Origin of the sequence: Streptacidiphilus pinicola (assembly GCF_003258295.1) — a bacterium.
In the GTDB taxonomy this organism is placed as follows: domain Bacteria; phylum Actinomycetota; class Actinomycetes; order Streptomycetales; family Streptomycetaceae; genus Streptacidiphilus; species Streptacidiphilus pinicola.
On sequence record NZ_QKYN01000007.1, the window covers coordinates 55,700 to 111,460 of the forward strand.

Genomic DNA, 55,761 nt, shown 5'->3' on the forward strand with positions numbered 1-55,761 from the left:
GCTGATCGACGCCGGGGCGACCGTCGCGCTGTCGACGGACTGCAACCCCGGGTCGAGCTTCACCAGCTCCATGCCGTTCTGCATCGCCGTCGCGGTGCGCGACATGGGGATGACGCCGGACGAGGCCGTGGTCGCGGCCACCCTCGGCGGCGCCCGAGCCCTGCGGCGCACCGACGTCGGGCATCTCGCGGTCGGCGCGCGCGCGGACCTCGTGCTGCTGGACGCGCCCTCGCACGTGCACCTGGCCTACCGGCCGGGTGTTCCGCTGGTCAGCGCCGTCTGGCAGGGGGGCGCGCGGGTCTGCTGACGCGCCGGGCCTGTCGCCTGCGCACCACGACGCTCCCACTGCTCACTGAGAAGGTCGCTGCACGAGGGTTCCCCCTGCCGTGTCCCTGTCGTACCGTCAGCGACTATCTGACGACTCGTCAGTAAGGTGCGGCCGGAGGAGGGCGCAGTGGGCAGCAGGGTCACAACAAGGGCCGCCGTGGGGCTCGTCGTCGCGGGGATGGCGACGGCGGCGGCCGTCGTACCGGCACAGGCGACGACGGTGCCGGTCAACTACAACTGTCAGACACCGATCGGCGCGAAGAGCGCGGTCTCGCAAGTGGAGATCACCGCCTCGCCGAGCGGCTCGCACTACGCGGTGACCGTCACCTTCACCAACGGCGTCTCGTCCAGCCCCGTCGCGTTGGGGGCGGGCTCGATGGTGCCGAGCGTGGTGGTGGCGGTGGGCGGCGCCGACAGCGGCAGCTTCACGGCCACCGGACCCGCCAACGCGCAGACGATCCCGGCGAACACGCCGATCCGGATCGGCAGCATGACCGGGACCTACGACCCGCACCACAACGGCTCGGTGACGCTGACGCCGTCCACGCTGACCATCAAGGCGCTGGGCACCACGACCACCTGCACGCCCAGCGGCTCGGTCTCGCCGGCTTTGACGCTGACCGTCAGCAACGCCTCCGGCTCGGGCGGCGGCTCCGGCTCCGGAGGTTCGAGCTCAGGCGGTTCCAGTTCCGGCGGCTCCGGCTCCGGCGGGTCGAGCACCGGCGGCTCCAGCTCGGGCGGGTCGAGCACGGGAGGGTCCAGCACCGGCGGGTCGAGCACCGGTGGCGGCACGCTACCGCAGACCGGGCCGGCCGACGACGCCGCCGCGTTCGGGCTGTTCGGCGGGACCGTGCTGCTCGCGGGCGTGGCCGGCGCGTTCTGGCTCACCCGGCGCAGCCGCAACGGGCGCGTCAATGCACGCATGTGAACGTGCGGAGCGCGACAGGGCCGGGTGGTGGCCGGCCCGCCTGTTCGCGTTCCTGGTGACGGCGGCGGCGCTGCTCGCGGTCACCGCCCCCGCGCATGCCGTCGGCGGCGGGGGTTGGGCCGTGTTCCCGACCCCGCCCGCCGGCACGCAGACGCCCGGCCCGGCCGACCGGCAGTACTTCTACCTCGAATCCGCCCCCGGCCGGACCCTCACTGACCACGTCTCCGTCGTCAACCTCGGTGCTCGGCCGGAGACCTTCCGCCTGCACGCCACCGACCCCTGGGTGAAGCTGAGCAGCACCGGCCTGACCGTGCCGCCGCACACCCGCGCGGACGTCCCGTTCTCCCTGGCCATCCCCACGACCGCCGAGCCCGGCGACCACCAGGGCTCGATCGTGGCCGAGGACGCCGGCTCGCGACCGGTCGGCGTCCGCATCTACCTGCACGTCACCGGGCAGCCGGTGCCCGCGTTCAGCGTGGACGACGTCTCCGTCCGCCGCAGCGTCCCGGCCGTGCCGGGGCTGGGCACGAACCGCGCCACGCTGCAGTACACCCTGACGAACCACGGCAACGTGACCCTGCACCCGAGCGTGGAGGTCACCGAGACCGGCTGGTTCGGTTCTGTCTATCACCGGCCGCTGTCAAGCGCCGGGATCGAGCTGCCGCCGGGCCGCTCGGTGCGGCTGAACCTGGCGCTGCCCGGGCCGCCGCTCCTCGACGACGTCGCCGTCACCGTGAAGGCGTCCGACGGGGCGACCGGGGCGCAGGGGCAGACCGGCTACCTGGCGATCCCGTGGCTGGTGCTCGTGTTCGTGGTGCTGTTGCTCGCCGTCCTCGGGGTGTGGCTGTGGCTGCGGTCCAAGCGCAGCCATGTCCACCGGGCGGGATGGTGGCGCAGCCGGGAAAGTGTGGGAGTCGCGGCGTGAGGTGCTGTACGAGGCTGCTGGATCTTCGTCCGCTGCGCGTCCTGGTGGCCGCGCTGCTGCTCGCGCTGGCGCTGCCGGCGGCGCTGCCCGCCGCGTCCGCGCACGCGGCGAGCGGGCCCGTCGTCGTGCCGCTGCCCGCGTCGGCCAAACCGGGTGACACGACCGCCGTGAGCGGCTCCGGCTGGCCCGCCTCGGCGCTGCTGACGGTGCTGCTCTGCGGGCAGAACGCCGTCGCCGGGACCGACGACTGCGTCAACGACGCCGGACGGGCCGTCACCACCGATGCGAGCGGCCGGTTCACGCAGGCCCTGAACGTCGAGACGCCACCGCAGCCGTGCCCGTGCGTCATCCATGTCAGCACCGTGCTGGGCGCCCCCGAGAGCGCGGACGCGCCGTTCGAGGTGGTCGGCGCGCCGGTGAAGCCGATCCCGCCGAACGCCGCGGGCAACGGGCAGTTGCACGCGCTCAGCGCCAGCCTGACCGGGGACAGCGGGCTGCTGAACTGGTTCGGCTCGCCCCCCTCCCGGACACTGCGGGTGATCGTCACCGACCTCGGCGCCACCCCGGTCGCCAACCCCGAGTTCCAGATGGGCACCTGGCACTCGGTGCTGGCGCCCGAGTGGAGCGCCGCGCCGTGGCAGGGCGTGATCCAACCGGGGCAGAAGGTGGAGATCGACCTGCCGGTCCAGTTCGGCTCCGGCGCCAGCGGGCGCTGGTCGGTCGCGCTGCGCTACCAGGGGCAGGACTTCGCGAGCGCCTACGAGGACCTGCCGGTGGCCGGGGGCGTCTACGTCTTCTGGACCCTGCTCGGCCTCGTGGTCGCCGTCGGCCTCTACCGGATCGGCATGGCGGTGCTCGACAAGGTCCGCCCGGACGTCGTCGAGCGCCACCGGGAGCGGCGCCGTTCGCGGGTCGGCCGCCACCGCTTCAACCTCGCGCGCACCGGGGAGGAAGCCGCGGCGGCGGACGGAGTGCCACCGGCGTGGTCGGAGGTCGTGTCACCCGACGCGCCGACGCAGGCGTTCCCCCTCGTCCCCGCGCCACCCGCGTACGCACCGACCGTGCGCCCCACCGCGCCGCCCCCCGGGTCGGCGGACACGCTGCCGTGGTTCGCGCCCGGCACGGTCACCGTGACCGCACCATCCCAGGCCGCACCCCTGGTCCGACCACCCCAAGAGGAAAGGCCTACTGACACGTGAACAGCTTTCGGCCGGCCGGGGTCGTGCTGACGGCCCTGCTCGCCGGCTCACTCCTCGCGGTCGCCGCGCCCAGCGCGTCGGCCGCCCAGTCCAGTTTCGCGACCACCTGCAACTCGCCCGTCGGCGCGGTGAAAGGCACCACGGTGGTCGACGTCTCGAGCAACGACGCCAGCCCGAAGGTGGGTGACACGGTCACGCTCACCTGGAAGTTCGTCCAGGCGGCCTCGCAGAACCCGAACATCGTCGACCTGCAGGCGAACACGGTGCAGCCGACCGGCCACGTCTCGCTGGGCGGCGCGCAGACGGGCACCGTGGCGCTCACCGGCCCGCGCCAGAACCCGCCGATCCCGAAGAACTCGCCGATGGTGCTGTCGAACATGACCGGCACCGTGAAGCTCACCGCCGCCGGGGACGTGACGATCACTCCGGCCGACTACAACATCAACGTCAGCACGTTCAACGCGAACACCCCCTGCAAGCCCGACGCGACCGCGCCGGTCGCCCTGACCCTCCACGTCGCGGGCAGCGGCGGCGGCACGACGGGTGGCGGGACCTCCGGCGGGACCGCCTCGGGTGGAACGACCTCCGGCGGGACGACCGGCGGGTCGGGCGGGGGCAGCGGGAGCTTCCCGGGCACGGGGGTGCAGGTCGACTACAACTGCCAGACCCCGATCGGCGCCAAGTCCGCCAGCCCGACGATCACCATCAACGCCAAGGAGCAGAGCGGCAAGTACACCCTCACCGAGACCTTCGCCTCCGGCGTCTCCTCCTCGCCGGTCCAACTCGCCGCCGGGTCCATGGTGCCGAGCACGACGGTCAAGATGACCGGCGCGGACAGCGGGGAGCTGACCCTCACCGGCCCGGCCAACAGCGCCCCGATCCCGGCGAACACGCCCATCAAGCCCAGTGACATGAGCGGTTCCTATGTCCCGGCCCACACGGGTGAGGTGGCGTTCACTCCGGACGTCCTGACCATCAAGGCACTCGGCACGACGACGACCTGCACACCGTCCAACAAGCCGAATGCTTCGCTGAAGCTGCAGGTCACGGCCGGTGGCGGCACCGGCGGGGTCACCGGCTCCACCAGCACCGGGGGCAATACCGGTGGCGGCAGCACCACGACCGGCGGCAGCAGTTCCGGCAGCAGCTCCGGCGGGACTTCCGGCGGGCTGGCCAACACCGGTGGCAATGACGACTCGTTCCGCGCGCTCGGCCTGATCGGGGGCACCGTGCTGCTGCTCGGCGCGGCCGTCTTCGTGTTCACCCCGTGGCGTCGCCTCCGCAAGGAGCGGTAGGAAACGCACGAGGGGCGCCCCGCTCGCGCGGGACGCCCCTCTCGACGCTTCAGTGCGACGACGTCAGTGCACGTCGCCCATCAGCGCGCGGACCTTGCGGCGGTAGAGCACCATCGCCACACCGGCCAGCAGCGCGGCCGTGCCCTGGATGGCGAACGAGGTGGTGCTCAGGAACGCGTCGCCCATGACCTGCTGGAGCACGGCGGCCACGCAGTCGCCCGCGGTGACCGCGAGGAACCAGATGCCCATCATCTGGCTGGCGTACTTCTTCGGCGCCAGCTTGGTGGTGACGGACAGGCCGACGGGGGAGAGCGTCAGCTCGCCGACGGTCTGGACCAGGTAGACCAGGGCCAGCCAGAGCGGGGTGACCAGGACGCCACCGGAGGCGGCGGCCATCGCCAGCATCATCACGCCGAAGGACAGGCCGATCAGGGCCAGGCCGACGCCGAACTTCACGGCCGTGCTGGGGTTCTTGTCGCGGCGGTGCAGCGCCACCCAGAGCCAGGCCATGACCGGCGCCAGCGCCATGATGTAGAGCGGGTTCAGCGACTGGAACCAGGTGCTCGGGAAGTCGAAGCCGAACAGCTTGCTGGCCGTGTTGTTCTGCGCGAACAGGCTCAGCGTCGAACCGGACTGGTCGTAGATCATCCAGAACACGGCCGCGGCCACGAAGAACCAGATGTAGCCGGTGAGCTTGCCGCGCTCGTCCGTGCTCAGGTCCTTGTCCCGACGGATGCGGGCGAAGACCACGATCGGGATGATCAGGCCGACGACGGTCAGGGTCCAGATGACCCAGCCCATCGTGAAGTGGCCGGAGAGCGCGACGGCGCCGAAGAACACCACGGCCAGGGCCAGCCAGAACAGCGCCTTGCGGATGACCGAGACGCGCTCGGCGCGGGACAGCGGCGAGGTGACGACGCTGGACTGCGCGGAGAGGTTGCGGCCGCCGAAGATGTAGTTCGTCAGGCCCAGGGCCATGCCGACGCCGGCGAGGGCGAAGCCGATGTGCCAGTTGACGTTCTGGCCCACGGTACCGATCACCAGCGGCGCGGCGAAGGCGCCCAGGTTGATCCCCATGTAGAAGATCGTGAAGCCGCCGTCCCGGCGCGGGTCGTTCTTGTCCGGGTACAGGTGGCCGACCATCGTCGAGATGTTGGCCTTGAGCAGGCCGGACCCGACGGCGATGAAGCCGAGGCCGACGAAGAAGGAGACCGAGGCGGGAACCGCCAGCAGGAAGTGGCCGATCATGATGATCACGCCACCCACGAGCACGGTCTTGCGCGCGCCCCAGAAACGGTCGGAGATCCATCCGCCGGGCAGGGCGAGCAAGTACACCATCGCGTTGTAAACGCTGTAGATGGCGGCGCCGGTCGCGGCGCCGAGGCCCAGTCCTCCCTTGTCATGGGGGGCGACCAGGTAGAGCACCAGCAACGCTCGCATGCCGTAGAAGCTGAAGCGCTCCCACATCTCGGTCATGAAGAGCGTGGACAGACCGCGCGGGTGCCCGAAGAACGTCTTCCTGGGGGAGCCGTTGGCGGCGACGGCGGAGACCGCGTCGGCAGCGACCTCGACAGGTATCGGCGGCATGGGCAAGTTCCTTGCAGGTGTGACAGGGGTTGCCCAACTGTAGGGCAGCATTTAGCTGCTTTTGACCATGGAGGCCACCGAGTGATCTTTATGACCTGATTTGCCGCCACATAAATATGCCCCGTAGGCCGCCGATGACCTTCGAATCTTCGGGTTGAGTGGCGTGATTCATGCAGATCCTACAGTGTGGACATGTGAGCTGGTTCTCAGCGCCCCGTCAGCGCACCTCGCCGAGGTGGCTGCGGATCTTGCCGCGGTTCAGCATGATCGCCGCTGCGGCCACCAGGGCCAGTGCGACCTCCGCCGCCACGTAGCCGCGGCTGTTGAGGTCGGCGCCGGCCGTGGTGGCCAGTGAGGTGATGCAGTCGCCGGCCGTCACCGCCAGGAACCAGACGCCCATCATCTGGCTGCCGTACTTCTCCGGCGCCAGCTTGGTGGTGACCGACAGGCCCACGGGGGAGAGGCAGAGCTCGCCGACGGTCTGGATCAGGTAGATCGCGCAGAGCCACAGCGGCGTCACCTTCGCTCCGCCCGAGGCCGCCGCCAGCGCGCCCAGGAAGACCGCGAAGGAGAGGCCGACCAGCACCAGGCCGATCGAGAACTTGGTCGCGGTCTCCGGTTCGCGCTGCTTCGCCGCCAGCCACTGCCACAGCCAGGCGAAGACCGGGCCGAGCGCCATGATGTAGAGGGGGTTGAGCGACTGGAACCAGCTCGACGGGAAGTGGACCCCGGCCAGACTGCTCGCGGTGTTGTCCTGGGCGAAGATGTTGAGCGTCGAGCCGCCCTGGTCGTAGATCATCCAGAAGATCGCCGCGGCGACGAAGAACCAGATGTAGCCGGTCATCTTCTGGCTCTCCAGCGGTGACAGGTCCCGGTCGTGCTTGATCCGGTACAGCGTCCAGGCCGGGAAGACCAGCCCGATCACCGTCAGCGGGATCGTCGCCCAGTTGAGCGTGAAGTGGCCGGTGCCGGCGACGATCCCATAGAAGACGGCGGCGATCGCCAGCCAGAACAGGCCCTTGCGCAGCACGCTGCGCCGCTCCTCGGGGCTGAGCGGTGTCGCGACCACGGAGCTCTGCGGGCTCAGCGTCCGCATGCCGAAGAGGTAGATGATCAGGCCGATGCCCATGCCGATGCCGGCCAGGGCGAAGCCGAGGTGCCAGTTGACCTTCTGGCCCACCGTGCCGATCACCAGCGGCGCGAAGAAGGCGCCGACGTTGATGCCCATGTAGAAGACGGTGAAGCCGCCGTCCCGGCGCGGGTCGGTCGGCCCTTCGTAGAGCTGGCCGACCATGGTCGAGATGTTGGCCTTCAGCAGCCCGGACCCCAGCGCGATGAAGACCAGCCCGCCGAAGAACGACGCCGTCGCGGGCAGTGCCAGCAGGAAGTGCCCGATCATGATCACGCCGCCGGCCACCGCCACCGTCTTGCGCGGACCCCAGACCCGGTCCGCGACCCAGCCGCCGGGCAGCGTCAGCAGGTAGACCATCGAGACGTAGACGCTGTAGATCGCGGTCGCCGCGCTCGTCGAGAAGCCGAGCCCGCCGTTGTCGGGCGAGGCCGTCAGATACAGGACGAGCAGCGCGCGCATGCCGTAGTAGCTGAACCGCTCCCACATCTCCGTGGTGAACAGCGTCGCGAGACCCCAGGGGTGGCCGAAGAAGGTGCGGTGGTGGTGCCCCGGCCCGGTGCCCTGACCCGTCGCCACGTCCTGCGCCATCAGCTGCTCCGCCTCTCCCCGGCCGCGCTGCCGCAGCCCTGCGCTTTGTACTGCTTTCCTGCCTTTTGCCGAGATTAGGGGAGGAGATCGCGATCGGTGCTGAGGAACGCCCGGCTGTGCTCCGTTCGACGGAAGCCGGTCACCGCCCTGCGGCGCACTACGATCGACACATGACGCGTGTACTGCTGGCCGAGGACGACATCGCCATCTCCGAGCCGCTCGCCCGCGCCCTGCGCCGCGAGGGCTACGAGGTGATCGTCCGCGAGGACGGCCCCTCCGCGCTGGAGACCGCCGGCAGCGGTGGCGGCGTCGACCTGCTCGTGCTCGACCTCGGCCTGCCCGGCATGGACGGGCTGGAGGTCGCCCGCCGGCTGCGCGCCGACGGCCACGGCTTCCCGGTACTCGTGCTGACCGCCCGCGCCGACGAGGTGGACACCGTCGTCGGCCTCGACGCCGGCGCGGACGACTACGTCACCAAGCCCTTCCGGCTCGCCGAGCTGCTCGCCCGCGTCCGGGCGCTGCTGCGCCGCGGCACCGGCGACCTCACCACCGGCGCGCACGGCGTCAAGATCGACGTCGAGTCGCACCGGGCCTGGCTCGGCGACGAGGAGATGCAGCTCTCCGCCAAGGAGTTCGAGCTGCTCCGCGTCCTGGTCCGCGACGCGGGCCGGGTGGTCACCCGCGAGCAGATCATGAGAGAGGTCTGGGACACCACCTGGTGGACCTCGACCAAGACCCTGGACATGCACATCTCCTGGCTCCGCAAGAAGCTGGGCGACGACGCGGCCAGCCCCCGCTACATCACCACCGTGCGCGGCGTCGGCTTCCGCTTCGAAAAGGGCTAGGTCGGTCGTTCGTGAAGCGCAGGCTGCTCAACTCCACCCTGGCGGTGGTGCTCGTGACCGTCGCCCTGTTCAGCGTGCCGCTGGCACTGGTGGAGAAGCGCAGCATCGAGAGCGCCGCGTCGGACGCGGTGAAGACCGAGGCGCTGCACATGATCGGTGTCATCGAGAACCGCCACGCGGCGAACGAGCCGATCGACCGGGCCGCGCTCACCGGCCTCAACGACTCCGGCTCCGGCCGCTACGCCGTCGTCCACCTCCCCGGTGACGCGACGCCGATCGTCATCGGCAGCAAGCCCGCCGGCTCCGACCCGGTCACCGCGACCGAGACCGGCCCGCACGGCGAGACCGTCGTGGTCCAGGAGTCGAGCGAGCCGGTCGACAACGCGATCCTGCGGATGCTGCTGCTGCTCGTGGGTGTCGCCGCGCTGACCGTCGCCGCCGCGATGGCCCTGGCGGGGTGGCAGGCCAAGCGGATCACCCGCCCGCTGACGGAGCTCGCGGAGACCGCCGAGCGCCTCGGCTCCGGCGACCCGCGTCCGCGCCGACGCCGGTACGGCATGGCCGAGTTGGACCGGGTCGGCGAGGTGCTGGACCAGAGCGCCGACCGTATCGGCCGGATGCTCACCGCGGAGCGGCGCCTCGCCGCCGACGCATCCCACCAGTTGCGCACTCCGTTGACCGCGCTGTCGATGCGGCTGGAGGAGATCGTCGAGACCGACGACCTGGACACCGTGAAGGAGGAGGCCGCGATCGCGCTGGGCCAGGTGGAACGCCTGACCGACGTGGTGCAGCGCCTGCTCACCAACAGCCGCGAGTCCCGCAACACGGCGGCCGTCGCCTTCGACGTGGACGAGGTCATCAAGCAGCAGACGGAGGAGTGGCGCCCGGCGCTGCGCCGCTACGGCCGCAAGCTGTACATCGAGGGCCCGCCCGGGCTCTGGGCGGTGGGCACGCCGGGTGCGGTCGCGCAGGTGATCGCCGCGCTGATCGAGAACTCGCTGATGCACGGGGACGGCAGCGTCACGATCCGCACCCGGGTGCGGGACACCCGCATCGTCATCGAGATCCAGGACGAGGGCGCGGGCGTCCCGGACGAGCTCGGCGCCCGCGTCTTCGAGCGCGCGGTCAGCGGCCACAACTCCACCGGCATCGGCCTCGCGGTCGCCCGCGACCTGGCCGAGGCGGACGGCGGCCGCCTCGAACTGCTCTCCCAGCGGCCGCCGGTCTTCGCGCTCTTCCTGGGCCGCCAGGAGAGCTAGGGCCGGCCAGCGCTCCTGCGGTGTGCCGATCGGATGATTTTCGGCCCACGTGCCCGTCGTGGCGGCGCCGGATCGCGGCCGTGCGCATGTCTGGTTCGTACGATCCTGCGGCGAGGATCCGGACATTTCAGACGGGCGGTAGGTATGAGAGCGATGATCCGTCACCGGCTGCGCCCCTGGGCGGCCGCCTGCGTGACACTCGTGGCCATGGTGGGTGGGACCGCCTTCGCGCCCGCCGTGCCGCCGGGGCCCACCCCGCTGCCGCCCGCCGTCGAGGCGATCATGCACCAGGCCGGGTACGAGCACGCGCAGTGGGGCCTGCTGGAGGTCGACCCCGCGAACGGGCACGTGATCCACTCCCGGTTCGCGAACCAGTCCTTCGTCCCCGGCTCGGACACCAAGCTGGTCACCCTCTCCGCGGCCTGGCACACCCTCGGCCCCGACCACCGCTTCACCACCCCCGTCTACGCGGTCGGGAAGAAGCGCGGGACGACCCTGGACGGGAACCTGGCGCTGGTGGCGCAGGGCGACCTGACCATGGGCGGGCGGACGAAGCCGGACGGCTCGGTGGACTTCACCGACATCGACCACACCTCCGCCAACGACCTGCCCGGCGCCACGCTCACCCCCGAGAATCCGCTCGCCGGGCTGAACGCGATCGCCCGCCAGGTGCGCGCCGCCGGGCTCACGCACGTCAACGGCAACGTGATCGTCGATCCGCGGATCTTCACGCCGCCGGCGCTGGACCCGCAGCCCACCCCGCTGATCATCAACGACAACGTTATCGACCTGCTCACCACGCCCACCAAGGCCGGGCGCCCGGCCAAGCTGTTCTGGCGTCCGCAGGTCCAGCCGTACCGGGTCACCTCCACGGTGCGCACCGTCGCGGCGGGCGGGACGACCGACATCACGGTCACGGCCTCCCGGAACGGCACCAGGATCGCCCTGTCCGGGACCATCGCCGCGGGGTCGCAGCCCGTCCTGCGGATCTCCGGGGTCCGGGACCCCAACGCCTTCGGCCGCACCGCGCTGATCGAGGCGCTCGCCCGCGCCGGGGTCAGCGTCTCGGCGAGGCCGACCGGTCCGAACCCCCAGGGCGCGCTGCCCGGGTCCTACACCCACGATCCGCGGGTGGCCGCCTTCGTCTCCCCGCAGTACCACGAGTACGCGAAGCTGATCCTCAAGGTCAGCCACAACCTCGGCGCCAACCTGGCCCTGTGCAACATGGCCGTGCTGCGGGGGAGCAAGGACTGCATCGACGCCGGCTTCACGGCCGAGCACGCGTTCCTGACCAAGGTCGCCCACGTCGACCCGACCCAGTTCCAGCTCGACGACGGGCGCGGCGGCGACGCGACCGAGAAGGCCACCCCGACCGGCCTCGTGCAGCTGCTGAGCTACTGGCTGCACACCCGCGACGCGACGGCCTTCCGGCTCTCGCTGCCGATCCTCGGGGTCGACGGCTCGAACGCGACCACCTGCCGGCACTGCCCGGCCAAGGGCAAGGTCTTCGCCAAGCCCGGCACCGTCATCGGCATCGACGACCTCAACCGGCAGTTCGCCGTCGCGGACCAGAGCCAGGCCGGCTACCTGATGACCGACAAGGGGCACCTGCTGGTCTTCGTCGTCCTGGTCAACTCCGCCACCGCCCCGGACATCCAGGGAGTCCAGAAGGTCTTCGACGACTCCAACAAGATCTCCGCCCTGCTGCAGGAGGAGGCCTCGGCCCGCCACCTGTAGCGGTCCGGACCACGCAGAAGCCCCCGACCGGCGTCGCTGCCGTCGGGGGCTTCTGCGTCGTTCGTGAGAGCCGCTAGCGGGCCCGCTGGGCCCTGCTGCGCTTGACCTGCTCGGCGGCCAGGATCTGCTCCGCGGCCTCCAGGGCCTCCTCGGCCTGCGGGACGACCTGGAAGACCCAGGTGCGGTAGGCCCAGAAGCGGAAGACCGTCGCCACGCCGATGCCGATGACGCTGCAGACCAGGCTCTCCAGCTTGGTGTGGAAGTCCAGGCCGTAGGTGAGGATGTAGAGCACGCCGTTCTGGATCACCAGGCCGATCGCGCTGAAGACCAGGAAGAGCGAGATCTCGCGCGAGCGCGTCTTCTTGTCCGCGTCCCGGTACACCCAGTAGCGGTAGCCGACGTAGTTCGTCGCGATCGCGATCAGCGTTGCCACGATGTTGGCGCGGACGGTCTGCATGAAGTCCAGCAGGATGCCGAAGCTGACCAGCTGGATGACCACGCCGGATATCCCGACGATGCCGAACTTGGCCACCTCGTTCAGGATGCGACGCAGAGCACTAGGCGTACGTCCGCCAGTGAGGGGGGAAGCGGTCATGACTGCAGGATCCGTCTCTACTCGGCTACCCGGCGCGGTCATGGAGTGCCGCGCCCGACGCACAGGTGCGTGTGCCGTACACGACGATAGTCGGCTCGCCAGTGTGACAAATACTTCTCCTGTTAAATCCTCATGGAACTTTGGCGCTTGCGCACCTTCACGACCACGCCCACGACCAGGGCGGATCCGGTCATTCCGCGGCCGGATATCCTTGCGGTGTGACTTTTCCGGTAGTGGGCATGATCGGTGGCGGGCAGCTGGCCCGGATGGCGCACGACGCGGCGATCCCGCTGGGCGTGCGGTTCAGGCTGCTGGCGGACACGCCGCAGGACTCGGCGTCGCTGGTGGTGAACGACGTCGTACTCGGTGACTACCGGGACCTGGAGACGCTGCGCCGCTTCGCGGCCGGCTGCGACGTGATCACCTTCGACCACGAGCACGTGCCCACCGAGCACCTGCGCACCCTCCTCGCCGAGGGCGTCAACGTCCGGCCGGGGCCGGACGCGCTGGTGTTCGCCCAGGACAAGGGCCTGATGCGGGCCAAGCTGGACGGCATCGGCGTCCCCTGCCCGCGTCACCGCCTCGTCGCGGACCCGGCCGACGTGACCCGGTTCGCCCAGGAGGGTGAAGGTTTTCCGGTCGTCCTGAAGACCACCCGAGGGGGGTACGACGGAAAGGGCGTCTGGGTTGTCAAGGACGAGACCGAGGCCGCCGAGCCGTTCAAGGCCGGGGTGCCGGTGCTCGCCGAGGAGAAGGTCGACTTCGTCCGCGAGCTCGCCGCCGACGTCGTGCGCTCCCCGCACGGGCAGGCCGTGGCGTACCCGGTCGTCGAGTCCGTGCAGAAGGACGGCATCTGCCACGAGGTCGTCGCCCCCGCGCCGAACCTGTCGGCCGACCTCGCCGCCGAGGCGCAGGCGCTGGCGCTGCGCATCGCGGGCGAGCTGGACATCACCGGCCACCTGGCCGTCGAGCTGTTCGAGACCCGCGATGGCCGCGTGCTGGTCAACGAGCTCGCGATGCGTCCGCACAACTCCGGCCACTGGAGCATCGACGGCGCGGTCACCTCGCAGTTCGAGAACCACATCCGCGCGGTGCTGGACCTGCCGCTCGGCGACCCGCGTCCGCGGCAGCCGTGGACGGTCATGGTGAACGTGCTCGGCGGCGACTACCCGGACATGTACAGCGCGTACCTGCACTGCATGGCGCGCGATCCCGGGCTGCGCATCCACATGTACGGCAAGGACGTGAAGCCCGGCCGTAAGGTGGGCCACGTCACAGTGTTCGGCGACGACCTGGAGGACGTGCGCGAGCGCGCCCGCCACGCCGCCGCGTACCTTCGAGGGGACATCACAGAATGAGCGAGCAGCCGCTCGTCGGCATCGTCATGGGTTCGGACTCCGACTGGCCCGTGATGGAGGCCGCCGCCCAGGCGCTGGAGGAGTTCGAGATCCCCTTCGAGGTGGATGTCGTCTCCGCGCACCGGATGCCGCGCGAGATGATCTCCTACGGCGAGGCCGCGGCCGGCCGGGGCCTGAAGGCGATCATCGCGGGCGCGGGCGGTGCGGCGCACCTGCCGGGCATGCTCGCCTCGGTCACTACGCTGCCGGTCATCGGTGTGCCGGTGCCGCTGAAGTACCTCGACGGCATGGACTCGCTCATGTCCATCGTGCAGATGCCGGCCGGCGTGCCGGTCGCCACGGTCTCCATCGGCGGCGCCCGCAACGCGGGCCTGCTCGCGGTGCGGCTGCTGGCCGCGTTCGACCCGGATCTCGCCCAGCGGATGGGCGAGTTCCAGCAGGAGCTGAACGAGCAGGCCTCCGAGAAGGGCCGCAAGCTGCGGTCCAAGGTCGGCAGCGGCGCGAGCTTCGGCTTCGGGGGCTGAACCGGGCGTGGCCGATGCCGAACTCCTCGCCGAGGCGCTGGACCTGCTCGCCGAGTACCCCATCGTCGACGGTCACAACGACCTGCCCTGGGCGCTGCGCGAGCAGGTCCGCTACGACCTGAACCGGCGTGACATCGCCGAGGACCAGCGGGACCACCTGCACACCGACCTCGCCCGGCTGCGCGCCGGCGGCGTCGGCGCGCAGTTCTGGTCCGTCTACGTCCCCTCCACCGTGTCGCGTCTGGCAGGGCAGGACGCGGTCACCGCGACGCTGGAGCAGGTGGACTTCGTCCACGCCCTGGTCGCCCGCTACCCCGAGCAGCTGCGGCTGGCGCTGACGGCGGACGACATGGAGGCGGCGCGCGCGGAGGGGCGGATCGCCTCGCTGATGGGCGCCGAGGGCGGCCACTCCATCAGCAACTCACTTGCGGCGCTGCGGGCGTTGTTCACGCTGGGCGTGCGGTACATGACGCTCACCCACAACGACAACAACGACTGGGCGGACTCCGCGACCGACGAGCCGAAGGCGGGTGGCCTCACCCGCTTCGGCGAGGAGGTCGTGCGGGAGATGAACCGCCTCGGCATGCTGGTCGACCTCTCCCACGTCTCCCCGGACACGATGCGCGCGGCGCTGCGCGTCACCTCGGCGCCGGTGATCTTCTCGCACTCGTCCTCGCGCGCGGTCTGCGACCACGTGCGCAACGTCCCCGACGACGTGCTGGCGGGCTTGCCGGCCAACGGCGGTGTGGCGATGGCGACGTTCGTCCCGAAGTTCATCCTCACCGAGGCCGTCGCCTGGACCGAGCGGGCCGACGAGAACATGGTCGCCCACGGCTTCCACCCGCTCGACCTCTCGGCGGCGGGGCTCGCCGTCCAGTCGGCGTTCGAGGCCGCGAACCCGCGGCCCGTCGCCACGGAGGCGACGGTCGCCGACCACCTCGACCACATGCGCGAGGTCGCCGGCATCGACCACGTCGGCCTCGGCGGCGACTACGACGGCACCGCGTTCACCCCCCAGGGCTTGGAGGACGTGGCCGGCTACCCCAACCTCGTCGCCGAGCTGTTGCGCCGCGGCTGGTCCCGCGACGACGTCGCGAAGCTGACGTGGCGCAACGCGCTCCGCGTGTTGCGGGACGCGGAGTCGGTGGCGCGGGGGATGTCCGAGGCGCCACCGTCCATCGCGACCATCGACCAGCTGGACGGCTGATCTCTCGCGCCCCTGACGTGTGCAGCTTGCTGACACGTGATCAAGCAGGCGTCCCCGGCTCCGGGCATATGCCCTGGCAGCGGTTAGCATTCTTCTGACAACGCCGTTGACAGGGGGAATCCGCATGGCGAACGACATCGACCTACTCTTCGTGGGCGGTCCCGTCATCACGATGGACGCCGCGCGGACCCGGGCGACCGCCGTCGCCGTGAGCGGGCAGCGGGTCGTGGCCGTGGGGCACGACGACCTGCTGGAGTTGGCCGGGCCGGGGACGGAGATCGTCGACCTGCGGGGGAAGGCGCTGCTGCCCGGCTTCCAGGACGCGCACGTGCACGCGGTGTACGGCGGTGTGGAGATGGGCGAGTGCGACCTGTCGGGGGTCACCGACCTCGGTGAGTACCGCCGGCGCATCGCCGCCTACGCGGCCACGCATCCGGCGCAGCCGTGGATCACCGGTGCCGGGTGGGCCATGGAGGCCTTCGACGGCGGGCAGCCGCACCGCGCGCTGCTGGACGAGATCGTGCCGGACCGTCCGGTCTTCCTGCTGAACCGGGACCACCACGGCGCCTGGGCCAACTCCCGTGCGCTGGAGCTCGCGGGCATCACCGCGCAGACCCCTGACCCGGCGGACGGCCGGATCGAGCGGGAGCCGGACGGCACCCCGTCCGGCATGCTGCAGGAGGGTGCGACCAACCTGGTCGCCCGTCTGGTGCCGAAGGCGAGCGTCGAGGACCGGGTCAAGGGGTTGCTGCGCGCACAGGCGTACCTGCACTCACTCGGGATCACCGCCTGGCAGGACGCGATCCTCGGGGTCTTCAACGGGCAGCCGGACGTCTCCGACGCCTATCTCGCCGCCGCGTCGGACGGGCGGCTGACCGCGCGGGTGAACGGCGCGCTGTGGTGGGACCGGGAGCGCGGGGCCGAGCAGATCCCCGAACTGGTCGCGCGGCGCGACAAGCTGACGGCGGGCCGGTTCCGGGCCGGGTCGGTGAAGATCATGCAGGACGGTATCGCGGAGAACTTCACGGCGGCGATGACCGTGCCGTACAAGGACGCCTGCGGCTGTGCCACCCCCAACAGCGGTCTCAGCTTCGTGGACCCGCGCGCGCTCGCGGGGCACGTGACGGAGCTGGACGCGCTCGGTTTCCAGGTGCACTTCCACGCGCTGGGCGACCGCGCGGTGCGCGAGGCGCTGGACGCGGTGGAGGCGGCGATCGCCGCCAACGGGCGGCGCGACAACCGGCACCACCTCGCGCACCTGCAGGTGGTGCACCCGGACGACGTGCCGCGCTTCGCGCGGCTCGGCGCGGTCGCCAACCTGCAGCCGCTGTGGGCGGCGCACGAGCCGCAGCTGGACGAGCTGTGCATCCCGTTCCTGGGCGGGGAGCTGGCGTCGTGGCAGTACCCGTTCGGGGACCTGCTGCGCTCGGGCGCGACGCTCGCGGCCGGGAGCGACTGGCCGGTGTCCACGCCCGACCCGTGGCTCGGCATCCACGTGGCCGTCAACCGGGTCAACCACCGCGACGACCGCGAGGCCTTCCTGCCGGAGCAGCGGCTGGACCTCACCACGGCGCTCGCCGCCTACACGGCGGGCAGCGCGCACGTGAACCACCTCGACGACACCGGGGTGATCCGTCCGGGCGCGCTGGCCGACGTCGTCGTCCTGGACCGGGACCCCTACGCGGGCCCGCGCGAGGAGATCGGCGCGACCCGCGCCCTCCAGACCTTCGTGGGCGGCGAGCGGGTGTACGCCGGATAGGGGCTGCCACTCAGCGGCGACGGCGGGCCGAGACGTCCTCGTGGGCGAGCCGGCGCAGTGACAGCAGTACCGGCTCGTACAGGACGGTGTAGGCGACGACGGCCTCGATGGCCTCGTCGATGGCCGGGTGCTCGTCGATGACGTCGAGCTCGGCCTCGGCGATCGGGTGGAGGGCGTTCGCGTAGTCGCGCAGGGTTCCCTCGGTCGTGGCGTAGCCGAGGGAGTTCAGCGTCAGCAGGGCCTCGGTGAGCGCGTCGAGCGCGGGCGCCCCGTCGTGGATCCGCCAGCCCAGTTCGTCGCGGAGCAGCGCGAGCACCTCGGCGCGGCGCTCCTGCCAGGCGGCGGCCTCCGGCGTTCCCGCCGGGGGCGTGGTGACGCGCGGCGGCAGCAGGTACTGCGCGACGCCGAGCCGGCTGTGCCGGTCGAAGGCCGGGTCCTGCGCGGCGGCCAGCACGTCGCGCGCCTGCGCGACGGACATGCCGCCGACGGTGAGCAGCGCCCGGACCAGCCGGAGCCGGCGCAGATGGTCCTCGTCGTACTCGGACCTGCGCGCGCTGACGGCGGCCCCGGGCTGCAGCAGGCCTTCCCGCAGGTAGTACTTGACGCTGGCGACGGAGACGCCGCTGCGTTCGCTCAACTCCGAGAGCTGCACGGGGGTTGGACTCCGATCCGAATGGGCCGAGGCCTCGACAGGAGTCATGGATAGTGCGACTATCCATCCATGCCTGACTTCGGCTCTGCCAGAGGTGCACGCTCTTCCGTCCAGCCCGAATGGGCCCGCCCGGGGCTGCACACAGCCCCGGCCCCCGCCGCACAGGAGGGGATCCTACGCGGCCGGCACCTGGCCGACAGCGAAGAACCCGTCGCCGTCTTCCTGATCGGCATGCGGGTCAACCGCTGGCGCGCGGTGCGGCAGTGGCTGCCGGTCTTCCGTGCGATGCCGCGGATGCTGAAGGAGCTCGCCGCCGACCCCGAGAGCGGGCTGCTCAGCTACCGCCTGCTGCTCGGGCCCGGCCCGCGCCAGGTCGCGGCCGTCCAGTACTGGCGCCGCGCCGGCGACGTCCGCGCCTTCGCCGCGGCCAATGACCGTGAGCACCGCCCCGCCGAGGCCGCGTTCTGGCGCCGTTACAAGGCGGGCCGGGGGGCGGTGGGCATCTGGCACGAACTGCTCTCCGTCCGCGCCGGGGCCTACGAGGCCGTCTACGCCGACATGCCGCCCATCGGCCTCGGCGCGGCCGTGGGCCTCACGCCCGCCGTGCACCGCCCGAGCGGCTACGGCTACGTCGCGGCCACCGAGGCCGAGGTGGCGGCAGGCCTGCACGCCGAGGTCAGCGTCCCAGCCGAGGGATCTCGATAGCGGGGCACTTGTCCATGACCATCTCCAGCCCGGCCGTCAGCGTCCGGTCGTAGGCGGCCTCGTCGACCACGCCGAGCTGGAACCAGACCGCCTTCGCCCCGACCGCCGCGGCCTGGTCCGCGACCTCACCCGCCAGCGCGCTGTTCACGAAGACGTCCACGACGTCCACCGGGAACGGGATCTCGGCCAGGCTCCGGTAGCCCGGCTCGCCGTGCACCGTCTCCGCCTTGGGATGCACCGGCACCACCCGCTTGCCGAAGCGTTGCAGCACCTGCGCGACACCGTAGGCCGCCCGGTCCCGGTTGTTGGACAGGCCCACGACCGCCCACGTGTCCCCGCTCCCGGTGAGGATCCGTCGGACCGTCTCGCTGTCGTCGTACATGCTGGCTCCCGTCCTGTGCCGCAGGGTCGTGCAGGGTGGAACGCGGCGCGCGGCGGGCCCATTCCTCGCCGGCGCGCTACTCGCCCGGGCGGCCGAGGGCGCGGTAGGTCCAGCCGGCGGAGCGCCAGCGGTGGGGGTCGAGGGCGTTGCGGCCGTCGAGGATGCGGCGTTCGGCGACGACGGAGCCGAACTCCATCGGGTCGAGCTCGCGGAACTCCTGCCACTCCGTCAGGTGGAGCACGACGTGGGCGCCGGTCGCGGCCTCGTGCGCGCTCTGGGCGAAGGAGAGGCCGGGGAAGAGCTTGCGGGCGTTGTCGACGGCCTTGGGGTCGTAGACGGTGACCTGGCCGCCCTGGAGCTGGATCTGGGCCGCCACGTTGAGCGCGGGGGAGTCGCGGACGTCGTCGGAGTTGGGCTTGAAGGCCGCGCCGAGGACGGCGATGCGGCGGCCGAGGAAGCCGCCGCCGCACTGCTCGCGGGCCAGCTCGACCATCCGCGAGCGGCGGCGCATGTTGATCGAGTCGACCTCGCGCAGGAAGGTCAGCGCCTGGTCCGCGCCGAGCTCGCCGGCGCGCGCCATGAAGGCGCGGATGTCCTTGGGCAGGCAGCCGCCGCCGAAGCCGAGGCCGGCGCCGAGGAACTTGCCGCCGATCCGCTCGTCGTAGGCGAGGGCGGCAGAGAGCTGCACCACGTCCGCGCCGGAGGCCTCGCAGACCTCGGCCATCGCGTTGATGAAGGAGATCTTGGTGGCGAGGAAGGAGTTGGCCGCGGTCTTCACCAGCTCGGCGGTCGGGTAGTCGGTCACCAGGAACGGCACGCCCGCCGCGATCATCGGCGCGTACAGCTCGCGCAGCAAGCCCTCGGCGCGCCCTCCGCCGCGCACGCCGACGACGAGGCGGTCCGGGTGCAGGGTGTCCTGCACGGCGTAGCCCTCGCGCAGGAACTCCGGGTTCCAGGCCAGCTCGACGCTGCCCGCGATCGCCGCGGGGGTCCCGGCGGCGAGCCGCTCCGCGAGACGGGCGGCGCTGCCGACCGGGACCGTGGACTTGCCGACGACCAGCGCGTTCTCCCGCAGGTGCGGCGCGAGCAGGTCGAACGCGGACTCGACGTAGCTCATGTCGCAGGCGAACTCGCCCTTGCGCTGCGGTGTGTTGGCGCACACGAAGTGCACGTCGCCGAAGGCGCCGGCCTCGGCCCAGTCGGTGGTGAAGCGCAGCCGCCCGGAGGCGACGTGCTTCTCCAGCAACGGGTCGAGGCCCGGCTCGTACATCGGGGTCCGGCCCTGGGAGAGCGTCTCGATCTTCCCGGGGTCGATGTCCAGCCCGAGCACCTCGTACCCCAGCTCGGCCATGCAGGCCGCGTGGGTCGCACCCAGGTATCCGGTTCCGATGACGGTGATCCTCATGACGACGGAGCCTACCCGCTCCGCCTGGCCCCGCCCCGGCCGCTAGTGCGCGGCCATCTCGCGTTCGCGGGGGAGCTCCGGCGCCTCCACGTCGCCGCGGCGGCCCAGCTGGTTGAAGAACACGTTCAGGGCGACGGCCACCAGGCAGCCCGCGCTGATGCCGCTGTTCATCACCGTCTGCACCAGCGAGGGGAAGTGGGCGTAGAAGTTCGGCGCGGCGATCGGCAGGACGCCGAAGCCCAGCGCCACCGCGACGGTGAGCAGGTTGCCGCTCTCGTCGAGCCGCGCCGCGGTCAGGGTGCGGATGCCGCTGGCGGTGACCGTGCCGAACAGGGCCAGGCCCGCGCCGCCGAGGACCGGCTGCGGGACGACGCTGACGACCGCGCCCGCGACCGGGAAGAGGCCGAGCAGGATCAGCACGACGCCGCTGGTCGCGACCACGTACCGGCTGCGGACCTTGGTCAGCGCGATCAGCCCGATGTTCTGGGCGAAGGCGGTGGCGGCGAAGCCGTTGAGGCAGGCGGCGAGGACGGTGGCCGCGCCGTCGGCGCGCAGGCCGCCCTCGATGGTGCGCTCGTCGGCGGGGCGGTCCACGATCTCGCCCAGCGCCAGCAGGTCGGCGGTGCTCTCGGTCATCGAGACCAGCATCACGATCAGCATCGAGATGATCGCGCCGAGCTGGAAGGTCGGGGCGCCGAAGTGGAACGGCGAGGGCATGGAGAAGACCGGCACCTTGCCGAGCGCGCCGAAGTCGGTCTTGCCGAACGGGATCGCCACCAGGGTGCCGACCACCAGGCCCAGCAGGATGCTGATGCTGCCGAGGAAGCCGCGCAGGAAGCGGTTGAGCACCAGCACGACGGCCAGCGTCACGCCGGCCAGGGTGATGTTGGCGACGGAGCCGTAGTCCGCGGCGGCCGGGTTGCCGCCCTGGGACCAGCCGGCGGCGACGGGGAAGAGCGAGAGGCCGATCAGGGTGATGACCGTGCCGCTGACGACCGGTGGGAAGAAGCGGTTGAACCGGGAGAACCAGGGCGCCGCGAGGAAGGCCGCGGCTCCGGCGATGAGCAGGGCACCATAGATCGCGGGCAGGGCCTGCCCGGGATGGGACTGTTTGACGATGGCCAGCATCGGGGCGACGCCGGCGAAGCTGATGCCGTTGACGAACGGCAGCCGGGAGCCGATTCGCCACAGGCCGAGCGTCTGGAGCAGGGTGGCCAGACCCGAGGTGAGCAGGGCGGCGCCGATCAGCAGGGTCAGCTCGCCGCTGCTGAGACCGACCGCGGTGCCGATGATCAGCGGCGGGGCGACGACTCCGGCGTACATGGCGGCGATGTGCTGGAGGCCGTAGGCGAGCAGTTTGGGCGGGGGTAGCAGTTCGTCGACGGGGTGGGGCGCGGGAGAGGCGGGCACTCGGGACCTCCAGGGGGTGGAGCTGGGGCGAGCCGTTCTTCTCTCGAAATTCCGCGATGTGGTATCCGCATTCCGATTGAAGGAAAACGTAGGTCCACCCAAGAGCACCGTCAACAGATTGTTGAGCTATTTGGAGGAATCTCCAGTCGGCTCAGCCGAAGAGAGGGGGCGTGCGTGGTCAGGACAGCGTCAGCACGGCGTTGCCGCGGACGCGGCGTTCGCGCAGGGCGGTGAGTGCCTCGGCGGTCTCGGTCCAGTCGCGGACCAGGCCGAGCTCCGGGTGCAGTCGGTCCTGGGCGACGAGACGGACCAGGGTGGCCAGGTCGGTGCCGTAGGACGTGGCGTCCTCCGCGTAGCTGAAGTGGCGGATCGTGGCGCCGACGGGCCCGTACAGCAGGTCGAAGAAGCTGACGGTGGCCGGCTCCCGGCTGGCCTGGCCGAACCAGACCAGCTGCCCCTGCGGGGCGAGCCGGGCCAGCGCCGCGGCGAGGTTCGGGCCGCCGGTGGACTCCAGCACCACGTCGAACGGTCCGGCCGCGTCCTCGACCCGCCCGACGACGGTCGCGCCGAACTCCGCCAGCCGCGCGCCGCGTTCCGCGGAGCGGCTGACCACGGTGAGCTCCGCCCCGGCGGCGACCGCGAGCTCGGTGAAGTAGTGCCCGACCCCGCCGGACGCCCCGGTCAGCAGCACCCGCCGCCCGGCGACCGGGCCCGCCGCGCGCAGCAGCCGCAGCGCCGTCAGGCCGGCCAGCGGCAGCGCCGCCGCCTGCACCGTCGCCACCTCGTCCGGCAGCTCGGCCAGCGACGAGGTCGGCACCGCGACGTACTCGGCCCAGCCGGCCGCCGGCGGGTGGGCGACCACCCGCCGCCCGATGCCCGGCCCGCTGCCGTCCGCCGCCGGTTGGACGACCAGCCCGGCCACGTCCTTGCCCGGACGCCAGCCGGCCGGCGGGCTCTCCAGCAGGAAGGTCTCGCCGCGGTTGACCGAGTAGGCGTCGACCTTCACCAGCGCCTCGTCGGCCCGCAGCTCCGGCTGCGGCACCTCCTCGAGCTCGACCGGACGGTCCGTCCGACCCGTCGCCGTGAACGCCTTCATCGTCCTCAACTCCCTTGCTGGTGCTGACCTTCCGACGAGGAACAGCCAACCCGTCGCAGCTCGGGAGGGTCCAACAACCAAAACCGGGATGTGACAGCGGGCGGTTGTCGCCCAGGATGGCCGGGTGGATGATCTCGACCTCGCGCAGGTGCGCGCCTTCGTGGCCGTGGCCGAGCAGTTGCACTTCCGCCGGGCGGCGGAGGCGCTGTCGCTGACGCAGCAGGGGCTCTCCAAGCGCGTCGCCCGGCTGGAGGAGGGGCTTGGCGTCCGGCTCTTCGAGCGGGACCGGAGCGGCGTCGAACTGACGAACGCCGGAGCGCGGTTCCTCGACCCGGCCCGCGCCGCGCTCGCCGCGGGGGCGGCCGCGGCCGCCGCCGTGCGCGAGCAGGCCCGTCCGCTGCGGCTGGACGTCTGGGGCCACCTCTTCGAGCCGCTGCGCACCGTGCGGGAGGCCCTCGCCGCGGCGGAGGGCGCGGGCGGCGTCGAGGTCGGCCCCGGCCGGGACCTGCCGGGCGTCGCGGCGGCGCTGCTGCGGGGCGAGATCGGCGCCGGATTCGGGCGGTTCCACCCCGGGCACACCACCGACCGGCCCGACGGCGCGCCCGAACACGCCCTCGCCCACCGCCTCGTCCGGCTCGAACCCGTCGACGCCGTGCTGCGCGCCGACCACCCGCTGGCGCGTGCCGGACAGGTGCGGCCCGACCAACTGGCGTCGCTGCGTCTGGTGCTGCCCGCGGCGGCCGGACGGCTGGACTTCCTGGCCCGGTTCGCGGAGCAGTTCGGTGTCCCGCTGCTGGAGGGCGGCGCCAACCTCGGCCTCGACCACCTGTTGGACCGCGTCCGGACCACCGGGGACGGCTTCGTGCTGCTGCCCTCCGAGCTGCCGCTCGACCCGGGCCCGGAGCTGACGGTGCTGCCGGTGGTCGACCCGACGCCGCTCTACGCCTGGTCGCTGGTCTGGCACCGGGACCGGCCGGACCCTGGCGTCCCCGCGCTGCTGCGCGCCTTCGCCGAGACCGGCGGCCCGCGCCGCTGGCTCGAGTACCGTCCCGGCCGCGACTGGCTCCCGGAGGCGGACCGGGTCCAGACGGAGCGCTGAGGCGGCCGGAACGCGGACGGTTCGGAACGCCGACTCACACGCGGTGCCGGGCCGAGTGCACCACCCGCCGGTACTCCCACAGGTTCAGCGCCACCAGCAGCAGCGCCAGCACCACCAGCGCGGACAGCGCGGAGTGCGCGGCGCACAGCGGCAGCGCCGCGAGCGTGGCGGCCGCCGCGGCCAGCCGGGTCCACGCCATCTGGCGGAACATCCGCCAGCGGGTGTAGCCGAACGCGCCCAGGAACAGCGCGGAGCCCCCGAAGAGCAGCGCCAGCGAGCCCGTGGGCAGCCGGTCGGACGGGTGCGTCGCGGCGGCCGTGACCCCGGCCGCGAAGGCGATGACGCCGCTGACGAAGGCCAGATGCCCGTAGGAGAGCACCTGGCGGACGATGTCGGCCGGCAGGCGGGCGGTGGTCATCGCGTGCCGCATCGCGTCCGCGGCGTAGTTGAAGTAGACCCACCACAGCCCGCAGGCGGCGATGAAGGCGACGGCGACGGCCAGCACCTCGTCCCCGTGCAGGGTGCGCCCGGCGGCCACCGGGGCGCCGATGGAGACGATCGCCTCGCCCAGCGCGATCAGCAGGAACAGCGCGAAGCGCTCCGGCAGGTGGGTGGGGTGGAACCGGATGGAGATCAGCCGGCGCCGCGCCAGCTTCGGGGTGAGCAGGTCGAGCGCCGCCGCCAGCGCCCACAGCACCGTCCGGGCGCCCCCGTGGACGAACCCGCCGGCCAGCAGCAGCGGACCGGTGACCAGTGCACCGACCCCCATCGGTCCCATCACCACCCCGCGCCCGTACAGCACCTGACCGAGCAGCAGCCACCGCGTGGCCAGGTATGCCGCGCCGAACAGCAGCCCGCGCGAGCCGTACGCCTGCGGCAGTGCGAGCGCGAGGAAGAGCCCGCACAGGGCGATGGCGAACAGCCCGATCCGCCGCAGCGGCCGGTCGATGTCACGGGTGTTGGCCAGCACGGTGCTGCCGACCCAGCACCAGTAGACGGGGGTCAGCACGATCAGCGCCCGGCCGGCCCCCGCCCAGGTGTGGTCCGTGTGCAGCAGTCCCGAGATCTGGGTGATGCACAGCACCCAGACCAGGTCGAAGAAGGCCTCCGCGTAGCTGACCCGCTTGTCCGGGAACTCCTCGGCGGGCTCCCCGTCCCGGCCGGCCCCCTCGGCGTCCTCGACGCCCGTCGGCTCCACCCCGTCGCTCATGCGGTCAGCCTAGGATCAGGGCGCGCGTCAGTGGGTCGCGCCGCCGAGGTTGAGGGCGATCACGCCGACGATGATCAGCGCGATCCCGAGGACCTTCCACAGGTTCACGCCCTCGCCGAGGAAGGCGAACCCGATCGCCGCGACGACCGCCGTGCCGACGCCCGACCAGATCGCGTAGGCGGAGCTCACCGGGATCTGCTTCAGCGCCTGGCTCAGCAACGCGAACGAGGCCACGTAGCCCAGCACCACGATGAGGCTGGGCAGCAGCCGGGTGAAGCCGTGCGTGTACTTGAGCGAGACGGTGGCGCAGATCTCGGACGAGATCGCGAGGGCGAGGTAGAGCGCGGGCATGGCGATCACGCTACCGGGGTCAGGCCGCTTCGGAATCGAGCAGTCCCTGCAGCAGGGAGAGATCGACGTCGAGCAGGCTGCGCACCACCGCGCGCCCCGGAGCAGGCAGGATCGGCGTCAGCGACGGCACCGCGACGACGGCGACGCCCGCGGCCTCGGCGGAGGCGACGCCGGTGGGGGTGTCCTCCACCGCGACGCAGAGGTCGGGGGAGGCGCCGAGCGCGGCCACCGCCGCGAGGTACGGGTCCGGGGCGGGCTTGGTCCTCGGGGTCTCCCCGGCGGCGAAGGAGGTCACGAAGCGACGCCGGCCCAGTGCGTCCAGCACCAGGTCCACGACGTGCCGCGGCGAGGCCGAGACCAGCGCGGTGGCGACGCCCGCTGCGGCGAGCCTGTCCAGCAGCTCCAACGCCCCCGGCAGCGGCACGACCTGATGGGCCACCAGCTCGACGAACCGCGCGTCCAGCGCGGTCGCGATCGCCGCCTCGGAGCGGATGCCGTTGCAGCGCCGGTACAGGTGGCCCGCGGTGTGCTCCACGGCCTGCCCCAGCACGTCCGGCACGTCCTCGTCACCCAGCGTCAGTCCCAGTCTCGCCGCCTCCTCCTCGGCCGTCTGCCACCACAGACCTTCGGTGTCGACGAGGGTGCCGTCCATGTCAAAGAGAACGGCCTGGAGGTTGGAGCGGGTTGACACGAAGAGGACCTTTCGATGAAGAGGGACTTGCACTCCGCCAGGGGCGCGCAGTTCCCCGCGCCCCTGAGGAGGGTGCGACTTAGCGCCGGGTGTCGACGAGGACGGGGCGGTCCGGGAGGGAGAGGGTGACGGCGGTGCCCGCCGGGAGGGCGGCGGCGTCGTGGGTGGAGAGGTCCGCCTTGACCGAGGTGCCGTCGGGCAGCTGGATGGCAAGGCGGGTGCTGGAGCCGAGGAAGGTCGTGCCGGTGACGATCGCGCCCTGGCCGCCGCCCGCGGTGACGCGGACGTTCTCCGGGCGGGTGAGCACCTGCACCTCGCCGCGCAGCTCGGTCGCGCCGTCCACCGGCAGGCGCTGGCCGAGGAGTTCGACGGTCTTGCCGTCCTCCGCGAGCACGCCGTCGATCCGGTTCATGGTGCCGACGAACTCCGCGACGAACGCGGTGGTCGGACGCGCGTACAGCTCGGCGGGGGTGTCGCACTGCTCCAGGCGGCCCGCGTGCATGACCGCGACGCGGTCCGCCATGGAGAGGGCCTCCTCCTGGTCGTGCGTCACGAACAGGGTGGTGATGCCCAGGTCCTGCTGGAGGCGACGGATCTCCTCGCGCAGGTTCTCGCGGACCTTGGCGTCCAGCGCCGACAGCGGCTCGTCCAGCAGCAGCACACGCGGCCGCAGGGCGAGGGCGCGCGCCAGCGCGATGCGCTGCTGCTGGCCGCCGGAGAGCTGGTGCGGGTAGCGGTCGCCGTGGGTCGGCAGACCGACCAGCTCCAGCAGCTCGTCGGCACGACGGTGGCGCTCGGCCTTGCCCGTCTTGCGCATCTTCAGGCCGAAGGCGACGTTGTCGCGGGCGTTCAGGTGCGGGAAGAGGCTGTAGGACTGGAACACCATGCCCGCGTCACGGCGATGCGCGGGAATGCGGGTGACGTCCTCGCCGTCGACCAGGACCTGGCCGGAGTCGGGCATCTCGAAGCCGGCCAGCATCCGCAGTGCCGTGGTCTTGCCGCAGCCGGAGGGGCCGAGCAGGGCCACCAGCTCGCCGGGGTTGACGGTCAGGTCGAGGCCGTCCAGCGCGGTGGTCGCGCCGAAGGTCCGGCGCAGGCCGACGAACTGCACGGTCGCGCCCGAGGCCTTGTCAGTGACGGGTGCTGTGCTGGTCGCAGCCGCCGAGGAGTCCGTCGGCCCCGCAGGGGAGGGCACGGCGGCGACGGTCGTCGCGGGCGCGGGGTCGGTGGTCATGGACACTCCTGGGGCTCCTCGGAGGTGGTGCTTCGACAAGATTCGGTGCGCGGTCGGTGCGCGGTTCAGTGCGTGGACTGCGCGCGGTTGCGGCGCTCGCTGCCGATGGAGAGGACGAGCAGCAGCACCCAGGTCAGCAGCAGGCTGACGATGGAGACGGCGACGGTCACCGGCCCCTGGCCGGCGCTGTTGCCGTTGACGATCCAGACGGCGAAGGGCACGTAACCGAGGATCGAGGCCACCGTGAACTCGCCCAGCACCAGCGCCAGGGTGATGAACGCGGTGTTCAGCATCGCCGAGCGCAGGTTCGGCAGGATGACGCTGACGATGGCGCGGGTGCGGCCGGCGCCGTTGTTCTGCGCGGCCTCCAGCAGGGTGCGCACGTCCAGGGCGCGCATGCCGGCGTCCAGCGTGCGGTAGGCCAGCGGCAGGGCCATCACCACGTAGGCCAGCAGCAGCACGACGGGGAAGTTCGCGTTCTGCGCGTAGAGGAAGGTCGCGTAGAACGGCGTCGGTGCCAGGTTGTCGTTGCACCAGCGCAGCACGTCCGAGATGCCGGCGGTCAGCGCGATGGTGGGCACCACCAGCGGCAGGGTGCAGGTCAGCTCGACCACGGTGCGCAGCTTCTGGCTGCCCAGGCGGACCGCGACGACGGCCGGGATGAGCAGCAGGTAGACCAGCACGATGGTGCCGGCGGCCAGCAGCAGCGACAGCTGCAGCGCGGGCCACAGGCCGGGCACGGTGAAGATCTGGCGGTACGCGTCGAGGCTGAAGCCCTGGGGCGAGTTGTCGACGGTGAACCAGAGCGTCGTGGCGATCGGCACCAGGAAGTAGAGCCCGGCCACGAGCAGGACGGTGCCGCGGCCCCAGCGGATCCGGGCGAGCCCGGCCAGCACGCCGCCGGCGGGGCCCGTCGGGCGGGGACCCTTCGCGGCGCTCGGGGCGGGGCGGCCCTCGGTGGTCAGGGCGGAGGCGGTCACACCAGCCATCGGGCGCTCCGGCGTTGCAGGGGGATGTAGATGACCATCACCAGCGTGGCGATCACCACCATGTCGAGGCTCATCGCCAGGGCGACGTTGGTGGCGTCCGCGGAGACGTTGCCGCTGAGCGCCGTGGCGATCTGCAGCGTGATCAGCGGGACGGTCGCGCCGACCATGGCGGCGGCGGTCGCGTACGCGGCGAAGGCGCTGCCGAAGAGCAGCACGAAGCCGCCGAGCAGCGAGGGGGCCAGCACGGGCAGGGCCACGTGGCGCCAGTACTGCCACCCGGTCGCGCCGTTGTTCTGGGCCGCCTCGCGCCACTGGCGGCGCAGGCCGTCCAGCGAGGGGATGATGCTCAGCACCATCAGCGGGATCAGGAAGTACAGGTAGACCAGCGTCAGGCCGTTGAAGGAGTAGAGACTCCAGCCGTGCTGGTCCAGGTGCAGGCGCGAGGTCAGCATTCCGGCATTGCCGAGTGTGGCGATGAACGCGAAGGCCAACGGCACGCCACCGAAGTTGGCGAGCACGCCGGAGGCGCTCAGCACGGCCTTGCGCAGGAAGGCGAACCGGGAGGTCACCACGGCCTGCGCCAGCAGCAGCCCGGCCACCACGGCGATCAGCGCGGACAGCGCGGACAGCTTGACGCTGCCGATCAGCGCGTCGAGGTAGCCGCCCTGCAGCGAGGCGGTCAGGTTGCCCATCGTGTAGGCGCTGGGCTTGCCGGGGTTGTACGTGGTGAACGCACCGTAGGCCATGGCCAGGGCGGGAACCCCGAAGGCCACGGCGACGAAGAGCAGCAGCGGGACGACGGCGAGCCGGCCCGCCGCCGCCCCCTTGGGGCGGCGGCGAGCAGGCGTCGCGCTCAGCGGAGCGGTACTCACCCGGCGATGGCCTTCGACCAGCCGGCGGCGACGGCGGCCTTGGCCTTGGTGATCTGGTCCTGGCTCGGGACCGGGGCGGAGCCGGTGACCGCGGCCAGCTTGGAGGCCAGCGAGGTGTCCAGGGTGCCGGCCGACTTCATCGAGTCCATCAGGATCGGGCGGGCGTAGCCGGCGAGGAAGCCGTTCTGGCCGTCGGCGGAGTAGAGGAACTCCTCCCACAGGCGGGCGGCGGCCGGGTGCGGCGCCCACTTGTTGATGGCCTGGTTGTAGTAGCCGGCGTACTGGCCGTCCGTCGGGACGTTGACCTGCCAGTTGATGCCCTTGGACTTGAACTCGTCGGCGTACTGCGAGTTCAGGTAGTCCCAGTCGATCGTGATCGGGGTCTCGCCCGACTCGACGGTGGACTGCTTGGCCTGGACCGGGTTGAAGTTGCCGGCCTTCTTCAGCTTGCCGAAGAAGTCGATGCCCGGCTGGACGTTGTCCAGCGAGCCTCCGTTGGCCAGCGCGGCCGCGTAGACGCCGGAGAAGGCGGCGTTGGCCTGCGTCGGGTCGCCGTTGAGGGCGACCTGGCCCTTGTACTCCGGCTTGAGCAGGTCGGCGAAGGTCTTCGGGCACTCCTTGACCTTGCCGGCGTTGCAGCCGATGGAGATGTAGCCGCCGTAGTCGTTGTACCAGGTGCCGTCGGTGGCGGCGTGGCCCGAGGGGATCTCGGCGAAGTTGGCGACCTTGTAGGACGCGAAGAGGCCCTGCTGCTGGCCCTGGACGGCGAAGGCGCCACCCACGTCGACCGCGTCGGGCGCGCGGTCCTGGTTCTTGCGGGTCGTGATCGCGTTGATCTCGTCCTGCGAGGAGCCCTCGGGGTTCTCGTCGTTGATCTTGATGCCGTACTTGGCCGTGAAGGCGTCCATGAGCTTGCCGTAGCCGGCCCAGTCGCGGGGGAGGGTGATCAGGTTGAGCTGGCCCTCCTTCTTGGCGGCCGCGACGAGCGCGTCCATCCCGCCGAGGTCCTGGGCGGAGGTGGCCGAGGCGGCCTTGGCCGAGTCGGAGGAACCGCCGGAGCCGGCGTTGACAGAGGCGGCAGAGCCACAGGCGCTCAATGCGAGGGCGGAAGCGACCAGTACGCCGGTCAGCGCGGCGGCCCGAGCGGGGGTGGAGGTCACGATGGTCTCCTGAGGAGGCGTCAGAGCAGTCGGATCGGAATCACTTGTCCGAACAAGTCGATGACAGTACGCCCGAGAAGGGTGTCCTTTTGGTTAACGGGGGGTCAATACCCGCGTGCTATTCCGCGTCGGAATCCCCCTTTGCGGTCCGACGTTTCGTCGACCGTGCACGTAACGGTACGATCACGCCGGTGCTGCCAGGGTGAACGACCGAGCGGCGACGATCGGACAGGGAGTGCGCACAGTGGCCGCACGGCACGAGGAGATCGCGGAGGAGCTGCGGCGGGCCATCGACCGCGGCGAGTACCCGGTGGGCGGAACGCTGCCGACCGAGACCGAGCTGTCGGCCCGCTACGAGGTCTCCCGTGGCACGGTCCGCCAGGCCGTGGCCGCGCTGACCGCGGAGGGCCGGATCGGCTCGCGCCAGGGCGCGCGTCGCGTCGTCCTCGGTAACCGGCGCAGCCAGAGCTTTGCCGAGCTGCGCAGTTTCGCCCAGTGGGCGCGGGCCATGGGCCGCACCGCGACCGGCCGGGTGCTGGATCAGCATCGCCGCCCGGCCACCGCGGAGGACGCCGAGAAGCTGCAGATCCAGCCGGGGGACGAGGTCCTGCAGGTGCTGCGCGTGCGCGGTCTGGACGGCGAGCCGGTGCTGCTGGAGCGCAACGTCTACGCCGCCTGGATGGCCGACTCGGTGGAGCGGCTCCCCGCCGACTGCACCTCCGTGGTGCAGGCGCTCTTCGAGGACATCGGCATGATCTTCGCCTACGGCGAGCACGTCATCGACGCGGTCGCGGCCGGCGCCGAGGACGCGCGCCTGCTGGAGGTCCGCCGCGGCAGCCCGCTGCTGCGCATCCGCCGGGTGACCACGACCCCGGCCGGCCGTCCCATCGAGTGGTCCGACGACCGTTACGTCTCCGGCACGGTGAGCTTCACCGTGGCCAACTCCATCGGCTCCAACCCGCTGGCGCGCCAGGCCGGTCCGGCCTGAGACCCGCTCGGGCGGGGCCGCCGGCCGTGGGTCGTCGATTCTGTAACTACTAGTATGTACACTGCTGCGTATGAGCACCGACACCGCCCGTCGACTCGTCGACTCCATGCGCGAACTGCTGTGGGAGCGCGGCTACACCGGCACCAGCCCCAAGGCCGTGCTGCAGCGCGCCGGGGCCGGGCAGGGCAGCATGTACCACCACTTCTCCGGCAAGGCCGACCTCGCGCAGTCCGCCGTCACCGCCACCGCGGCGGAGCTGCGCGCCACGGTGGACGCCCAGCTCTCCGCTCCGGGCTCGGCCCGCGACCGGATCACCGGCTACCTGTGCCGCGAGCGCGAGGTGCTGCGCGGCTGCCCGATCGGCGGCCTCACCCAGGACGCCGAGCTGATGGCCGATCCGGCGCTGCGCGCGCCGGTCGCCGAGACGCTGGCCTGGCTGCGCGGGCGGCTCGCCGAGGTGCTCGCGGAGGGCGTCGCCGCGGGCGAGTGGCGGTCGTCGCTGGATCCGGACACCACCGCGACGACGCTCGTCGCCACGCTGCAGGGCGGCTACGTCCTCGCCCGCGCCGCGGGCTCGCCGGAGCCGTTCGACCAGGCCGTCGCCGGCGCGCTCGGTCTGCTTGCCGCATTCCAGGTCTGACAAGGGGATTTCATGTTCGCGATGCAGTACCCGATCACCCTGCCCTCCGACTACGACATGGAGATCCTGCGCAAGCGCGTCCAGGCCGCGTCCTCGATGCTGGACGACCGCGCCGGGCTCGGCTTCAAGGCGTACCTGCTGCGCGAACGCGGTGTGGCGGGCTCGTCGGTCAACGAGTACGCGCCGTTCTACGTGTGGCGTGATCCCGCGGCCGCGGCGGACTTCCTGCTGCGCGGCGGGGGCTTCCAGAACATCATCCGCAGCTTCGGGCGCGTCCCGGTCCGGACCTGGCTCGGCGCGTCCGTCCTCGCGGGCCCGGCCCGCGGCGAGCGTGCCGCCGTCGCGACGCGCAGGACGGCGCTGCTGCCCGCGGACGAGTCCCAGGACGGCACGGGGCTCCAGGAACTGATGGCCCGTGAGACCGAGGCGCTGCGCGCGCACGCGGCCCACCCGGACGTCCACACCGCCGTGCTCGCGGTCGATCCGCAGAGCTGGCAGTCGGTCCGTCTCACCCTCTGGCGCGAGGGCGCCGAGCCCGTCGACGCGGCGGAGACGGACCGCTACGCGGTGCCTCACGTGTCCGCGCCGGAGTTGGAGCTGCTGGGAGTGTGACGCAGGCCGCGCTGGGGCAGGTATCGCGGCGAGAGTTGCTTAGGCTAACCTAACTCGCCGCAAGCCTTCCCGTCCTAGAGAGGCCACCCGCCGACATGTCGTCCTCCGAGATCGCGCTGCTGGGCGCCATCGCCGGGTTCACCATCTACCTGGGCCTGCCGATCGGTCGCCTGCGCGCGCCCCTCCCGCGGACGCGGGTCCTGCTGAACGCGGTCGCGATCGGCATCCTGGTCTTCCTGCTCTGGGACGTGCTGACGCACGCCTGGGAGCCGATCGACAACGCGCTCTCGGACCACCACTACGGCCCTGCGGTCGGCAACGGCCTGTTCTTCTTCGCCTGCTTCGGCCTCGGCCTGCTGGGCCTGGTCTACTTCGACCGCCTGATGGCCCGGAAGGCCGCCGCCGCGGGCGACGCGGGTGCGACCGGTGGGCGGTCGCGGTTCGACACGCTCGCGCTGATGATCGCGATCGGGATCGGCCTGCACAACTTCGCCGAGGGCCTGGCCATCGGCAACAGCGCGGCCGCCGGCCAGCTCCAGCTGGCCGTGCTGCTGATCATCGGCTTCGGCCTGCACAACGCCACCGAGGGCTTCGGCATCGTCGCGCCGCTGGCCGCCGAGGGCACCCGGCCGTCCTGGGGACGCCTGGGGCTGCTCGGACTGATCGGCGGCGGCCCGACCTTCCTCGGCACCCTGGTCGGCCAGTCGGTCACCAACGACACGCTGTCGATCGGCTTCCTGACCCTGGCCGCCGGCTCGATCCTCTACGTGGTGATCGAGCTGCTCTCGGTGGCCCGCAAGTCCGGCATGAAGGAGCTCGTCACCTGGGGCATCTTCGCGGGCGTGGTGGCCGGCTTCGTGACCGACGCGATCGTGACCGCGGCCGGGGCCTGAGCCCGGCCGCGGTACGCGGTCGCGGCGCGGTGCCTCAGTTCGAGAACGACGGCACGGGCGTGTCGTTCTTGAACGCGTCGAAGACCTGCTGGGCCTCGGACATGTTCCACTTCACCGCGTCGCCGTCCGACGGCGTCATGTAGTTGGCGTCGGCGATCGGCACGGTGATGGTCTTGCCGTTGCCGCTCTTGAGGCCCTTCATCGCGAAGAACATCGAGCCCAGGTCGGTCAGTCCGGTGTTGTTGTCGACCTGCAGCATCGACAGCCCGCTGTTCATCGTCGGGTAGAGCGTGAACGGGTTGAGGAAGGTGCCGGGCGAGGTCGCCTTGTGCGCGAGGGCGTTCAGGAACTGCTGCTGGTGCTGCATGCGGGCGAGGTCCTGGGTGGCCTCCTGGTGCCGCTCGCGGACGAAGGCGAGCGCCTGGGTGCCGTTCAGGGTCTGGCAGCCGGCCTTGAGGTTCGCGCCGGACGCCTTGTCGACGATCGCGTGGTCGATGCACATGTCCACGCCGCCCAGGTCGTCCACCACGTTGACGAAGCCGGAGAAGCCGATCTCGGCGTAGTGGTCGATGTGGATGCCGGTGTTGTACTCGATCGTCTTGACCAGCAGCGGGCCGTCGCCGTCGGCGAAGGCCGCGTTGATCTTGTGCCGGGACTGGCCGTGCTGGACGCCGTGGCTGTCCGTCCAGGCCGGGATGGTGACGTAGGAGTCGCGGGGGATGCTCATCAGCGTGTCCCCGTTGGCGCCGATGTGCAGCACCATCATCGAGTCGGTGCGTGCGCCGGTGTCGTAACCCGTGTGCAGGCGCTGCTGGTCCGAGGTGGACAGGCCCTGGCGGCTGTCGGAGCCGAGGATCAGCCAGTTGGTGCCCTTGCCCGCCGGCGGGCGCCCGGCGTAGTCGGCGAGGACGTCGCTCTTGTTCAGCTTGGTGCTGGCCCAGGCGTAGGTGCCGCCGCCGACCGCGAGCACGGTGAGGACGAGCACCGTCGCCGTCACGCGGATCTTGCGGCCGCGCGACCACCGGCGCCGTCCGTCGACGTCGGGCAGCCCGCCGCCGGGCGGGCCCACGCGGTTTCCGGACGGCCTGGGTGCGCCCACGGCGGTCCCCGAGGGCGATGGGGTGCGCCGGCGACCGGGCGCGGCGTTGCGCGGGTTCAGCTCGGGCGGCAGCGTCGGCTCGTTCCCCGGCCACTGGGACATGTCACTCATGCCACCCGAGCATGCACGCTCGCCCGGTCGTTCGGTAGGACAAAACAGTGCATAAGGGGAACCTGTAGCAAACCTGATGCGAACCGTCCATAGGATCCACACGTCTGTTCCCGGCCCGTTTTAACCGGCCGGGCGACCCGCTGTACGGTGGCGGGACTATGGTCGCCACGCCTCTCCCCGCCGTCTCCGTGATCATGCCGGTCCTCAACGAGGAGCGGCATCTGCGCACCGCCGTCGAGCGCATCCTGGAACAGGAGTACGACGGCGCGATCGAGGTCGTCATCGCCCTGGGCCCGTCCGCGGACCGCACCGACGAGATCGCCGCCGAGCTCGTCGCGGAGACCGCCGGCACCGCGCGCGAGGTGCACACCGTCCCGAACCCGACCGGCCGCACGCCCGCCGCGCTCAACGCGGCGATCAAGGGCTCGCGCTTCCCCGTCGTGGTCCGCGTCGACGGCCACGGCCTGCTGACCCCCGGCTACATCGCCACCGCCGTCCGGCTGCTCGACGAGCACGGCGCCGCCAACGTCGGCGGCATCATGGCCGCCGAGGGCGAGACGGAGTGGGAGAAGGCCGTCGCGGCCGCGATGACCTCCCGGATCGGCGTCGGCAACGCCGCCTTCCACACCGGCGGCGAGGCCGCCCCCGCCGACACCGTCTACCTCGGCGTCTTCCGCCGTGAGGTGCTGGAGCAGCAGGGCGGCTACAACGAGGAGTTCGTCCGTGCCCAGGACTGGGAGCTGAACTACCGCATCCGCGAGGCCGGCGGCCTGATCTGGTTCACCCCGGAGCTCGAGGTCACCTACCGCCCGCGCCCCAACGTGCGCGCGCTGGCCAAGCAGTACAAGGACTACGGCCGCTGGCGCCGGGTGGTCACCCGCTACCACCGCGGCTCGGTCAACCTGCGCTACCTCGCCCCGCCGGCGGCGCTGGTCGGCTGCGCGGCCGGCCTGGTCGCGGGCGTCGCGCTCACGCCCGTCGCCCTGGTGGTCCCCGGCGGCTACGCGGCGGCGATCCTGCTCGGCTCGCTCAAGGAGGGCAAGGGCCTGTCGCCCGCCGCCCGCGCGCAGCTGCCCGTGGCGCTCGCCACCATGCACATGTCCTGGGGCTGGGGCTTCCTGACCAGCCCGCGCTCCCTGGCCCGCAGGGTCATCGCGAGCACGGCGCCCCGACCGGAGTGACCCGGCCGGGACGTCGTGGGCCCCGGATGGTCTCCTACGGCGTCGAGTAGGGCTGGTAGCCGGGCGGCTGCGGCACGTTCGGCGGCGTCGTGCCCTTCCACACATAGGGCGCGTAGACGTCCATGCACTGGTTGCTGTCGGTCCCGGCGTTCTGCGTGACGGCCGTCGTCGGCATGGCCCCCTGCTGGGGCAGGGTGGTGCGGTAGTCGTAGCCGCTCGGCCACTCGCTGCCGACGCGCAGCACCAGCTGCGTCACCGACGGGTCCTCCTTGAGCACGCTCGGCGTCAGGTCCAGCGCGGCGGCGACGGCCTCGGCCTGCGCCTTGTCCGCGGCCGGGTAGCTGAGCTGGGTGGCGCCGCTGACGGTGCTGGTGTCCCGGACGGCGCTGGTGAAGCCGGCCGCGACCAGATGGTCCGTCATCTGCTTGCCCCGGCCGTCGACGCTGGCGTTCTGGACGGAGATCCGCACCCTGGCCTTGTCGACCGGCGCGCTGGTGGCGGGCGGGGCCGAGGGGGAGGGGGTGCTGCTCGGCGTCGCCGACGTGCCGCCCGAGCCGCCCTTGTCGAGCGGGATGTCGTTGGCGATCATCGAGAAGACCTTGTCGCTGTCGGTGTTCAGCGTCGGCACCCAGTTGTTCGGGTCGCTCTGCCCCGGCTCGGTCATGTGGTCGAACGGGATGGTCACCGTGGTGACCCGGCTCGCCGGGACCTTGTTGAAGTCCAGCGCCAGCGAGCTCATCGCCTCGATGCTCTTCAGGCTCGGGTCCACGGTGAGCGCCGAGGTCGCCGCCTGGGCCAGGCCGTTGAGCTTGCCCGGGTCCAGCAGCGTGTTGGCCGACTTCATCTTGCGGATCATCGAGTTCAGGTACAGGTGCTGCGCGTGGGTGCGCCCGATGTCGGTGCCGTCCTCGAAGGCGTGCCGGGTGCGCAGCCACTCCAGCGCCTGGACGCCGTAGATGGTGTGGAAGCCCTGCGGCAGCACGAGGTGGGAGCCCTCCTCGTGCACCCCGTCCGAGGCGGTGTAGACGTGGTAGTCCGCCACGTTCTGCTTGGTGCACACCTGCACGCCGCCGATGGCGTCGGCCATCTTCACCACACCGCCGAAGTCCAGCATGACGAAGTGGTCGATCTGGATGTGCGTCAGGCTCTCCCAGGTGTCCACCACGCAACTGGGCCCGTAGGCCAGTGTGTCGGTGATGTTCTGGTGGCTGAGCTGCTTGCCCTGGCAGGCGTAGGGCTTGACCCAGGTGTCACGCGGCATGCTGGTGATCGAGGCGTTGGTGCGGTCGGCGGATATGTGGATCAGCATCTCCACGTCCGCGTGCGGCGGCCCGCCGACGGAGGTCTGCGAACCGCCGAGGCTCAGGTCGTCCGAGGTGTCGCGCGAGTCCGAGCCGATCACCAGCACGTTGATCGGGGTGCCGCCGCCGGAGGCGGGCTTCTCGGCCACGGTGGACGGGGCTGGACCGCCGCCCGAGTGCAGCGGCTCCGAGTGGATGTTGCTGTCCAGCACCTTGACGTAGATGTAGAGGCCCGCCGCGGACAGCAGCACCGTGGACGAGAGCGCGATGGCCGTCCACTTGAGGAGGCGTCGCTTGCGCCCCGGCCTCCTGCGGTGGCCGCCGCCCGTCGCGGCCTCCGGCTGACGGTCCGTCATGGTGTCGCCGCCGCCCCCGCGGCTGCGGGCGACACTGGCGTCGAAGCCGCGGTCGAAATCGTCGCTCATATTCGTCGCCCCCCGACGGTCAGAATGCCGGCGGCGTTCCACTTCGGAATTCGTCGGCTGCGGGGCGCCTTTTTGTGGCCACCCGACCCGGCTTTGCCCGATATGGGCACGGCCGCGCGGCGGTCCTCCTGGTTCACGGGATGTTCCCCCCTCGGGAATGTCCGATCCGTGGCCCTGCCCCCGCGCTCCACGTCCGGATGACTTCGGTCATTCAGTTGGTTCCTGTGCGTCCTGTCACGCACCGTGCCCGAGGAATTCCGCTCGGTCTTCGGCGCGGAAAGCTCCTCGGGCAGCACGGACGCAACCGTTCGGTGAACGGTTCCCGACGCCGGGTCAGCAGTGGGAGAAAGGCTTCCCGATCCCGTGGAAGTCGGCGCCCAGCGTCAGCACCATCGGATCGCGGGCGCCGCTCGCGGTGCCCTCGCCGTGCAGCGCGGAGGCGGGCAGACCGAGCGCGGCGACCAGGGTGCGGGCCTGGTCGGCGTGGTCGGGCGCGTACACGAGCGTGGTGTCCGGCTGGTTGTGGGCGGCCGGGCCGCCGTTGCTGGTGCGCAGGTACTTCTCGGTGTTCTGCATCCAGCTCAGCACCGTCTCCGCCTGCCCGAAGGTACCGCTCCCGTTCAGCACCGTCACCCGCACGTCGAGCGGCTTCGCCTTCGCCCCGGAGGAGGGGAAGGCGCTGTCCGGGGCCTCGGGGCCGCAGCTCGGCGAGGCCGACGCGGACACGGCCGTGGACGCCGAGGGCGAGGCCGCGTCCTGGGCCCGGGCACTGGTGGCGCCGCCGCCGTGGAACAGCACGAAGCCGCCGACGCCCATCAGCGCGAGGAAGGCCACCGCGGCCGCCAGCCACGCGCCGCTGCTCGCCCCGCCGCGTCCGCGCGCCCGGCCTTTGGCCCGCGCGCGGGACCCCGTGGACGCTCCGGCGCCGGGCGCACCCGCCCGTCGCCTGCTGCCGCCCTTGCCGCGCGTGCCCACCTGTCGCTCCGTTCCCCGCCGGCGGCCGGCCGACCGCCGGCCCGACCCGCGGCGCCAGCGTAACCGGCGCGGCCTACGGAGCGGCGCAGACCTCCTGCGCCGCCGTCCGTCCGGAGTACCTGGGCGCCGGGCTCGCCACCGTGGATCCCGCCGTGGATCCCAACGCGGGCCCCAGCGCGGCGGCCGCGTTGGCGTTCACCGGGCCGGGTGACGGCGGCGCGGTGGGAGCGGCGGCGACCGTCACCGGCACGTCGTCGCGCAGCTGACGGAACAGCTCGTCCGCCTCCGGCTGCTTGAGCTGGTCCCGGTTGCGGTCGTGGGCGTACGGCTCCCGGGGTGCGGTCAGGAAGGTCACCCGGCCCGCCGGCAGGTTCGACAGGCTCGACGTCAGGTCGTACAGCTTGCTGAGCGAGTCGAGGCCCGGATCGACCGTCAGCGCCGAGGTCGCCGCGTCCAGCAGCGGGTAGAGCCGGGTCGGGTTGAGCAGCACCCCGGAGCTGTCGACCTTGCGGACCAGCGAGGAGAGGAAGTCCTGCTGACGCCCCATCCGCTGGGTGTCACTGCCGTCGCCGAGCGCGTAGCGCGCCCGCACGAACCCGAGCGCCTGCTCGCCGTCGAGGGTCTGCCGCCCCGCGGGCAGGTCCAGTTCGGCGTCCTTGTCCACGACCGGCTGCGCCAGACAGACCTCCACCCCGCCGACCGCGTCGACCATCTTCTTGAACCCGGTGAAGTCCGCCACCACGAAGTGGTCGATCCGGATGTCGGTGAGCCGCTCGACGGTGCGGATGGTGCAGGCCGTGCCGCCCTTCTCGAAGGCCGAGTCGAAGATGCCGGTGTACGCCGGGTCGACCGTGCCGTTCGGCAGGGTGCAGGCGGGCACGTCCACCACCGCGTCGCGCGGCAGGCTGACCGCGACGGCGCGCCTCCGGTCGCCGGCGATGTGCAGCAGGATCGTGGTGTCCGATCGCGCGCCGACGGCCGCGCCGTACACGGCGTTCGCGCCCGCGCGCGAGTCGGAGCCGATGATCAGGATGTTCTGGGCGCTGTTGACCTGCGTCGGCCGGGAGGAGCCGGGCCCGAGCAGACGGTCGGTCAGGGTGTCGGCGTGGATGTTGCCGTTCAGTTTGGTGTAGCCGAGCCAGACCGTGCCGACGGCCAGGAGCAGCATCGTCCCCAGGCCGAGCGAGAGCCAGAACGCCAGCCGACGCCGCCTGCCGTCGCCGCCACCCACGGGACCCCCTGCCGGTCTGCCGGTCGACCGCTCGCCGGAGCCGACGACGGAGGGCGGCCCGGTGCCGCCGTCCATCGATCATGTCCGGGGGCCGGTGACCGCACCGGCGGGGTGATCCGTCCGGGGGACGGGCTGCGGGCCGGAGACCGCAGAAAGCGGAGACCGCAGAAGCCGCAGACCCGGGCCGCTCAGCCGAGCCGGCGGGTGACGCGCTCGTCCGCGATGCGGCGGGCCATCGTCTCCGGGGCCACCGACCCGCTGTGCCGGCACAGCACCACGCTGCCGCCGACCACCAGCGGTGCCAGCAGCCCGCCGGCCAGGCCGTCCCAGTCGCTGAAGCCGAGCGTGGACAGGACCCGGTCCTCCTCGCCCAGCCCCAGCTGCTTCGCCTGCTCCGCCGCCAGCGACACCACGTGCGAGCCGCTCAACTGCTCGCCGTCGATCTCCAGCGCGGGACGCGCCGGGTCCACCGGCGCGTACGGCACGAAGCGGTCGCCCTGCGCCGGGACCTCGACCGCGTAGTCCACGAAGCCGTCCGGCAGCTGCGGGAAGCGGCCGCCGAGCGGCCGCAGCGCCAGCGCCACCCGTTCGCCCTCGCAGGCCAGCGCCTCCTCCAGCGAGTCCGGCCCGCTCACCACCAGCTGCGCCTTGGCCGGATCGCCGCCCGGACAGGCCAGCACCCCCAGCGACCAGCAGGCGAACAGCCAGATCGCACTCTGCCAGTGCGCGGGCAGCAGCAGCGCGCACCGGTCGTCCGGTGCGGCCAGCAGCTCGTCCTGCAGCAGGTTCGCGGTCTTGGCCACCCAGTTGTCGAACGTCTTGACGGAGAGCTCGACCCGCTCGCCCGTCGCGTCGTCGTAGAAGGTGATGAGTGGGCGGGCCGGATCGGATTCGAGGAGGGAGCGCAGCAGATCGGCGGGGGACTCTGCGCCGCTGAAGGGTGTCTGGCTCATGGTGGTGCCCAGCCTACGGCGTGAGCGGGGTGAAGGGACCAGACCCCCCGCCGCTAACTTTGCGTGCCGGTAACCTGGCCGAGTGAGAAGCGGGACAGGCGCGACGACGGGGACCAGTGAGTCCGTGCGGGTCTGGAAGCCCGACGGGCCGCTCGACCTCGCGATGACCTTCGGTTTCCTGCGGCGCGGCCCCCTCGACCCCGCCTACCGGCGCACCCGCGACGGCGCGCTCTGGCGTGTCTCGCGCACCCCCGCCGGCGTCGGCACGCTCCGGCTCCGCACCCGCCCCGCCGAGGGCTCCGTCGAGGCGACGGCCTGGGGCCCGGGTGCGTCCTGGCTCCTCGACGCCGTGCCGCGCCTGCTCGGCGCGGAGGACGACCCCTCCTCCTTCGACCCGCGCGACCAGCGCCTGCTGCGCGACGCGCACCGCCGGAATCCAGGCCTCCGGATCGGCCGCACGGGCCTGGTGATGGAGTCGTTGGTCCCCGCGATCCTGGAACAGAAGGTCACCACCGGTGAGGCGTACGAGGCGTGGCGCACCCTGCTGCGCGCCTACGGCGAGCCGGCGCCCGGGGGCGCCGCGGTGCCCCCCGTGATGTACGCGCCGCCCGCGGCGCGCGACTGGGCGATGATCCCCACCTGGGCCTGGCACCGCGCGCGCGTCGACGGCAAGCGCGCGGCCACCGTCGTGCGCGCGGCGAAGCTCGCTCCGCGCCTGGAGGAGGCCTCCGTCATGCCCCCGGCCGACGCGGTGGCCCGGCTGACCACCGTCCCCGGCATCGGCGCCTGGACGGCGGCGGAGACCCTCCAGCGCAGCAACGGCGACGCGGACGCCGTGTCCGTCGGCGACCTCCACCTCCCCAACACGGTCGGCTGGGCGCTGGCCGGCCGCGAGCGGAGCGACGACGCGGTGATGCTCGAGCTCCTGGAGCCGTATCGCCCCCACCGCTACCGCGTCTGCCGCCTGCTGTACACGCTCCGCGTCGCCGCGCCACGGCGTGCACCGAGGTACGCGCCGCACGATTTCAGGGACATGTAGTCGCATCGCCCCTGGCGAACTACCGCACCGTCAGAAAGTGTTCCGGGTCGCGGGGTGGGCGCGACGGCGCCGGAGCTGCCGGGCGGCCGACGGCGACGGCGCCCATCGGGTCCCAGTCCGAGGGCAGGTCCAGGACCTCGCGCACGGTGTCGCGACAGAACATCGTCGAGGAGACCCACGCCGAGCCCAGACCCTCACCCGCGAGTGTCACGAGCATGTTCTCGACCGCCGCCCCCATCGCCACCACGAACATCTCCCGCTCCGCGGCGGCGCGGCGCGCGTCGGGGTAGGCGTGGGAGCCGTCCATGACGAGGCACGGGACGACCAGGTACGGCGCGTTGCGCAGGACGTCACCCCGGCGGACGCGGCGGGCGACGCGCTCGGGGGGCCAGCCGTCGAGGTCGACGAGGTCGCGGTTCCAGGCGGCGAGCATCGCGTCGAGGAGGCGGGTCCGGCTCGCCTCCGACTCCAGGAGGACGAAGCGCCACGGCGTGGTGTGGTGCGGGGCGGGAGCCGCGATCGCCGCGGCGACCGCGCGGCGGACCGCGCCGACGTCGACCGGCTCGTCGGTGAACGCACGGACCGTGCGCCGGCCGTGGACGGCCTCGCGGACGGACTCGGAGGTGCCGAGGCGGAAGAGGTCCTCCTCGGCGGGACGGATCAGCGGGCGGACGCCGTCGCCGTCGTCCTCCGTCACGACGTGGGCGAGGCCGCGCACGATCGCGACCGGGCGGCCGGAGGTCTTGCCCTTCACCAGGTCGGCCGCCGCGGCCAGTTCGTCGGCGGTGGCGGTGACTGTCAGGGACAGCTCGTTGCCGTGGCGGTCGACGCGGCCGCGGTGGTCCTCCAGGACCGCGACGCCCGCGGCGCCGATCGCGACGTCGGTGAGGCCGTTGCGCCACGGGCGGCCGAAGGTGTCGGTGACCAGCACGCCCACGCGGGCGCCGGTCAGTTCGTGCAGGCGCTTCCGCAGCGCGCGCGCCGAGGCGTCCGGGTCCTCCGGGAGCAACAGCACGGTGCCGGGCGGCGTGTTGGACGCGTCGACGCCGGCCGCGGCCATGACCAGGCCCTGACGGTTCTCCACGATCCGGGTGCGGCCGCGCCGGGCGACGACGCGGACGGACTCCGCGTCGATCGCGGCCTCGCGGTCGACGGCCTGCACGATCCGGCCTTCGGCCTTGCTGACGACCTTGGAGGTGACCACGACCAGGTCGCCGTCGCGCAGCGCGAAACCGTCCGTGCCGACGAGCAGCGCGGCGAGGTCGTCGCCCGCCGCGATCTCCGGCAGGCCGTCGACGGCGACGATCTCGACGGAGTCGGCGACGCCGCTCACGCGCGCACCTGCTCGGCCAGCTCCAGCGCCTGACGGGCCATCGCCGCCGAGGCGTCGAGGTCGGTCATCAGCAGCGGCACCGCGCGGCAGGCGATGCCCGCGGCCTCGACCTCGGCGACCGCCGACTCGTCGCCGGTGTGCACGAGCCAGCCGTCGAGGAGCTCGGAGCCGTAGTGCAGGGCGACGGCTGCCGCGGTCGTCTCCACGCCGACGGCCTCCAGCACCTTGTCGGCCATGCCGCGCACCGGCGCGCCGCCGACGATGGGGGAGAGACCGACGACCGGCGCCTGCGCGGCGACCAGCGCCTCGCGCACGCCGGGGACGGCGAGGATCGTGCCGATCGAGACGACCGGGTTGGACGGCGGCAGCAGGATCACGTCCGCCTCGGCGATCGCCTCGACCACGCCGGGTGCCGGCTTCGCCGTCTCGGCGCCGACGGGCAGGATCGCCTGGGCGGGGACGGAGGCGTGGAGCTTGACCCAGTACTCCTGGAAGTGGACCGCGCGGCGCTTGCCGTCCTGCTCGGGGTCCTCGATGACGACATGGGTCTCCACGCGGTCGTCGGTCATCGGGAGCAGCCGCACGCCCGGCTGCCAGCGGTCGCACAGCGCCTCGGTGACCGCGCTGAGCGGGTAGCCCGCGCCGAGCATCTGGGTGCGGACGATGTGGGTGGCGAAGTCGCGGTCGCCCAGCCCGAACCAGGACGGACCGACGCCGTAGGCGGCGAGCTCCTCCTTGACCGACCAGGTCTCGTCCGCGCGGCCCCAGCCCTGCTCCTCGTGGATGCCCCCGCCGAGGGTGTACATCACGGTGTCCAGGTCGGGGCAGACCTTCAGCCCGAACAGATGGATGTCGTCGCCGGTGTTCCCGATGACGATGATCTCGTCGGCGGGGCCGACCGCCGCCTTGAGCCCGCGCAGGAAGCGGGCCCCGCCGATCCCTCCGGCCAGAACGGTGATGCGCATGCGGCTGCTTCCTCTGTGAGACCCACGGCTGTGCGATTCAGGCTGTGCGATGTCGGGACGTGAGGTCTCAGGATAGATCGACAGCCCGCCTGCGCCGCCGTGTGGTTCGCGCTCAGTCGAGGGTGAGGCCGAGCAGGCGGTGCAGGGCGTCCGCGCCGGGAGGGGTGACCCGCAACGCGCGGCCCGTCCCGATCGGTTCGACCCAGCCGGCGTCCCGCGCGTGGGCGCAGAGCGCCGAGCCGAGCACGCCGGCGAGATGCGGACGGCGCTCGGTCCAGTCGAGGCAGCTGCGCACCAGCGGACGCGAGCCGCGGCGCGGCCCGTCCAGGTCGACGCCGATCCCGGCCAGCCAGGCGCGGCCGGGCGGGGTGACGGCGAGACCCGTGTCGTCCGCGACCACGCCGCGCGCCACCAGCGCGTCGGCGATGCCGACGCCGAGCCGGCCGGCGAGGTGGTCGTAGCAGGTGCGGGCGCGGGCCTCCGCGCTGCGGCGGACGCTCTCGCGCAGGTTGCGCGGCGCGGGCGCGGGTCCGGGGGCCGATGTGTTCGCGAAGGCGGCCAGGCCCTCGACCAGCGCGGCGGTGTCGGGCCCGGCCAGCCGCAGATAGCGGTGCCGGCCCTGGCGCTCCTCGACCAGCAGGCCGCCGGCGACCAGCCGGGACAGCTGCTCGCTCGCGGTGGAGGCCACGACGCCCACGTGGTGGGCCAGTTCGCTCGCGGTCCAGGCCCGGCCGTCGAGCAGGGCGAGGCAGATCGCGGCCCGGGTCGGGTCGGCCAGCAGCCCGGCGAACCGGGCCAGGGGTTGCGCGGAGGGTTGCGCGGGGGGTTGCGCGGACATACCGCCATGATGCCCGCGCCACGGTTCGGCGCCCGCCGAACCGTCCCGCGCCTAGCGTGGCCGTATGACGATCTCCGATCCGTCCGTGCCCGTGAGCTCGGTCGCCTCCGCCGATGCCTTCCGCGAGCTGCACCACCGGCCTGGGGAGCCGCTGCTGCTGCCGAACGCCTGGGACCACGCCTCCGCGTGCGCGCTGGCCGAGGCCGGGTTCGCCGCCGTCGGCACCACCAGCCTCGGCGTCGCCGCCGCGGCCGGGCTGCCGGACGGGGCCGGGCGGACCCGCGGGGAGACGCTCCGGCTGGTCCGGCAGCTCGCCCGACCGATCAGGAGCGGTCGCCTCCTGCTGACGGTCGACATCGAGGGCGGCTTCAGCGACGACCCGGCCGAGGTCGCCGCGCTCGCGGGCGAACTCGCCGGGGCGGGCGCGGTCGGCGTCAACCTGGAGGACGGCCGCGCCGACGGCGGCCTGACGCCCGCGCCGCTGCACGCGGCGAAGATCCGGGCCGTCAAGGCGGCCGTGCCCTGGCTCTTCGTCAACGCGCGCACGGACACGCACTGGCTGCGGCGCGGCGACCTCGCCGAGACGACGTCCCGGTTGGCGGCCTATCAGGACGCGGGCGCGGACGGCGTGTTCGTGCCGGGGCTGGCCGAGGAGGGGTCCGTCGTGGCGGCGGTGGGCGCGACCGGGTTGCCGCTCAACGTGCTGGCCGTTCCGGGCGGGCCCTCGCTCGCCCGTCTCGCCGAGCTGGGAGTGCGCCGCGTCAGCCTCGGCTCGCTGCTCTTCCGGCTGGGCCTCGGCACGGCCGTCGACGCCGCGGTCCGCCTGCGCGCCGGGGATGCCCTGCCGTCCGCCCCCCGGGCCCTCGACTACGGCGCGGTGCAGGCCCTTACGGAGTGATGACGCGACGGCGTTCCCTGCTGCTTTGCCGCTCGGGCGGGCCTAGCGTCGACGGCATGGAGGTACTGCTGACCGGCGGAGCCGGCTTCATCGGAACGGCGATCGCGAGAGCACTGCTCGCGGACGGGCACACCGTTCACGTTTTTGATCGGTGCAGCCTGGATCGGCGGTTCACATCGGTGCCGGGGGTCACCTCGGTGATCGGTGATCTCCGCGACCCCGGCGTCGTCGCGGTCGCGCTGCGCGGCGTCGACGCGGTCTGCCACCAGGCCGCGAAGGTCGGCCTCGGTGTGGACTTCGCCGACGCGCCCGACTACGCCGCCGCCAACGACCTCGGCACCGCCGTGCTGCTCGCCGCGATGGCGCGAGCGCACGTCCGGCGCCTGGTGCTGGCCGGCTCGATGGTCGTCTACGGCGAGGGCCGCTACGACTGCGCCGAGCACGGCACGGTCCCGGCTCCGCCGCGCCGCGTCGCCGACCTCGACGCGGGCCGCTTCGAGCCGCGCTGCCCGCGCTGCGGCGCGGAACTGACGCCCGGTCTGGTTGACGAGGATGCCCCGGCCGACCCGCGCAATGTCTACGCGGCGACCAAGCTCCACCAGGAGCACCTGGCCTCCGCATGGGCCCGCTCCTGCGCCGGCACGGCGGTCTCGCTGCGCTACCACAACGTCTACGGCCCCGGCCTGCCCCGGGACACCCCGTACGCCGGGGTTGCCGCGCTCTTCCGCTCGGCGCTGGCGCGCGGCGAGTCCCCGCGCGTCTTCGAGGACGGCGGGCAGCGCCGCGACTTCGTCCACGTCACGGACGTCGCCTCGGCGAACGCCGCGGCGCTCGCGTCCCTGGACGACCGCGAGCCCGGCTCCTTCCGCGCCTACAACGTCGGCAGCGGCGAGGTCCGCACGGTCGGCGACCTCGCCTCCGCGCTCGCCGACGCGTACGGCGGCCCCGCGCCGACCGTTACGGGGGAGTACCGCCTCGGCGACGTCCGCCACATCACGGCGGACTCCCGCCGCCTGCGCGCGGACCTGGGCTGGCGCCCCCGGGTCTCCTTCGCGGACGGCATGGCGGAACTGGTCACGGAGAGCCTGGATTCCTACGCGAGGAACTGACGCAGCGCGTCCCGGTGCCCGGCCGGCAGGTCCGCCTCGACGGCGAACTCGTGGTCCGCGAAGTCGAACCCCGGCGTCACGACCTCCGCGACCAGCGCGTACCGGGCTCCGTCCGGCAGCCGCGACGCCTTCCACCAGCCGCCGGGGACGAGCAGATGCCGCTCGTCCCCGCCCCCGAGCACCCGCACCCGCAGCCGCCCCTCGCGGTCGACCGTGTGGTACTCGACGGGGTCGCCCTCCAGGAAGAAGTGCAGGATGTCGCTCCGGTTCCGGTGCAGCCGTCCGCACGGCTGCTCGGCCGTCATCAGGTAGTAGATCGACGTCGCCGTCGGCCGTTCGCCGCCCGGGTGGGGATGTGGATGCGGGCTCGTGTAGATCCGCCGGAAGTACCCGCCCTCGGGGTGCGGCTCCAAGCCGAGTGACTCGATCAGCTCGCGGTCGCGCATGCCTTCACGTGAGGCCGTCACCAGGCCGCCGTGGGCAGCGCGATCTCGAAGCGGCAGCCGCCGTCGACGTTGTGGACGGAGGCGCGGCCGTCGTGGGCTTCGACGATGCCGCGGACGATGGCGAGGCCGAGGCCCGCGCCGGCCTCGCCGGCGGCGGGGGTGGCTCGGGGGGTGCGCGCCGTCGCGCCGCGGAAGCCGGTCTCGAAGACGCGGGGGAGGTCGGCCTCCGGGATGCCGCCGCAGCCGTCGGTCACGGAGACGACCACCTCCCGTTCCAGCTGCCACGCCGCGACCGCGACCGTCCCGTCCATCGGTGTCGCGCGGATCGCGTTGACCAGCAGGTTGGCCAGCACGCGGGTGATCTCGCGCGGGTCGACCTCCACCGGGACCGGCGCGATGCCGTGGCCGACCAGCCGCACGCCCCGCTCCTGCGCCAGCGGGTATGCGCCGGCTATCGCGTCGCCGACCAGGTCGTAGACGGAGACCCGGGACAGCGTCAGCGTCAGCGCGCCCGCCTGGATCCGGGAGAGCTCGAAGAGGTCGTCGACCATGCCGGTGAGGCGGTCCACCTCGGTGCGGATCCACCGGTGGTAGCGGGCGGGGTCCTGCGCGACGCCGTCCTCCAGGGCCTCGGCCATCGCCCGCAGCCCCGCCAGCGGGGTGCGCAGGTCGTGGGAGATCCAGGCGATCAGCTCGCGCCGCGAGGACTCCAGCGCGCGTTCGCGCTGCCGCGACTCGGCCAGCCGCGCGCTGGTCGCGGCCAGCTCCGCGCCCAGCGCCTGCAGCTCCGAGCTGAGCGGTACGGCCGGCGCCGTGAAGCCGGCGTCGCTGCCGACGGTCCGCACCGCGCGCCGCAACTCCTGGCTGCCGATCGCGACCTGACGCGCCAGCAGCCAGGCCACCAGCAGCGACACCACCGAGCCCATCGCCAGCACCACCACGACCACCCCGTAGTCGTGCCGGGACAGGAACATCGCCTGCGCCACCGCGATCGTCCCGGCCGCCACCGCCAGCACGGTCACCAGCGCGACCGTGAACAGCGACCAGGACAGCGAGCGGCGGCGCAGCAGCACCACCGCGGGCCACCCCGCGAGCCCGGCCGCTCCCGCGCCGAGCGCCGCGTAGGAGGCCATCACCAGCAGGTCAGGCATCGGGCACCGCCGTCTCCAGGGCGCGGCCCGGCGCGTCCGAGGGGTCGAAGCGATAGCCGACGCCCCACACCGTGGTGATCAGGCGCGGCGCGGCCGGGTCGTCCTCGATCTTCTCCCGCAGCCGCCGCACGTGGACGGTGACCGTGGAGAGGTCGCCGAACTCCCAGCCCCAGACCCGGCGCATCAGCTCCTCCCGGCCGAAGGCCGTGCCGGGGTGCGCCAGCAGGAACGACAGCAGGTCGAACTCGCGGAGCGTCAGCATCAGTTCGCGCGGACCGCGCCAGGCCCGCCGGGCCGCCGGGTCCACCCGCAGGTCGCCCGCGGCGAACTCGGGGACCTCGTCGGCGGGCGCAGGCGCGCCCGCCGCGCGGCGCAGCACCGACTGGATCCGCAGCACCAGCTCGCGCGGCGAGAACGGCTTGGTCACGTAGTCGTCCGCGCCCAGCTCCAGCCCGAGGATCCGGTCGTGCTCGTCGCCCTTGGCCGTCAGCATGACGATCGGCACGGCGTGCGAGAACGGCTCGGCGCGCAGCCGCCGGCACACCTCCAGCCCGTCGATCTCCGGCAGCATCAGGTCCAGTACGACCAGGTCCGGCCGCCGCGCGGCGGCCTGCTCCAGCGCGGCGCGGCCGTCGGCCGCGTGGTCGACGGTGTAGCCGGCGCGCTGCAGGTAGCCCGAGACGACCTCGGCCACGGTCGGGTCGTCGTCCACGACCAGGATCCGGCGCGACACCGGGGCGGGCAGGCCGGCCGGTGCGTCGAGTGTTTCGCTCACCCCTCCACCGTAGGAGCTTCCGGCCTGCGGTGACGGCTGGGGTGGCGGCGACGTTCGCGTTCCGTAAGGTGCCGCTCGGACCGGTCGGGGCCCTGCCGCTCCTAGCGTGAGTGCCATGGACAACGCTGACGGACCTCACCGGGACGCCACCGTCGATCTCGTGCTGCCCTGCCTCGACGAGGCGAGGGCGCTGCCGTGGGTGCTCGGCCGGGTGCCGCGCGGCGTGCGGCCGATCGTCGTGGACAACGGCTCGACGGACGGCTCGGCCGAGCTCGCCGCCTCCCTCGGGGCGACCGTGGTCCGCGAGGCGCGGCGCGGCTTCGGCGCCGCCTGCCACGCCGGCCTGCTCGCGGCCCGCGCCCCCTACGTCGCCTTCTGCGACTGCGACGCCTCACTGGACCCCGCGGAGCTGCCAAGGCTGCTCGCGCCGCTGGCCACCGGCCACGCCGAGCTCGTGCTCGGGCGCCGGGTGCCCTCCGGACGCGGCGCGTGGCCCGCGCACGCGCGGCTGGCCAACGCCGAGTTGGCGCGCCGGCTGCGGGCACGCACCGGCGCGCCGCTGCACGACCTCGGCCCGATGCGGATCGCCCCCCGCGAGCGACTGCTGGCCCTCGGCCTGGGCGACCGGCGCTCGGGCTACCCGCTGGAGATGGTCCTCGCCGCGGCCGCCGCCGGCATGCGGCTGGCCGAGGTGCCGGTCGGCTACCGTCCGCGCGCCGGACGCTCCAAGGTGACCGGCACGCTGCGCGGCACCCGGCAGGCCGTGCGGGACATGAGCGCGATCCTCGCCGCGCCCGCGCCGGTGCTGCTGCTCCTGGCGAAGGCGCCGGCGCCGGGACGGGTCAAGACCCGCCTGACGGCGGCGGTCACCCCCGAGCAGGCGGCGTCGGTCGCCGAGGCGGCGCTGGTGGACACGATGGTGACGCTGGAACAGATCCCGGCGTCCCGACGGCTGCTGGTCCTGGACGGGCTCCCGGGCCGCTGGCTGCGCCCCGGCTGGGAGGTGGTCCCGCAGGCCGAGGGGGGCCTCGACCGCCGCCTGGCCGCGGCGTTCGCGGCGGTGACCGGTCCTGCCCCCGCGCTGCTCGTCGGCATGGACACCCCGCAGCTCGCCGCCCGCACCCTCGCCGAACCCCTGGCCCCGGCCCGGCGGGCCGACGTCGACGCCTGGTTCGGCCCGGCGACGGACGGCGGCTTCTGGGCCTTCGGCCTCGCCCGCCCCGACCCGGACCTGGCCGCCCGCCTGCTCTGGGACGTGCCGATGTCCATGCCCACCACAGGCGCGGCCCTCCGAGCCCGCCTCGCCGCCGAGGGCCTGCACGTCCACGACCTCCCCCCGCTGACGGACGTGGACACCCCGCCCACAGCCGACGAGGTCGCCGCCCTGGCCCCGACCTCCCACTTCGCGACCGCCTGGCGCGCCGCCCGCACCCCGGTTTCCACGCCTGCGGCAGCCGGGACCGCGCGCAGCGCCGCGGCAGGTGGGGTGGGGGTCAGGTGAGCGCGTATCTCGTCACGGCGCCGGTCCTTGGGTGGGGGCGCGCCGACGATCTGTTCGCGGCGGCGATCCGGACCGGTCGGGGGCCGCTGTGGTTTCGTCGGGAGGACGGGCGTGGGCGGATCCCGCTCCACGTCGAGCGATGGTGCGCGGCGCCGGATCGCGCCGACCTCACCCTGCTCGACCGGGCCGCGGGACGCGGTCTGCCGACGCTCGACATCGGCTGCGGTCCGGGCCGTCTCGTGACGGCCCTGCAACGCCGCGGCCTGCCCGCGCTCGGCGTCGACGTGACCCGCGCGGCGGTCACCCGCACCATCGGGCTCGGTGGCAGCGCGCTCTGCCGGTCGGTCTTCGACCGCCTCCCGGGCGAGGGCCGATGGGGGACCGGCCTGCTGGCCGACGGCAACCTCGGGATCGGCGGCGACCCGGCCGCCCTGCTCCGCCGCGTCGCCGAACTGCTGGCATGGGACGGAAGGCTGCTGGTCGAGGTCGAACCCGCCGAGGTCGACGAACGCCTGACGGTCCGTCTGGAGGACGGCCGCGGTCGCCTCGGCCCCGCCTTCCCCTGGGCCCGCCTGGGCGCGTCCGCGGCCACCCGCGTCGCGGAGACCTGCGGCTTCACCGCCGTCGGCGACTGGCGGTCGGACGGCCGCGTCTTCCTGGAGCTCGCAGTGCAGCGCGCCGCCCCCGCGTAGGTCTTACGGAACGCGGACGAAGGGCCGTCAGCGCTCCCCGGCGGGCTCGCGTAATGCCACGGTGGGGGCGTGGCCCCCAAGTTCCGCGTTCTCGCCTGCTCGCTCGTGCTCACCGCCCTCGTGCTCGCGCTCGCGCGAAGCTTCACCGGGGGCGGGACGCTCGGGCGGCGCGGGCCGCTGCACGGGTGGTACCTCGCCGACGGGGTGCTGTTCGCGCTCGCGCTGCTGCTCGCCCTGCTCGGCCGGGGTCTGCCCGAACGCGCCGCGCGCCTGCTGGTGCTGGTCGGCGGCGCCGCCGTCGCCGGGACGGGGCTGCTCGCCCCGCCGCGCACCAGCGACGACGTCTACCGCTACGTGTGGGACGGCCAGGTGCAGGCGTCCGGGATCTCGCCGTACGCCTACACGCCCGTCGACCCGGCGCTGGCCGGCCTGCGGGCCCAGGCGCCCGCGCTCTTCCCGCCGCACGGCGGGACCGCCGCCTGCACGGGGTGGGACCTGCACCAGGCCGCGCAGATCTGCACCCACATCAACCGCCCGACCGTGCACACCATCTACCCTCCCCTCGCCGAGGTCTGGTTCCTGCTGCTGCACGCGCTCGGCGGCACGGTCCGGGTCGCCCAACTGCTCGGCGCGCTGCTCGCGTGCGCCGTGACGGCCGTGCTGCTGCGCACGCTGCGGGTCCGGCGTGCGCCGCTCGCGTGGGCCGGGCTGTGGGCGTGGTGTCCGGGCGTGGCGATCTGGTCGGTCAACGACGCGCACATCGACACCCTCGGGGTGCTGCTCGCGCTGCTCGGTCTGACCGCGGCGGCCTCGGGGCGGCGGCCGGGGGTGGCCGGGGCGCTGCTCGGCGCCGCGACGGCGGTGAAGCTGATCCCGGCGGTGGTGATCCCGGGCGCGCTGGCCCGCCGCGGCGGGCGGCTGCGGCTCACGGCGGCCGCGCTCGCGACCTTCGCTGTCGCTTACCTGCCGTACGTGCTCGCCTCCGGCCTCGGTGTCATCGGCTTCCTGCCCGGCTACCTGCAGGAGGAGGGGTACGACCAGGGCCGCCGCTTCGGCCTGCTGGCGCTGTTGCCGCTGCCGCAGGCGCAACTCGGGCTGCTGGCGGCCGTCGTGCTGGCGGGCGTCGCCCTCGCGGTCACCCTGCGCGGCGATCCGGAGCGGCCCTGGCGCGGTGCGTTGACGGTGGTGGGAACGGCGCTGCTGCTCGCGACGCCCAGCTACCCCTGGTACAGCCTGCTGCTGCTCGCGCTCGCCGCCCTGGAGGGGCGCTGGGAGTGGCTCGGCGTCCCGGTGGCCGGCCTGCTCGACTACGTCTACGGCGGTGCCCTGCAGCAGCCGGCCTATCTGGCCGCGCTCGGGCTGGTCCTCGCTGTCTCCGCCGGGCGGCGGTTCGCGGAACCGGGCGACGGGTTCAGCCGAGCAGCGCGCCCCGTCCCTCGGTCGTCTCCTGTCGCAGCGGCTGCTTCGGGTACGGCGTCATCTGCGTCAGGCCCGGGAAGTACACGTGCAGGCTGACGGCGGGTTCCAGGGTGTCGTTGACGACCTCGTGCACGTAGCCCGGCGCGATGACGCGCTGCGTGCCCGGCGTCAGCGCGCGCGGGTCGCGGCCCGCGCCGAGCTCGGTGAGCTCGCCGCTGAGCACGGTCATCACGGCGGAGGAGCGGCCGTGGTCGTGGGCGCCGCTGCCCTGGCCGGGCAGCCAGCTGAGCAGCCAGACCTCGTAGCCGGGGCCGGTCTCGAGCCGGGCGTACCAGCGCGTCAGCGCGTCGTAGCGGACCAGCGGCTCCCAGCGCTCGCGGTCGGCGGCGACGCGGCGGGCCAGCGCGGCGAAGTCGCCGACGGTGGTCGGGTGGGCGAGCGGCTGGGGCGCGAGGTGCGGCCAGGCGAGCGGGTCGCCGGCGATGCTGACGTCGCTGAGCCCGTCGGGGAACGCTGCGGGTGCGGTCGCGATGACGGGTGCGGTCGCGGAGAAGTGCGGGGCGGTCACGGCTGTGTCGTCCTAGGAGGTGTCGCCCGCGGAGGCATGCACGCGCTCGGGGCTGTCGGCTGGGGGAGGAATGAGGCCCTAGCGACAGCGACAACACAGCGCACTGGCGGCACGGCGAAGCGAGCCGTGGAGACGGCTGCTCGACGAGACGCGGTGCGTAGACATGCCGCAAGCAGACCTTGTCAAGACCACCTTTGTCAACTTCCGGTCCGTTTCGCGGGGGGCGTGTGGGGCTGGATCACCTGATCGGTGGATAAAGCACCTTCTGGGTTTGGAGGTGCGGATGAGCGGGAACGCCGCCCTCGACACACCCTGACGCGCTTTCGCTCAGCGGGAGCTGCCGCTCCGGTTTGTCCGGATTTGCACACTTATGGTGACCGCTTGGTTCCGGGGAGTGAATCCGGGACCCAATACCAGACCACGGCTTGACGGCGGCGAAAGAACGCACATGTAATTTCACCCGTGTCCAAAGCCTCATCAGGTCACGGACGCATCACGGGGACGCACGAAGCACGAGGGGTAGGAGGCGCGCGCATGAGCGAGCTCTTTGATCTGTTGGTCGTCGGCGACGAGGCAGGGGTCGAGGAGGAGCTCGGCTGGCAGGAGCGCGCGCTGTGCGCCCAGACCGACCCGGAGTCCTTCTTCCCGGAGAAGGGCGGATCCACGCGAGAGGCCAAGAAGGTCTGCCTCGCCTGCGAGGTCCGCAACGAGTGCCTCGAGTACGCCCTCGCCAACGACGAGCGCTTCGGCATCTGGGGCGGGCTCTCGGAGCGTGAGCGCCGCCGCCTGAAGAAGGCCGTCGTCTGACCGTCCGTCAACAGGCCACGTCCGATTCCTCCGCATATCGCACGCTTGCTCGGCAGGTGAAGGGCAAACGAACAGCGCGGAACCGGTCGGACGCGAGCGAACACGGACACCCGTCACAGAGCAGGACGTCGATTCGCAGGTGAGGGGTTCCCTCGGGTTCCGGGTATGTCCCAATCGCCCGATGGCCCTCACCGCGCCCCGCGACAACCCGTTAGTGTGGTCCGCCAGCGGTGCGCCTGACGCGCGCACGCGTCGTAGCGATCAGCGAACCGGGGTCCGTCACAAGCGATGTCTGCCTACACCCATCAGCCCCCAGGGCACCCGGGCGCGGGGCGCCCGCCGGCTTATCCCCGGCACCTGGTGACCGCCGTCGTCGTGGCCCACGACGGAGCCCGCTGGCTGCCGCAGACGCTGCGCGGCCTGCTCGAACAGGACCGGCCGGTCCAGCGCGTCGTCGCCGCCGACACCGGGTCCACCGACGCCACCCCGCGCCTGCTCGCCGACGCGCTCGGCCAGGACGCCGTGCTGCAGTACGGGCGGCGCACCGGCTTCGGCACCGCCGTCAACGAGAGCGTGCGCGGCCTCTCGCCGCTGTACACCGAGAACCTGCCGTACGCCATCCCGAACGGCTACGACCCGCTCGACCCGGAGCAGGGCGAGCACGACCAGTTCGGCGACCCGCTCGGGCACCACGACGAGCTCGCCGCCGAGCAGTTGCGCGGCGCGCGTCGCACCGAGCCCGTCGAATGGCTCTGGCTGCTGCACGACGACTGCGAGCCGGCCCCCGACGCGCTGCGCAAGCTGCTCCAGGTCGCCGAGACCACCCCGACCGCGGCCGTGGTGGGGCCGAAGATCCGCTCCTGGTACGACCGCCGCCAGCTGCTCGAGGTCGGCGTCAGCATCGCGCGCTCCGGCCGCCGTTGGACCGGCCTCGACCGCCGCGAGCAGGACCAGGGCCAGCGCGACCAGGTCCGCCCCGTCCTCTCCGTCTCCAGCGCGGGCATGCTGATCCGCCGGGACGTCTTCGAGGCACTGGGCGGCTTCGACAAGCAGCTGCCGCTGATGCGCGACGACGTCGACCTGTGCTGGCGCGTCGCCGCCGCGGGCCACCGCACCGTCGTCGCGCCCGACGCCGTCGTCCGGCACGCGGAGGCCGCCAGCCGCGAGCGCCGCCCCATCGACTGCGCCCGGCCCGGCCGCCCGCACCGCGTCGACAAGGCCGGCGGCGTCTACACGCTGCTCGCCAACTCGGGCGCCGCGAAGCTGCCCTACCTGCTGCTGCGGATCCAC

General features: G+C 72.7%; 54 protein-coding genes (2 of these 54 only partly in view). 27 read left to right on the plus strand and 27 right to left on the minus strand.

Translation table 11 applies throughout. The features are described from left to right. From hutI to DN069_RS01140, 5 genes are all read left to right on the plus strand, one after another. Positions 1 to 307, plus strand: partial view of an imidazolonepropionase gene (gene hutI / locus DN069_RS01120; RefSeq protein ID WP_111498777.1) — the 3' portion only. 851 nt of this gene lie to the left of the window's left edge; only the last 307 of its 1,158 coding nucleotides appear in the window; the start codon falls outside the window, past its left edge; its stop codon occupies positions 305 to 307. 147 nt (positions 308 to 454) lie between these two features. Beyond that, positions 455 to 1,255 (plus strand): LPXTG cell wall anchor domain-containing protein, encoded by an 801-nt coding sequence (locus DN069_RS01125; RefSeq protein ID WP_341538428.1) that lies wholly within the window; start codon positions 455 to 457, stop codon positions 1,253 to 1,255. Then, positions 1,242 to 2,180 (plus strand): COG1470 family protein, encoded by a 939-nt coding sequence (locus tag DN069_RS01130; RefSeq protein WP_133259798.1) that lies wholly within the window; start codon positions 1,242 to 1,244, stop codon positions 2,178 to 2,180. Before DN069_RS01125 ends, DN069_RS01130 begins: the two co-directional genes overlap by 14 nt. After that, positions 2,177 to 3,379: a neocarzinostatin apoprotein domain-containing protein gene (locus DN069_RS01135; RefSeq protein WP_165845330.1), complete on the plus strand. Its 1,203-nt coding sequence runs from the start codon at positions 2,177 to 2,179 to the stop codon at positions 3,377 to 3,379. Before DN069_RS01130 ends, DN069_RS01135 begins: the two co-directional genes overlap by 4 nt. Beyond that, positions 3,376 to 4,674, plus strand: coding sequence for a hypothetical protein (locus DN069_RS01140; RefSeq protein WP_111498780.1), 1,299 nt, complete (start codon positions 3,376 to 3,378; stop codon positions 4,672 to 4,674). The genes DN069_RS01135 and DN069_RS01140 overlap by 4 nt, the downstream gene beginning before the upstream one ends. A 63-nt stretch (positions 4,675 to 4,737) precedes the next feature. Here the strand turns inward: DN069_RS01140 and DN069_RS01145 are convergent, their stop codons facing one another. Both DN069_RS01145 and DN069_RS01150 read right to left on the minus strand, forming a co-directional pair. Beyond that, a complete protein-coding gene (locus tag DN069_RS01145; protein WP_111498781.1) occupies positions 4,738 to 6,261 on the minus strand; it encodes a peptide MFS transporter in 1,524 nt (507 codons plus the stop codon). Between the two features lie 217 nt (positions 6,262 to 6,478). Continuing rightward, a complete protein-coding gene (locus DN069_RS01150; protein WP_111498782.1) occupies positions 6,479 to 7,981 on the minus strand; it encodes a peptide MFS transporter in 1,503 nt (500 codons plus the stop codon). A 170-nt stretch (positions 7,982 to 8,151) separates the two neighbouring features. Here DN069_RS01150 and DN069_RS01155 point away from each other — a divergent pair, with 170 nt between their 5' ends. From DN069_RS01155 to dacB, 3 genes are all read left to right on the plus strand, one after another. After that, positions 8,152 to 8,826 (plus strand): response regulator transcription factor, encoded by a 675-nt coding sequence (locus DN069_RS01155; protein ID WP_111498783.1) that lies wholly within the window; start codon positions 8,152 to 8,154, stop codon positions 8,824 to 8,826. An 11-nt stretch (positions 8,827 to 8,837) separates the two neighbouring features. Next, entirely contained in the window at positions 8,838 to 10,085 is a 1,248-nt protein-coding gene (locus DN069_RS01160) for an ATP-binding protein (protein ID WP_111498784.1), read from the plus strand. A gap of 144 nt (positions 10,086 to 10,229) precedes the next feature. Next, positions 10,230 to 11,822 carry a D-alanyl-D-alanine carboxypeptidase/D-alanyl-D-alanine endopeptidase gene (dacB, locus tag DN069_RS01165; RefSeq protein ID WP_111498785.1) on the plus strand — a complete coding sequence of 531 codons (1,593 nt, stop codon included), beginning with the start codon at positions 10,230 to 10,232 and terminating at the stop codon, positions 11,820 to 11,822. Between the two features lie 73 nt (positions 11,823 to 11,895). Here the strand turns inward: dacB and DN069_RS01170 are convergent, their stop codons facing one another. Continuing rightward, the gene (locus DN069_RS01170; protein WP_111498786.1) at positions 11,896 to 12,417 is read right to left on the minus strand and encodes a GtrA family protein; all 522 of its coding nucleotides are present in this window, start codon (positions 12,415 to 12,417) and stop codon (positions 11,896 to 11,898) included. 218 nt (positions 12,418 to 12,635) lie between these two features. Here DN069_RS01170 and DN069_RS01175 point away from each other — a divergent pair, with 218 nt between their 5' ends. The 4 genes from DN069_RS01175 (at position 12,636) to DN069_RS01190 (ending at position 17,265) form a co-directional block, all read left to right on the plus strand. Beyond that, the gene (locus tag DN069_RS01175) at positions 12,636 to 13,775 is read left to right on the plus strand and encodes a 5-(carboxyamino)imidazole ribonucleotide synthase (RefSeq protein ID WP_111498787.1); all 1,140 of its coding nucleotides are present in this window, start codon (positions 12,636 to 12,638) and stop codon (positions 13,773 to 13,775) included. Then, complete coding sequence (gene purE / locus DN069_RS01180; RefSeq protein ID WP_111498788.1) at positions 13,772 to 14,299, plus strand: 5-(carboxyamino)imidazole ribonucleotide mutase; 528 nt, start codon at positions 13,772 to 13,774, stop codon at positions 14,297 to 14,299. The genes DN069_RS01175 and purE overlap by 4 nt, the downstream gene beginning before the upstream one ends. Before the next feature lie 7 nt (positions 14,300 to 14,306). Further along, positions 14,307 to 15,506 carry a dipeptidase gene (locus tag DN069_RS01185; RefSeq protein ID WP_111498789.1) on the plus strand — a complete coding sequence of 400 codons (1,200 nt, stop codon included), beginning with the start codon at positions 14,307 to 14,309 and terminating at the stop codon, positions 15,504 to 15,506. A 124-nt stretch (positions 15,507 to 15,630) separates the two neighbouring features. Next, on the plus strand, positions 15,631 to 17,265 hold the full coding sequence (locus DN069_RS01190) for an amidohydrolase (protein ID WP_111498790.1): 1,635 nt from the start codon (positions 15,631 to 15,633) through the stop codon (positions 17,263 to 17,265). A gap of 10 nt (positions 17,266 to 17,275) precedes the next feature. Here the strand turns inward: DN069_RS01190 and DN069_RS01195 are convergent, their stop codons facing one another. Continuing rightward, positions 17,276 to 17,917: a MerR family transcriptional regulator gene (locus DN069_RS01195; RefSeq protein ID WP_111498791.1), complete on the minus strand. Its 642-nt coding sequence runs from the start codon at positions 17,915 to 17,917 to the stop codon at positions 17,276 to 17,278. Positions 17,918 to 17,986: 69 nt separating this feature from the next. On the opposite strand from DN069_RS01195, the gene DN069_RS01200 reads away from it, so the two are divergent. After that, a complete protein-coding gene (locus DN069_RS01200; protein WP_111498792.1) occupies positions 17,987 to 18,622 on the plus strand; it encodes a DUF4188 domain-containing protein in 636 nt (211 codons plus the stop codon). Here DN069_RS01200 and DN069_RS01205 read toward each other — a convergent pair. From DN069_RS01205 to DN069_RS01220, 4 genes are all read right to left on the minus strand, one after another. After that, on the minus strand, positions 18,594 to 19,004 hold the full coding sequence (locus DN069_RS01205; RefSeq protein ID WP_111498793.1) for a CoA-binding protein: 411 nt from the start codon (positions 19,002 to 19,004) through the stop codon (positions 18,594 to 18,596). The two genes, DN069_RS01200 and DN069_RS01205, sit on opposite strands and share 29 nt — an antisense overlap. 76 nt (positions 19,005 to 19,080) lie before the next feature. Then, positions 19,081 to 20,409: a UDP-glucose dehydrogenase family protein gene (locus tag DN069_RS01210; RefSeq protein ID WP_111498794.1), complete on the minus strand. Its 1,329-nt coding sequence runs from the start codon at positions 20,407 to 20,409 to the stop codon at positions 19,081 to 19,083. A 42-nt stretch (positions 20,410 to 20,451) separates the two neighbouring features. Beyond that, positions 20,452 to 21,819 carry a nucleobase:cation symporter-2 family protein gene (locus DN069_RS01215; RefSeq protein ID WP_243638816.1) on the minus strand — a complete coding sequence of 456 codons (1,368 nt, stop codon included), beginning with the start codon at positions 21,817 to 21,819 and terminating at the stop codon, positions 20,452 to 20,454. Between the two features lie 178 nt (positions 21,820 to 21,997). Beyond that, positions 21,998 to 22,915: a zinc-binding dehydrogenase gene (locus tag DN069_RS01220; protein ID WP_111498795.1), complete on the minus strand. Its 918-nt coding sequence runs from the start codon at positions 22,913 to 22,915 to the stop codon at positions 21,998 to 22,000. A gap of 124 nt (positions 22,916 to 23,039) precedes the next feature. On the opposite strand from DN069_RS01220, the gene DN069_RS01225 reads away from it, so the two are divergent. Then, on the plus strand, positions 23,040 to 24,014 hold the full coding sequence (locus DN069_RS01225) for a LysR family transcriptional regulator (protein ID WP_111498796.1): 975 nt from the start codon (positions 23,040 to 23,042) through the stop codon (positions 24,012 to 24,014). Between the two features lie 34 nt (positions 24,015 to 24,048). Here the strand turns inward: DN069_RS01225 and DN069_RS01230 are convergent, their stop codons facing one another. The 7 genes from DN069_RS01230 to DN069_RS01260 all read right to left on the minus strand — a co-directional run bounded on the left by DN069_RS01230 (position 24,049) and on the right by DN069_RS01260 (position 30,521). Further along, the gene (locus DN069_RS01230; RefSeq protein WP_111498797.1) at positions 24,049 to 25,224 is read right to left on the minus strand and encodes a low temperature requirement protein A; all 1,176 of its coding nucleotides are present in this window, start codon (positions 25,222 to 25,224) and stop codon (positions 24,049 to 24,051) included. Positions 25,225 to 25,251: 27 nt separating this feature from the next. Continuing rightward, complete coding sequence (locus tag DN069_RS01235) at positions 25,252 to 25,575, minus strand: DMT family transporter (protein WP_111498842.1); 324 nt, start codon at positions 25,573 to 25,575, stop codon at positions 25,252 to 25,254. A 19-nt stretch (positions 25,576 to 25,594) separates the two neighbouring features. After that, a complete protein-coding gene (locus DN069_RS01240; protein WP_243638817.1) occupies positions 25,595 to 26,266 on the minus strand; it encodes an HAD family hydrolase in 672 nt (223 codons plus the stop codon). A gap of 79 nt (positions 26,267 to 26,345) precedes the next feature. Next, the gene (locus DN069_RS01245) at positions 26,346 to 27,500 is read right to left on the minus strand and encodes an ABC transporter ATP-binding protein (protein ID WP_111498799.1); all 1,155 of its coding nucleotides are present in this window, start codon (positions 27,498 to 27,500) and stop codon (positions 26,346 to 26,348) included. Positions 27,501 to 27,565: 65 nt separating this feature from the next. Continuing rightward, positions 27,566 to 28,489, minus strand: a complete 924-nt coding sequence (locus tag DN069_RS01250; protein WP_111498800.1) for an ABC transporter permease — start codon at positions 28,487 to 28,489, stop codon at positions 27,566 to 27,568. Next, a complete protein-coding gene (locus tag DN069_RS01255) occupies positions 28,477 to 29,361 on the minus strand; it encodes an ABC transporter permease (RefSeq protein WP_111498801.1) in 885 nt (294 codons plus the stop codon). Before DN069_RS01255 ends, DN069_RS01250 begins: the two co-directional genes overlap by 13 nt. After that, the gene (locus tag DN069_RS01260; RefSeq protein ID WP_111498802.1) at positions 29,358 to 30,521 is read right to left on the minus strand and encodes an ABC transporter substrate-binding protein; all 1,164 of its coding nucleotides are present in this window, start codon (positions 30,519 to 30,521) and stop codon (positions 29,358 to 29,360) included. Before DN069_RS01260 ends, DN069_RS01255 begins: the two co-directional genes overlap by 4 nt. A gap of 244 nt (positions 30,522 to 30,765) precedes the next feature. Here DN069_RS01260 and DN069_RS01265 point away from each other — a divergent pair, with 244 nt between their 5' ends. The 4 genes from DN069_RS01265 (at position 30,766) to DN069_RS01280 (ending at position 33,654) form a co-directional block, all read left to right on the plus strand. Beyond that, positions 30,766 to 31,509, plus strand: a complete 744-nt coding sequence (locus DN069_RS01265; protein WP_111498803.1) for a GntR family transcriptional regulator — start codon at positions 30,766 to 30,768, stop codon at positions 31,507 to 31,509. A gap of 70 nt (positions 31,510 to 31,579) precedes the next feature. After that, positions 31,580 to 32,149 carry a TetR/AcrR family transcriptional regulator gene (locus tag DN069_RS01270; protein WP_111498804.1) on the plus strand — a complete coding sequence of 190 codons (570 nt, stop codon included), beginning with the start codon at positions 31,580 to 31,582 and terminating at the stop codon, positions 32,147 to 32,149. Between the two features lie 12 nt (positions 32,150 to 32,161). Beyond that, positions 32,162 to 32,761 (plus strand): DUF4865 family protein, encoded by a 600-nt coding sequence (locus DN069_RS01275; protein WP_111498805.1) that lies wholly within the window; start codon positions 32,162 to 32,164, stop codon positions 32,759 to 32,761. 95 nt (positions 32,762 to 32,856) lie between these two features. Then, positions 32,857 to 33,654 carry a ZIP family metal transporter gene (locus DN069_RS01280; protein ID WP_111498806.1) on the plus strand — a complete coding sequence of 266 codons (798 nt, stop codon included), beginning with the start codon at positions 32,857 to 32,859 and terminating at the stop codon, positions 33,652 to 33,654. Positions 33,655 to 33,688: 34 nt separating this feature from the next. On the opposite strand, the gene DN069_RS01285 is transcribed toward DN069_RS01280, so the two are convergent. Beyond that, on the minus strand, positions 33,689 to 34,864 hold the full coding sequence (locus tag DN069_RS01285; RefSeq protein WP_111498807.1) for an LCP family protein: 1,176 nt from the start codon (positions 34,862 to 34,864) through the stop codon (positions 33,689 to 33,691). 158 nt (positions 34,865 to 35,022) lie between these two features. Between DN069_RS01285 and DN069_RS01290 the strand changes: the two genes are divergently transcribed. Further along, positions 35,023 to 36,045, plus strand: a complete 1,023-nt coding sequence (locus tag DN069_RS01290) for a glycosyltransferase family 2 protein (protein ID WP_111498808.1) — start codon at positions 35,023 to 35,025, stop codon at positions 36,043 to 36,045. Between the two features lie 34 nt (positions 36,046 to 36,079). Here DN069_RS01290 and DN069_RS01295 read toward each other — a convergent pair whose 3' ends face one another. From DN069_RS01295 to DN069_RS01310, 4 genes are all read right to left on the minus strand, one after another. Beyond that, positions 36,080 to 37,771, minus strand: coding sequence for an LCP family protein (locus DN069_RS01295; RefSeq protein WP_111498809.1), 1,692 nt, complete (start codon positions 37,769 to 37,771; stop codon positions 36,080 to 36,082). Between the two features lie 333 nt (positions 37,772 to 38,104). Then, positions 38,105 to 38,746, minus strand: a complete 642-nt coding sequence (locus DN069_RS01300; RefSeq protein WP_243638818.1) for a LytR C-terminal domain-containing protein — start codon at positions 38,744 to 38,746, stop codon at positions 38,105 to 38,107. 73 nt (positions 38,747 to 38,819) lie between these two features. After that, a complete protein-coding gene (locus DN069_RS01305; protein ID WP_111498810.1) occupies positions 38,820 to 40,052 on the minus strand; it encodes an LCP family protein in 1,233 nt (410 codons plus the stop codon). 113 nt (positions 40,053 to 40,165) lie between these two features. Then, entirely contained in the window at positions 40,166 to 40,930 is a 765-nt protein-coding gene (locus tag DN069_RS01310; protein WP_111498811.1) for a TIGR03089 family protein, read from the minus strand. A gap of 163 nt (positions 40,931 to 41,093) precedes the next feature. Between DN069_RS01310 and DN069_RS01315 the strand changes: the two genes are divergently transcribed. Then, the gene (locus DN069_RS01315; protein ID WP_111498843.1) at positions 41,094 to 41,969 is read left to right on the plus strand and encodes a DNA-3-methyladenine glycosylase family protein; all 876 of its coding nucleotides are present in this window, start codon (positions 41,094 to 41,096) and stop codon (positions 41,967 to 41,969) included. Positions 41,970 to 41,988: 19 nt separating this feature from the next. Here DN069_RS01315 and DN069_RS01320 read toward each other — a convergent pair whose 3' ends face one another. The 3 genes from DN069_RS01320 to DN069_RS01330 all read right to left on the minus strand — a co-directional run bounded on the left by DN069_RS01320 (position 41,989) and on the right by DN069_RS01330 (position 45,105). Beyond that, positions 41,989 to 43,302: a coenzyme F420-0:L-glutamate ligase gene (locus DN069_RS01320; RefSeq protein WP_111498812.1), complete on the minus strand. Its 1,314-nt coding sequence runs from the start codon at positions 43,300 to 43,302 to the stop codon at positions 41,989 to 41,991. Further along, complete coding sequence (gene cofD / locus DN069_RS01325; RefSeq protein ID WP_111498813.1) at positions 43,299 to 44,267, minus strand: 2-phospho-L-lactate transferase; 969 nt, start codon at positions 44,265 to 44,267, stop codon at positions 43,299 to 43,301. The genes DN069_RS01320 and cofD overlap by 4 nt, the downstream gene beginning before the upstream one ends. Before the next feature lie 112 nt (positions 44,268 to 44,379). Further along, the gene (locus DN069_RS01330; RefSeq protein WP_111498814.1) at positions 44,380 to 45,105 is read right to left on the minus strand and encodes an ArsR/SmtB family transcription factor; all 726 of its coding nucleotides are present in this window, start codon (positions 45,103 to 45,105) and stop codon (positions 44,380 to 44,382) included. Between the two features lie 64 nt (positions 45,106 to 45,169). Here DN069_RS01330 and DN069_RS01335 point away from each other — a divergent pair, with 64 nt between their 5' ends. Continuing rightward, on the plus strand, positions 45,170 to 46,003 hold the full coding sequence (locus tag DN069_RS01335; protein ID WP_111498815.1) for an isocitrate lyase/PEP mutase family protein: 834 nt from the start codon (positions 45,170 to 45,172) through the stop codon (positions 46,001 to 46,003). Between the two features lie 56 nt (positions 46,004 to 46,059). Further along, a complete protein-coding gene (locus tag DN069_RS01340; protein ID WP_111498816.1) occupies positions 46,060 to 47,112 on the plus strand; it encodes an NAD-dependent epimerase/dehydratase family protein in 1,053 nt (350 codons plus the stop codon). Here DN069_RS01340 and DN069_RS01345 read toward each other — a convergent pair. From DN069_RS01345 to DN069_RS01355, 3 genes are read right to left on the minus strand one after another with little or no spacing between them, the layout of a single operon-like run. Further along, positions 47,097 to 47,558: a cupin domain-containing protein gene (locus tag DN069_RS01345; RefSeq protein ID WP_111498817.1), complete on the minus strand. Its 462-nt coding sequence runs from the start codon at positions 47,556 to 47,558 to the stop codon at positions 47,097 to 47,099. The two genes, DN069_RS01340 and DN069_RS01345, sit on opposite strands and share 16 nt — an antisense overlap. Before the next feature lie 17 nt (positions 47,559 to 47,575). Continuing rightward, positions 47,576 to 48,709 (minus strand): sensor histidine kinase, encoded by a 1,134-nt coding sequence (locus tag DN069_RS01350; RefSeq protein ID WP_111498818.1) that lies wholly within the window; start codon positions 48,707 to 48,709, stop codon positions 47,576 to 47,578. Beyond that, entirely contained in the window at positions 48,702 to 49,484 is a 783-nt protein-coding gene (locus tag DN069_RS01355; protein WP_243638819.1) for a response regulator transcription factor, read from the minus strand. The genes DN069_RS01350 and DN069_RS01355 overlap by 8 nt, the downstream gene beginning before the upstream one ends. A 115-nt stretch (positions 49,485 to 49,599) precedes the next feature. On the opposite strand from DN069_RS01355, the gene DN069_RS42740 reads away from it, so the two are divergent. The 3 genes from DN069_RS42740 to DN069_RS01370 all read left to right on the plus strand — a co-directional run bounded on the left by DN069_RS42740 (position 49,600) and on the right by DN069_RS01370 (position 53,192). Next, a complete protein-coding gene (locus DN069_RS42740; protein ID WP_111498820.1) occupies positions 49,600 to 50,985 on the plus strand; it encodes a glycosyltransferase family 2 protein in 1,386 nt (461 codons plus the stop codon). Further along, positions 50,982 to 51,677 carry a class I SAM-dependent methyltransferase gene (locus DN069_RS01365; RefSeq protein ID WP_111498821.1) on the plus strand — a complete coding sequence of 232 codons (696 nt, stop codon included), beginning with the start codon at positions 50,982 to 50,984 and terminating at the stop codon, positions 51,675 to 51,677. Before DN069_RS42740 ends, DN069_RS01365 begins: the two co-directional genes overlap by 4 nt. Positions 51,678 to 51,746: 69 nt before the next feature. Beyond that, positions 51,747 to 53,192: a glycosyltransferase 87 family protein gene (locus tag DN069_RS01370; RefSeq protein WP_243638820.1), complete on the plus strand. Its 1,446-nt coding sequence runs from the start codon at positions 51,747 to 51,749 to the stop codon at positions 53,190 to 53,192. Here DN069_RS01370 and DN069_RS01375 read toward each other — a convergent pair. Further along, a complete protein-coding gene (locus DN069_RS01375; RefSeq protein WP_111498845.1) occupies positions 53,089 to 53,628 on the minus strand; it encodes a cysteine dioxygenase in 540 nt (179 codons plus the stop codon). The genes DN069_RS01370 and DN069_RS01375 overlap by 104 nt on opposite strands. A gap of 570 nt (positions 53,629 to 54,198) precedes the next feature. Between DN069_RS01375 and DN069_RS01380 the strand changes: the two genes are divergently transcribed. Next, on the plus strand, positions 54,199 to 54,471 hold the full coding sequence (locus DN069_RS01380) for a WhiB family transcriptional regulator (protein ID WP_111498822.1): 273 nt from the start codon (positions 54,199 to 54,201) through the stop codon (positions 54,469 to 54,471). 360 nt (positions 54,472 to 54,831) lie between these two features. Continuing rightward, positions 54,832 to 55,761, plus strand: partial view of a glycosyltransferase gene (locus tag DN069_RS01385; protein WP_243638821.1) — the 5' portion only. It continues 2,907 nt past the right edge of the window; 930 of the gene's 3,837 nt are visible here — the first part of the coding sequence; its start codon is at positions 54,832 to 54,834; its stop codon lies off the right edge, out of view.

What these genes read in the sequence shown, in the direction of transcription:
- DN069_RS01130 (WP_133259798.1), top strand. Translation starts at nt 1,242, where the DNA reads ATGCACGCATGTGAACGTGCGGAGCGCGACAGGGCCGGGTGGTGGCCG.
- DN069_RS01145 (WP_111498781.1), bottom strand. Translation starts at nt 6,261, where the DNA reads ATGCCGCCGATACCTGTCGAGGTCGCTGCCGACGCGGTCTCCGCCGTC.
- DN069_RS01150 (WP_111498782.1), bottom strand. Translation starts at nt 7,981, where the DNA reads ATGGCGCAGGACGTGGCGACGGGTCAGGGCACCGGGCCGGGGCACCAC.
- DN069_RS01155 (WP_111498783.1), top strand. Translation starts at nt 8,152, where the DNA reads ATGACGCGTGTACTGCTGGCCGAGGACGACATCGCCATCTCCGAGCCG.
- dacB (WP_111498785.1), top strand. Translation starts at nt 10,230, where the DNA reads ATGAGAGCGATGATCCGTCACCGGCTGCGCCCCTGGGCGGCCGCCTGC.
- DN069_RS01170 (WP_111498786.1), bottom strand. Translation starts at nt 12,417, where the DNA reads ATGACCGCTTCCCCCCTCACTGGCGGACGTACGCCTAGTGCTCTGCGT.
- purE (WP_111498788.1), top strand. Translation starts at nt 13,772, where the DNA reads ATGAGCGAGCAGCCGCTCGTCGGCATCGTCATGGGTTCGGACTCCGAC.
- DN069_RS01190 (WP_111498790.1), top strand. Translation starts at nt 15,631, where the DNA reads ATGGCGAACGACATCGACCTACTCTTCGTGGGCGGTCCCGTCATCACG.
- DN069_RS01200 (WP_111498792.1), top strand. Translation starts at nt 17,987, where the DNA reads ATGCCTGACTTCGGCTCTGCCAGAGGTGCACGCTCTTCCGTCCAGCCC.
- DN069_RS01205 (WP_111498793.1), bottom strand. Translation starts at nt 19,004, where the DNA reads ATGTACGACGACAGCGAGACGGTCCGACGGATCCTCACCGGGAGCGGG.
- DN069_RS01210 (WP_111498794.1), bottom strand. Translation starts at nt 20,409, where the DNA reads ATGAGGATCACCGTCATCGGAACCGGATACCTGGGTGCGACCCACGCG.
- DN069_RS01220 (WP_111498795.1), bottom strand. Translation starts at nt 22,915, where the DNA reads ATGAAGGCGTTCACGGCGACGGGTCGGACGGACCGTCCGGTCGAGCTC.
- DN069_RS01230 (WP_111498797.1), bottom strand. Translation starts at nt 25,224, where the DNA reads ATGAGCGACGGGGTGGAGCCGACGGGCGTCGAGGACGCCGAGGGGGCC.
- DN069_RS01235 (WP_111498842.1), bottom strand. Translation starts at nt 25,575, where the DNA reads ATGCCCGCGCTCTACCTCGCCCTCGCGATCTCGTCCGAGATCTGCGCC.
- DN069_RS01245 (WP_111498799.1), bottom strand. Translation starts at nt 27,500, where the DNA reads ATGACCACCGACCCCGCGCCCGCGACGACCGTCGCCGCCGTGCCCTCC.
- DN069_RS01250 (WP_111498800.1), bottom strand. Translation starts at nt 28,489, where the DNA reads ATGGCTGGTGTGACCGCCTCCGCCCTGACCACCGAGGGCCGCCCCGCC.
- DN069_RS01270 (WP_111498804.1), top strand. Translation starts at nt 31,580, where the DNA reads ATGAGCACCGACACCGCCCGTCGACTCGTCGACTCCATGCGCGAACTG.
- DN069_RS01275 (WP_111498805.1), top strand. Translation starts at nt 32,162, where the DNA reads ATGTTCGCGATGCAGTACCCGATCACCCTGCCCTCCGACTACGACATG.
- DN069_RS01280 (WP_111498806.1), top strand. Translation starts at nt 32,857, where the DNA reads ATGTCGTCCTCCGAGATCGCGCTGCTGGGCGCCATCGCCGGGTTCACC.
- DN069_RS01285 (WP_111498807.1), bottom strand. Translation starts at nt 34,864, where the DNA reads ATGAGTGACATGTCCCAGTGGCCGGGGAACGAGCCGACGCTGCCGCCC.
- DN069_RS01290 (WP_111498808.1), top strand. Translation starts at nt 35,023, where the DNA reads ATGGTCGCCACGCCTCTCCCCGCCGTCTCCGTGATCATGCCGGTCCTC.
- DN069_RS01295 (WP_111498809.1), bottom strand. Translation starts at nt 37,771, where the DNA reads ATGAGCGACGATTTCGACCGCGGCTTCGACGCCAGTGTCGCCCGCAGC.
- DN069_RS01305 (WP_111498810.1), bottom strand. Translation starts at nt 40,052, where the DNA reads ATGGACGGCGGCACCGGGCCGCCCTCCGTCGTCGGCTCCGGCGAGCGG.
- DN069_RS01310 (WP_111498811.1), bottom strand. Translation starts at nt 40,930, where the DNA reads ATGAGCCAGACACCCTTCAGCGGCGCAGAGTCCCCCGCCGATCTGCTG.
- DN069_RS01315 (WP_111498843.1), top strand. Translation starts at nt 41,094, where the DNA reads ATGACCTTCGGTTTCCTGCGGCGCGGCCCCCTCGACCCCGCCTACCGG.
- cofD (WP_111498813.1), bottom strand. Translation starts at nt 44,267, where the DNA reads ATGCGCATCACCGTTCTGGCCGGAGGGATCGGCGGGGCCCGCTTCCTG.
- DN069_RS01330 (WP_111498814.1), bottom strand. Translation starts at nt 45,105, where the DNA reads ATGTCCGCGCAACCCCCCGCGCAACCCTCCGCGCAACCCCTGGCCCGG.
- DN069_RS01335 (WP_111498815.1), top strand. Translation starts at nt 45,170, where the DNA reads ATGACGATCTCCGATCCGTCCGTGCCCGTGAGCTCGGTCGCCTCCGCC.
- DN069_RS01340 (WP_111498816.1), top strand. Translation starts at nt 46,060, where the DNA reads ATGGAGGTACTGCTGACCGGCGGAGCCGGCTTCATCGGAACGGCGATC.
- DN069_RS01345 (WP_111498817.1), bottom strand. Translation starts at nt 47,558, where the DNA reads ATGCGCGACCGCGAGCTGATCGAGTCACTCGGCTTGGAGCCGCACCCC.
- DN069_RS01350 (WP_111498818.1), bottom strand. Translation starts at nt 48,709, where the DNA reads ATGCCTGACCTGCTGGTGATGGCCTCCTACGCGGCGCTCGGCGCGGGA.
- DN069_RS42740 (WP_111498820.1), top strand. Translation starts at nt 49,600, where the DNA reads ATGGACAACGCTGACGGACCTCACCGGGACGCCACCGTCGATCTCGTG.
- DN069_RS01380 (WP_111498822.1), top strand. Translation starts at nt 54,199, where the DNA reads ATGAGCGAGCTCTTTGATCTGTTGGTCGTCGGCGACGAGGCAGGGGTC.